Source organism: Streptomyces sp. NPDC003635 (assembly GCF_053587635.1).
Genome location: NZ_JBSFOK010000060.1, coordinates 1 through 44,760, shown reverse-complemented (window position 1 = coordinate 44,760; position 44,760 = coordinate 1). Strand labels below are relative to the sequence as shown.

Here is a 44,760-nt window from a genome sequence, read left to right as displayed (position 1 = left end):
CGGGTGAGCGCGCTGGTGCCCATGTCCCCGTGCAGCAGATCGCCCACGAAGGCGACGTAGCGCACGGGCAGCGTCACGGCCCGGGCGGAGCCTCTGTCGTCTGCCGGCGGTTGTCTATGAGGTCGCCAGTGAGATCTCGGTCGCCTTGATGAGGGCTACGACGGGGGTGCCGGGGGTCAGCACCAGGGCGGTGGCCGCGTCGGTGGTGATGGCGGCGGTGAGTTCGCCGCCGGTGACCGTGATCTTGACGGTGGTCATCGAGGGGCCGGTATTGATGGCGCTGACGTTGCCCGGGATCTGGTTGCGGATCGACACGTCGGAGACGCGGGCGGTGGCGACGGAGACCTCGGTGGACTTCACCAGGACGCGTACCGCGCTGCCCGGCGCGAGAACCAGGTCGTCGAGGGCCTCCCTCGTGATCGTGGCGGTGATGTGGTGGCCGCCGGAGAGAACGACTCTGACCGTCGCCATGACCTCGCCGGGGGTGATGGTGGTGACGGTTCCGGGAAGCTGGTTGCGGATGCTCAGTCTCATGGGCATGGGGCGCCTTGCCTTCGGGGGCGGTTGGTGGGGCGTCCCACGGTAATGGGGTGGGGGAATTATGTCGGGTATGTGTGGGTCTGCGTCGTCATGATGGTTCTCTCGGGGCGGGCTGTGCCTACGTCCGGTCGATGTGTACGTTTGTCGACTTAACGCGGGCGGTTGCCTCCATGCCGACCTCCAGGCCCAGCTCCTCCACGGCCTCGCGGGTGAGCAGGGAGACGAGGCGGTGCGGGCCCGCCTGGATCTCGACCTGGGCCGCCACGTCACCGAGCTTGATCGCGGTCACGATGCCGGGGAAGGCGTTGCGGGCGGAGGTGTAGGGGGCCTCCTCGTCGGGCGCGGCCGCTGTCCTGGCGAGTTCCACGGAGAAGGCGGCCAGGTCCCGCCCGTCGACGAGCCGTCGGCCGCTGTCGTCGCGGTGGGTCGCCACCCGGCCCGCGTCCGCCCAGCGGCGGGCGGTGTCCGGGCTGACGCCGAGGAGCCGGGCGGCCTGGCCGATCGTGTAGGACTGCATGCCGATCACGATAGGGCGTCGGCCGGTGTGGCTGCGGGGCGGTGCGTCCCAGGGAGGACGTCAGCCCGTGTGGACGCGGGGGCGGCGGGCTCGGTCCGGTTCGGCCTCGCGCAGGACCTCCCGCGTCACTGGGGCTACCTCGCCCTGGCCGAAGAGGAAGAAGCGGAGGAAGTTGGCGAAGGGGTTGCCCTCGGTCCACTCGAAGTAGATGTGCGGGGTGCAGCCTGTGGTGTCGCGGACGTGCAGGAGCAGGGCGGCGAGGGCGTTGGGGATGGAGGACGACTCCAGCGTCAGGACTCGGTAGCGATCGTGGAGCACCTCGCCGCGCACGGTGAGCCCGGCCTCGAACTCCGACGGGTCGGTCACCGTCACCTCGACGAAGACGAAGTCCTCGGGGCCCGGGATGTCGTTGTCCTGCCGGATCTGGTCGATCTTCTCCCGGTACTCGGCCTTGTCGCGGTTGTCGGGCTCGTTGGCGATGAAGCGGATCTTTCGGCTGGCGATGTCCCGGACGAAACGTTCCGCCATGGGATCCAGCGTCACGCTGGTCACGCGTAGTTCAAAGGCCCGCAGCAGCCGGGAGAGCAGCGAGACGAGGATGATGCCCGCGATGAAGCAGGCTCCGATCTTCACACCGTCGGGACGCTCGATGACGTTCACGACCGTCGTGTAGAGGAACACTGCCGAGATCACGGCAAAGCCGATGGTCCAGTTGCGCTGGCCCGCCTTGCGGGCGGCGATGGTCACGGCGATGGCTGCGGAGCTGATCAGCACCAGGACGCCGGTGGCGTAGGCGCCGCCCTGGGCGTCGACGTCGGCGTCGAAGATCCACGTGACGAGGAAGCCGACCAGGGTGAAGACGATGACCATCGGGCGCACCGCGCGAGCCCAGTGCGGGGCCATGCCGTAGCGCGGCAGATAGCGGGGCATCAGGTTCAGCAGGCCCGCCATCGCGGAGGCGCCCGCGAACCAGAGGATGGCGATGGTCGAGACGTCGTAGACCGTGCCGAATGCGTTGCCCAGGTAGTCGTGCGCCAGGTAGGCGAGCGCGCGGCCGTTGGCCTGACCGCCCTCCTCGAACTCCTTCTCGGGGATCAGCAGAGTGGTGATGAAGCTGGTGCAGATCAGGAAGCAGCTCATGATCAGCGCGGCGGTGGTGAGCAGCTTCTTCGTGTCGCGGATGCGGCCCTTGGGCTGTTCATCGGTGTCGCCGGCGTCGCCCTTGACGTGAGGCATCACCGCGACGCCGGTCTCGAACCCGGACATGCCGAGGGCCAGCTTGGGGAAGATGATCAGAGCCATGCCGATCATGACGAAGACGTTGCCGTGCTCGGCGGTGAGGGCGTCGGTCCAGTCGGTGACGACGTGGCCCTCGGTGATCACGTGCCACAGGCCGACCACCACGACCACGGCGTTCAGGCCGAGATAGACCACCACGAGGGCCACCGCAACCCCGATCGCCTCCAGGAAGCCCTTGAGGAAGACCGCGCCGAGCAGTGCCACGAGGAGCAGGGTGATCAGCAGCTGCTGATCGTGCAGGGCCGCGTTCAGATGCGGGTTCTCGACGAGGTGGGTCGAGGCGTCCGCGGCGGACAGCGTGATGGTGATCAGGAAGTCCGTGGCGGCGAAGCCGAGCAGGGTGAGGACGAACAGCTTGCCCTTCCAGAAGGAGAGCAGCCGTTCCAGCATGGCGATCGAGCCCTCGCCGCGAGGGCTCTCCTCGGCGACCCGTCGGTACACGGGCAGGGCACCCGCCAGGGTGACGATCACCAGCACGATCGTCGCGATCGGTGACAATAGACCGGCCGCGAGCGCGGCGATGCCCGGCTGGTAGCCGAGGGTGGAGAAGTAGTCGACGCCGGTCAGGCACATCACCCGGTACCAGGGCTGCCCCTTGTGGGCCGGCTCGGGTTCGGCGTGCGGACCCTGGGGGCGGTGGCCCTTGCCTTTGCCCATGTCGGAGAGTCCCTCCAGCATCCAGGCGCGCAGGCGACTGGGCGGGGGGTGTTCCGTGGCGGCCATCGGGGGGCTCCTGAAGTGCGTGAAGCGTGCGGTTCGGCCATCGCGCGGACAGCCGCATCAGCGTAAGCGGAGAGTGACGGCCGGGCCTACGGATCAAGGGGGGAGTGGGCGTCAAGCTTCCGTTAAGACTCGCCGGGTGAGCATGTGCCCCGCAGCAAGCAGCGGGCTCAGCGGGTGTCTCGCGCCGGATTCGGCTGTACTCGCGGACCAGGCGAAATCCCGCGGTCCCGGCGAGCAGAGGGCCGGCGCGGTTGAGGACGGAGCGGTTCCAGCCAGGGGTGCAGCCGCACCGTCGGGAAGGCGGGGCTGAGCGGTGTCCGCTTCGGGAGATGTGCGTGGCGCTCAGTCCAGGCCCGACACCTTGAACACCGTCTCCGCCGTCTCGCGGTCGATGCGCCGCGCGACGCGGCGCAGGGCCGTCTGGCCGCAGAGCAGGCAGCCCGCGGCGATGGAGCGCTGGGTGTCCTCGTCGAGGCGGAGCCAGAGGTCGGGATTGGCGGCGAGGACCCGCGGGTCGATCTCCACCCGGTTGTCGAAGACGTCCCGGAGGACCAGACGTTGGGCCACGCCGTCGACGCAGCGCACCGAGATCAGCAGATCCGTGCGCACCCGTCGGGTCGCCAGGAGCCGGCGCGTCTCCAGCCAGCCCTCGCCCGCGGTGACGCGGGCCGGGCACAGCACCACGAAGAGCAGCGTGGCGAGGGCGACCCAGAGCGCCCCGCGCTCCGATGTAAGGCGGCCGGCGCCCCAGTCGACGAGGACCAGCAGTCCGAGGACCACGCCCGCGCAGCGGACCGAGCTGAGCAGTTCCGGCGCCCAATGACGGTCCTGCACCACGGGGCTCTCCGGCTGTGTGTGTTCCATGCGGCTGACGCTAGAGACGCCCCCAACGCGTGTCCGCGCGCGTTGACACGACTCTGACGAGCAGTTGCTGGTTTTTGACGCCTTGCCAGCGGGCCTGCCGGTCGGGGCGCGTCAACGCTCCGTCAAAGTCGTCCGGATCGGCGCGAAGAACCCGCAAGGAGCGGGCGGTGGCGCCTCGGCGCGGACCCAGCCTGGGTGGGCAACGCACACCGTACGAAGGAGCAATCACCCATGTCCGTGCTGACCGCCGAACAGGACGCCGTCCCCGCAGGCGAGGACCCGCCCGATACCGGTGAGCGCCATCGCCTCACCGCGGTCACCGGTCTGGCCGCGCTGTCGCTGGACGCGATGGCGTCCGTGGCCTACGGGCCCGAGGCCATCGTGCTCGTCCTGGCGGCTGCGGGCGCCCACGGGCTCGGCTTCACCCTGCCGGTCACCTTGGCCATCGCGGCCCTGCTCGCGGTCCTGGTCGCTTCCTACCGGCAGGTCATCGCGGCCTTCCCAGACGGCGGCGGCTCCTATGCCGTCGCCAGGCGGCACCTGGGGGCCCGCACCAGCCTGGTGGCCGCCGCCTCGCTGGTCCTGGACTACGTCCTCAATGTCGCCGTCGCCGTCACGGCCGGTGTCGCCGCCCTGACCTCGGCCTTTCCCGGGCTCTACGCCGAGCGGCTGTGGCTGTGCCTGGCCGTCCTGGTGCTGATCACCGGCGTCAACCTGCGCGGCATCGTCGAGTCGGCCAAGGCCTTCATCGTGCCGACGGTCGTCTTCGTCGGGTCGATCCTCGTGCTGATAGCGGTCGGGCTCTTCCGTTCCGCGCCGGTCAGCACCGCCACCGCGGAGGGCCACGCCTCCGTGGTCGCCGACAACGCCACCACCGTCGGTGCCCTGCTCCTGCTGAAAGCGTTCGCCTCCGGGTGCAGCGCCCTCACCGGCGTCGAGGCCATCGCCAACGCGGTGCCCTCCTTCCGCGCCCCGCGCGCCAAGCGGGCCCAGCACGCCGAGGTGGCCCTCGGCGCCGTCCTGGGCGTGATGCTGATCGGCCTGTCGGTCCTGATCTCCCGCTTCCACCTCCAGCCGGTCGAGGGCGTCACCGTCCTCGCCCAGCTCGCCGACGCCTCCCTCGGGCACAACTGGGCGTTCTACGTCATCCAGTTCGCCACGATGATCCTTCTGGCCCTGTCGGCCAACACCTCCTTCGGCGGCCTCCCGGTGCTGCTGAAGCTGCTCGCTCGCGACAACTACCTCCCGCACGTCTTCGCCCTCAAGGCCGACCGGCAGGTCCACCGTCACGGAGTGCTGACCCTTGCCGCCGTGTCCGCCGGACTGCTGGTCCTCTCCGGCGGCGACACCAACACCCTCGTGCCGCTCTTCGCCATCGGGGTCTTCGTCGGCTTCACGATCGCCCAGGTCGGCATGGTCCGGCACTGGCGTCAGGAAGGCGCCCCCCGCAAGGCGCTGCTCAACGGTCTCGGCGGCTTCCTCACCGGTGTCGCCGCCGTCGTTGTCACAGAGACCAAGTTCGACGAGGGCGCCTGGCTCATCGTCGTCGCCCTGCCGCTGCTGGTGCTCGCGTTCGAGACGGTGCACCGCGCCTACACCCGCATCGGCGAGCGGCTCGGTCTCGGCCGGATCCCCGAGGCCCCGCACCGCGACCGCTCGGTCGTGATCGTCCCCGTCTCCTCGCTGTCCCGGCTGACCTCCGAGGCCCTCACGGCCGCCGCGTCCCTCGGCGACGAGGTCCGCGCGGTCACCGTCTGCTGTCCCGACGCCGAGGACCGGGCCGCGTTGTACGCGCTGGAGCTGGCCTGGGCCGAATGGGACCCCGGGGTGCCGCTCGTCCGTCTGAGCTGTGAGCGCCGCTCGCTGGGCCGCCCGATCGCCGCCTACGTCCGCGAGGTCACCGTTGCCGAGCCCGCCACCCGGGTCACCGTGCTGATCCCGGAGACCGAGCCGGAGCGGCTGTGGCAGCGGCTGCTGCAGAACCAGCGCGGCGCCGTGGTCGCGCACGCCGTGCGGCGGGAGACGGACGCGGTCATCTGCCGGCTGCGGTTCCGACTGCGCTGAGGCGTGTTCCGGGCCATGCCGTGAGGCCTGATCCACACCAGCCGTAAAAGTCCCGTCAAAGCCGCGCAGTGGCCCGTAAGGGAGCCGTCAACGGCGGTCGTTTCCGGCCAGAGAAGCGGTTTCCTCTAAGCGTCCCTGTCCGACCGAACTTCACACTCCAGGAGCTCGCGATGGCCGATCTGGCCTTCGTCTTCACCACGATCGCGGCGGTCGCGCTGGTGGTCCTCGTCGCCAAGGGGGTGGCGAAGCTGTGACTGTCGAGAACATCGTCGGCCTGCTGGTCGCCGTCGCCCTGCTGGGCTATCTCGTCCTCGCCCTTGTTTTCCCGGAGAGGTTCTGAGAGCAGGCATGGGTCCCGTACTCGCCGGCGTCCTCCAGCTGCTCGCTCTCATAGCGGCCCTGGCGCTCGCCTACGTTCCCCTTGGCAACTACATGGCCAAGGTCTACTCCTCCGACAAGCACTGGCGGGTCGAGAAGTGGATCTACAAGGGGATCGGAGCCAACCCCGACACCGAGATGCGCTGGCCGGCGTACCTGCGCGGCGTGCTCGCCTTCTCCGTGATCGGCATCCTCTTCCTCTACGGCCTCCAGCGGCTCCAGGGCGTGCTGCCCGGCTCGCTCGGCTTCTCCGCGATCGACCCGGACCAGGCGTTCAACACCGCCGTGTCGTTCGTGACCAACACCAACTGGCAGTCGTACTACGGCGAGCAGGCCATGGGCCACGTCGTGCAGACCGCCGGTCTGGCCGTGCAGAACTTCGTCTCCGCCGCCATCGGCATCGCGGTCGCGGTGGCGCTCGTCCGGGGCTTCGCGCGCTCGCGCACCGGTGAGCTCGGCAACTTCTGGGCCGACCTGGTACGCGGAACCGTCCGTATCCTCGTGCCGCTCGCGGCTGGGGCCGCCGTGGTGCTGGTCGCCTGCGGCGCCATCCAGAACTTCTCCGGCATCCACGAGGTCGGCCAGTTCATGGGCGGCACGCAGGAGTGGAACGGCGGCGCGGTCGCCTCGCAGGAGGCCATCAAGGAACTGGGCACCAACGGCGGTGGCTACTTCAACGCCAATTCCGCCCACCCCTTCGAGAACCCGACGCCGTTCTCCAACCTGTTCGAGATCTTCCTGATCCTCGTCATCCCGTTCTCCCTGACCCGGACCTTCGGCGTCATGGTCGGCTCGGTGAAGCAGGGGTACGCGATCCTCGCCACGATGGGCTCCATCTGGCTGGGCTTCACCGCCCTCATGATGTGGACCGAATTCTCCCACCACGGCCCGGCATTCGAGCTGGCGAACGGGGCGATGGAGGGCAAGGAAGTCCGGTTCGGGATCGGCGGGTCGTCGATCTTCGCGGTGTCGACCACGCTGACCTCGACCGGTGCGGTGGACTCCTTCCACTCCTCTTTCACCGGCCTCGGCGGCGGCATCACCATGCTCGGCATGATGCTGGGCGAGATCGCGCCCGGTGGTGTGGGTTCCGGCCTCTACGGCATGCTGATCATGGCGATCATCGCGGTGTTCATCGCCGGTCTGATGGTCGGTCGTACGCCCGAGTACCTGGGCAAGAAGATCGGCACCCGCCAGATCAAGCTGGCGGCCTGCTACATCCTCATCACCCCGGCGCTGGTGCTCGTCTTCACCGCCTTCGCGACGGCGCTGCCCACCCCGGCGAACTCGATGACCAACAGTGGGGCGCACGGATTCTCCGAGATCCTGTACGCCTACACCTCCGCCGCGAACAACAACGGCTCGGCCTTCGCCGGTCTGAACGCGGACACCCGGTGGTTCAACAGCACGCTCGGCCTGTGCATGCTGTTCGGCCGCTTCCTGCCGATGGTCTTCGTTCTGGCCCTGGCCGGCTCGCTCGCCGAGCAGAAGCCGGTCCCGGTGACCGCGGGCACGCTGCGCACCGAGAAGCCGCTGTTCACCGGTCTGTTGGTGGGCGCGATCCTGATCATCACCGGTCTGACCTACTTCCCGGCCCTCGCGCTGGGCCCGCTCGCCGAAGGGCTCGCGTGATGACCACCGACGTAAAGAAGCAGGACTCCATGTCCACATCCACCCTCGTGCCGCACCAGGACGCACCGTCCGGGCACAAGAGTTCCGAGGGCCGCGTCGGCGCCGGCCTCTTCGACGCCAAGCAACTGCTCAAGTCTCTGCCGGACGCGTTCCGCAAGCTCGACCCGCGGGTGATGGTCAAGTCCCCCGTGATGTTCGTGGTCCTCGTCGGCTCCGTGCTGACGACGATCTTCTCCTTCAAGGACCCCGGCGACTGGTTCGGCTGGACGATCAGCGCCTGGCTCTGGCTGACGGTGATCTTCGCCAATCTGGCGGAGGCTGTCGCCGAGGGCCGCGGCAAGGCGCAGGCCGACACTCTGCGCAAGGCCAAGACCGATACCGTGGCCCGCAAGGTCGACGGGACCGTGGTCGCCGGTACCGCACTGCACATCGGTGACCTGGTCGTCTGTGAGGCCGGTGACGTCATTCCCGGCGACGGCGATGTCGTCGAAGGTGTGGCCTCCGTAGACGAGTCGGCGATCACCGGTGAGTCGGCCCCGGTCATCCGGGAGTCCGGTGGCGACCGCTCGGCGGTCACCGGCGGTACGAAGGTCCTCTCCGACCGGATCGTCATCAAGATCACGACGAAGCCGGGCGAGACCTTCATCGACCGGATGATCAACCTGGTCGAGGGCGCAGCCCGGCAGAAGACGCCGAACGAGATCGCGCTGAACATCCTGCTGGCCTCTCTGACCATCGTGTTCCTGCTGGCCGTGGCGACGTTGCCGCCGTTCGCCGACTACGCGGGCAGCGACCTGACGATGGCCGTCCTGGTCGCCCTGCTGGTCTGCTTGATCCCGACCACCATCGGTGCACTGCTCTCCGCGATCGGCATCGCGGGCATGGACCGCCTGGTGCAGCGCAACGTCCTTGCCATGTCCGGCCGTGCGGTCGAGGCCGCCGGTGACGTCTCCACGCTGCTGCTCGACAAGACCGGCACCATCACCCTCGGCAACCGCCAGGCCGCCGAGTTCGTGCCGGTGAGCGGGACGACCGAGGCCGAGCTGGCCGACGCCGCCCAGCTGTCGTCGCTCGCCGACGAGACGCCCGAGGGCCGTTCCATCGTCGTACTCGCCAAGGAGAAGTACGGGCTGCGCGAGCGGCACCAGGGCGAGCTGGCGCACGCCAGGTGGATCGAGTTCACCGCGCAGACCCGGATGTCGGGTGTGGACGTCGACGGGCGCAAGGTCCGCAAGGGGGCGGCCGGTTCGGTCATCACCTGGGTCCAGGAGCGGGGCGGGACGGTCGCCAAGGACGCGGACACCCTCGCCGACAAGATCTCCGAGGCCGGCGGGACCCCGCTGCTCGTAGCCGTCGAGGACGCCGAGGGCGCCCGGGTTCTCGGCGTCATCCACCTCAAGGACGTCGTCAAGAACGGCATGCGGGAGCGGTTCGAGGAGCTGCGCCGCATGGGCATCAAGACGATCATGATCACGGGTGACAACCCGCTGACCGCCAAGGCGATCGCCGAGGAGGCGGGCGTCGACGACTTCCTCGCGGAGGCGACTCCCGAGGACAAGATGGCGCTGATCAAGCGGGAGCAGGCGGGCGGGAAGCTGGTCGCGATGACCGGTGACGGCACCAACGACGCCCCGGCACTGGCGCAGGCGGACGTCGGCGTGGCGATGAACACGGGTACGTCGGCCGCCAAGGAGGCCGGCAACATGGTCGACCTCGACTCCGACCCGACCAAGCTCATCGAGATCGTCGAGATCGGCAAGCAACTCCTCATCACCCGGGGCGCGTTGACGACCTTCTCCATCGCCAACGACGTGGCGAAGTACTTCGCGATCATCCCAGCGCTGTTCGCGGCCGTCTACCCGGGCCTGGACAAGCTCAACATCATGGACCTGTCCTCGCCGGACTCCGCGATCCTCTCGGCGGTCATCTTCAACGCGCTGATCATCATCGCTCTGGTGCCGCTCGCCCTGAAGGGTGTGCGGTACCGGCCGGTGAGCGCGGATCGCATGCTGCGGCGGAACCTCGGGATCTACGGTCTCGGTGGCCTGGTCGCGCCCTTCATCGGAATCAAGATCATCGACATGATCGTCTCCCTCATCCCCGGGATCGGCTGAGCGCCATGAACAACTCCGTAATCAACACGGCCCGGTTGCTCGGGGCGGGCCTGCGGGCCCTTCTCGTGCTGACCCTGGTGACGGGCGTCATCTATCCGCTCGTCGTCACCGGCATCGCGCAGGGACTGTTCAACGACAAGGCGAACGGCTCGGAGATCAAGGCGGACGGCGAGGTCGTCGGCTCCTCCTTGATCGGGCAGGCGTACAACCTGCCCCTCAAGAAGGGCCAGGAGACCCCGGATCCCGACCTGAAGTGGTTTCAGGGCCGCCCGCAGAACGGTCTTGGCACCAACAGCGTCAACACCCAGTACTCGCTGATCCTCTCCGGGGCGACCAACCGGTCGGGCGACAACGAGGAACTCATCCAGTGGGTGAAGGACGCCAAGGCCGCGGTCGTCAAGGACAACTCGACGGCGGATTACAAGGTCAAGCCCTCCGAGGTGCCCGCCGACGCGGTGACCTCCTCCGGCTCGGGCCTGGACCCGGCCATCTCGCCGGAGTACGCGGACCTCCAGGTCCACCGGGTCGCCGAGAAGAACGGTCTGTCGGCCGACCAGGTCCAGAAGCTGGTCGACGAGCACACCGAAGGCCGCACCCTCGGTTTCATCGGCGAGCCCCGCGTGAACGTCCTCGAACTCAACATCGCGCTCAAGGAACTCGTGGCGAAGAGCTGATGGCGTTGTCCGGCCCGAACGGGAGTCGGCGGCCCGGAGCATGACCCGGTTCCGCCGACTCCGGCCGTTGACGAGGTGGTGCCGATGGCGCTCGGCGGGGTGCCCGCGGACAGCGTCGACCTCGACGTCCCGGAGACGCTTCCCATGGTCCACGCGGACCAGGGACAGCTGGAACGCTCGGTCGCCAACCTGGTCGAGAACGCCGTGAAGCACAGCCCGCCCGGCACCCCCGTCCCGGTCTCCGCCAGCTCCCTCGCCGACCGGGTCGAGGGGGTCGTGGACCGCGGTCCGGGCGTCCCGGACGAGGCGAAGGAGCGGGTCCTCGCGCCCTTCCAGCGGTACGGTGACGCTCCGCGCGGCGCCGGCCCCGGCGTGGGACTGGGACTCGCGGTCGCGCGAGGATTCGCCGAGGCGATGGGCGGGGCGCTGACCGCGGAGGACACCCCGGGCGACGGCCCCACCATGGTCCTGAGCCTGGCATGGGCGCGGAGAGACCGAGCGGCGGAGCAAGTGACCGCCCACGTCCCAGAGGCTGTCCGCCGTGAGGAGCCGCCTCACGCCCTGTACGCGACAGCCTCCAGCCGTTGCCGCTCCCTGCGCCTGCCCCTACAGTCCGCTCCGTAATGTTCGCCAACCGGACCGAATGTTTCGCCCGGTCCCGGAAGGACTGACCCATGCGGACGTACGTCAACCCCGTCCTCCCAGGGTTCCATCCCGACCCCAGCGTGTGCCGGGTCGGTGAGGACTACTACCTGGTCTGCTCCAGCTTCGAGTACTTTCCCGCGGTGCCGGTGTTCCACAGCCGAGACCTCGTCCACTGGCGTCAGATCGGCAACGTGCTCGACCGGCCGGAGCAGTTCGAGGTGCCGCTCGACCTGCGTGTCTCCGATGGCATCTACGCACCGACGATCCGCCACCATCAGGGCCGCTTCCACGTCATCACCACCAATGTCGGCGCCGGGGGCACCTTCCTCGTCACCGCCGAGCGCCCCGAGGGCCCCTGGTCCGATCCCGTGTGGATCGACCTGCCCGGCATCGACCCCGACCTCGCCTGGGACGAACACGGCACGTGCTGGAGCGCGGTCGCCGGAGTGGGGCTCGCCCGGATCGACCCGGTCGCCGGCAAGGTGCTGGAGGGGCCCGTCCCGGTGTGGTCCGGGTCCGGCATGGCGGATCCGGAGGGGCCGCATCTGTACCGCGTCGGCGAGTGGTGGTACCTGATGGTGGCCGAGGGCGGTACCGCGGAGGGCCACAGCGTGTCGATCGCCCGCGGCCGCTCTCCCCGGGGGCCGTTCGAGCCGGCCCCGCACAACCCGGTCCTGTCCCACCGCAGCACCGGCCTGCCGATCCAGTGCACCGGCCACGCCGACCTCGTCCAGGCGGCCGACGGCAGCTGGTGGATGGTCCTGCTGGGGACTCGCCCGCGCGGCTTCTTCCCCAGGTTCCACGTCCTCGGGCGCGAGACGTTCCTGGTCCCGGTTGAGTGGCGGGACGGCTGGCCGTACGTCGGCACCGTACGGGAGCGGTACGAGGCGCCCGCCGCCTCGCGCCCCTTCCCGCCGGAGCCCGCTCGCGACGACTTCGACGCCCCGGAACTCGCCCCGCGGTACATCTCCCCACGTCACCGCCCCGAGGGCTCCTGGTCGCTGGACGAACGGCACGGGTGGCTCACCCTGCACGCGACGGGCGACAGCCTCGACCGGCCGGGCCACGCCTTCGTGGGGCGCCGGCAGCAGCACCACGACTGCCGGGTGGCGGCCCGGGTGGACGCCGGTGACGGTCGCGCGGGCCTGAGTGTGCGCATGGACGAGGCGCACCACTACGACATCGAGGTGCACGACGGCACGGTCGCCGTGCTGGCCCGGATCGGTCCGATTCGCCAGTCGGTGGCCCAACTCCCCGTATCCCGGGGGCCGGTGACGCTGACGGTGGAGGTCCGCACGACCGACGTGCCGCCGCCCGCCGAGGGCGTCCGGGCCGGCGGGCCCGACACGATCGCCTTCTCGGTCGAAAGCGCGGCGGGCGCGGCGACCCTGGCCGAACTGGACGGCCGCTATCTCTCCACGCAGGTCGTGGGCGGCTTCACCGGACGGGTGATCGGCATGTACGTCACCGATGGCAGCGCGGCTTTCGACTGGTTCGAGTACCGCGAGCGGGACTCCGCGGCCCGCTGACCCCAACTCCCGCCCGGTCACGCGCGAGTCGTCGGCGGATTCCCCGTGTACGAGGGGTTGCCACCCATCAGGCGCTGTCTCTAGGGTGCGGCAGCAGCGAAGCTTTCTGGATTGATCCCGAAACTTTCGAAATCCTGGTGGACGGAACGACGTGCCGTCCCGGATCTCAAGGAGCGCATGATGGGCGACCCGGCACTGTCCCGCCGCGGCTTTCTGGCGGTCTCCGCCGCAGCCGGTCTGAGCATGACGGCATTGAGCGGCTGCGGCGGAGACTCGGACGGAGGGTCGTCCGACGGCACGACCACCATCGAGTGGTGGAACATCTCCACCACCCAGCCCACGAAGGACGTCTGGGCCGCCCTCGCCAAGAAGTTCGAGGCCCAGAACCCGAAGGTCAAGATAAAGATCGTCCAGCTGGAGAACGACGCCTACAAGTCGAAGATGACGGCGCTGACCGCGTCCGGGAAGCTCCCGGACATCTTCCACACCTGGGGCGGCGGCGTCCTCAGGCAGCAGGTCGACGCGGGACTCGTCGAGGACCTCACGGAGCGCACCAAGGACTGGGCCGACGGGCTGGTGCCGGTCGCCAAGGAGCCGTACCTGCTCGACGAGAAGGTGTACGGCATTCCCTTCGACATCGGCATGATCGGCTTCTGGTACAACAAGGCGCTGTTCAAGAAGGCGGGCATCAGCGCGCCCCCGGCCACCTGGAGCGCGTTCCTGGAGGCGGTGCGGAAGCTGAAGTCCGCCGGTGTCACCCCGCTCGCCCTCGCGGGCAAGGAGAGCTGGACCGGCATGTACTACTGGGCCTACCTCGCCATGCGCACGGCCGGCGCGGACGCCCTGCAGAAGGCCAACGACGACAAGGACTTCTCCGCCCCGGGACTCGTCAAGGCCGGCGAACACCTCAAGGAACTCGTCGAACTGGAGCCGTTCCAGAAGGGCTTCCTCGGCGCCTCCTACTCGGGACCGACCGGACAGGCGGCCAACGTCGGCAACGGCAAGGCGGCCATGGAGCTCATGGGCCAGTGGGCGCCCGTCGTGCAGGCCGACGTCGGCAAGGGGCTCGGGGACGACCTCGGGTTCTTCCCGTTCCCCACGGTCGAGGGCGGCCGGGGCACGATCACCGAGGTCTTCGGCGGAGGTGGCGGCCACGCCCTGCGCAGCGGCGCCCCGCAGGCGGCCGTGGACTTCCTGCAGTTCTTCGCCTCGGAGACGACCGACGTGGAACTGGTCAAGAAGACCGGAGTGCTCCCGGTCGTCCCGGCCGCAGCGAGCGCCATCACCGACCCCAACATCAAGGCCGTACAAAAGGAGTTGACGGCCGCGACGGGCTTCCAGCTCTACCTCGACCAGGCCTACGCGCCCGCCCTGGGCCAGGAGGTCAACGACAGTGTCGGGGCGCTCATCGCCGGGTCCAAGTCGCCGGAGCAGGTCACCGACTCGATCACCCAGGTCGCGAAGGAAGAGCAGTAGTCGCCGATGACCTTCACCTCGCTCAAGGACGAACGGAGCGGCCCCGGCCTCGACGTCCCGCCCCCGCCCGCCACCGCGGTCCGGGGGCGGGCCCGGCGGCGGGCCCTCAACTGGCTGACCGCGGTCTCCTTCCAGGTGCCCGCCCTGGTGCTGTTCGGCGTCCTGGTCCTGCTGCCGATCCTGTTCGCGCTGTACGCCGCCTTCTTCCGGTGGGGCGGTTTCGGCATGCCCTCCGACTACATCGGCGTCGACAACTTCACCCGGCTCCTCGACGACCCGGTCTTCCTCGGCGACCTGTGGCGCTGCCTGGTCCTGGTCGTGCTCTCGCTCGCGCTGCAACTGCCGTTCGCGCTCGCCATGGCCGTCGCGCTCAATCAGCGCATGCGCGGCCGGGCCGTGTACCGGATGCTGTTCTTCGCGCCGTACGTGCTCTCCGAGGCCATCACCGGTGTGCTGTTCAGCATGATCTTCGCCCCGGGAGACGGTCTCGCGGACGAGGTCCTCGGCGGAATCGGCCTGGACGGTCTGGGCGGTGAGTGGTTCGCCGACCCGGACATGGTGATGGCCACCCTGTTCCTGGTGATGACCTGGAAGTACTTCGGCTTCCACATGATGCTCTACCTGGCCGGACTCCAGTCCATCCCCAAGGAGTTGCACGAGGCGGCGCTCATCGACGGCGCCGGGCCCTGGCAGCGGTTCCGCAGCGTCACCCTGCCGTTGCTCGCGCCCACCCTGCGGATCAGCGTCTTCCTGTCCGTCATCGGGGCGATCCAGCTCTTCGACCTGGTCTGGGTGGTCACCGCGGGCGGCCCCGACCACCACTCCGAGACGATGGCCGTGACCATGTTCCAGTTCGGGTTCAAGCGCTACCAGGTCGGCTACGCCAGCGCGATCAGCGTGGCCATGTTCGCCATCAGCCTCGTCTTCGCCCTCGCCTACCAGCGGTTCGTGCTCCGCCGGGACCTGGAGGGCGCGACCACGACCATGCGGGGAGGCGCCAAGTGACCGTCAAGCACAAGTCCCGTGGGCGGAATCTGCCCCTCCATCTCCTCCTGATCACTGTGGGCGCGGTGATGGGCATTCCCCTGCTCTACGCCGTCCTCTCCGGCTTCAAGTCCACCGATCAGCTCTCCAGCAACACCATCGGGCTGCCCGACCCCTGGGTGACCGGCAACTACACCGACATCCTGGCCTCCGGCGACTTCTGGCGGCTGGTCGGCAACTCCACCCTGATCGCGGTGGCCACGACGGTCCTCGTGGTCGCGGCCTCGGCGCTCGCCGCGTTCTCCTTCGCGCGCTTCGCCTTCCGCGGCCGGGAAGTGCTGTTCACGCTGTTCACGATGGGGCTGATGTTCCCCTTCGCGGTGGCGGCGCTGCCGCTGTTCCTGCTGCTGCGCTCGATGGACCTGCTGAACAACCCGCTCGGCGTGATTCTCCCGCAGGCGGCCTTCGGACTGCCGATGACCATCATCATCCTGCGCGGCTTCTTCCGGCAGATCCCCGGTGAGCTGGAGGAGGCGGCCACCCTCGACGGCTGCGGTCCGCTCGGCTTCTTCTGGCGGGTGCTGCTGCCGATGGCGCGGCCCGCGCTCGGCACGGTCTCCGTGCTCGCGGTCGTCACCAGCTGGAACAACTTCTTCCTGCCACTGCTCGTCTTCAACGACCCCACCTGGTGGACGATCCCGATCGGCGTGCAGCAGTTCCAGGGGCAGTACTCCCAGGACGTGGCCCGCGTCTTCGCCTACCTCGTCCTCGCCATGGTCCCGGCCCTGGCCTTCTACTCCGTCGCCGAGCGCCAACTCGTCGGCGGTCTCACCGCCGGCGCCACCAAGGGATGACCCGCCACCGGCGGACGTACGGCTCACCCGCACCCCCTGTCCGTGAGGAGTCGCACCATGCGCAAGAACCGTCTCAGACTCGCCGGCGTCCTCGCCGCCGTCCTGGTCGCGGTCACCGCGCCGGCCGCCCAGGCCGGTGGGGAGGAGCCGACGCTCGCCGACCTGGCCCAGCGCCACGGCCGCTACTTCGGCAGCGCCACCGACAACCCGGAGCTGGTCGATGAGCCCTACAAGGCCATCCTGGGCAGCGAGTTCGACCAGATCACCCCCGGCAACGGTATGAAGTGGTACGCCACCGAGCCTGAGCAGGGCGTCTTCGACTTCTCCCAGGGCGACGAGATCGTCGACCTCGCCCGCGCCAACCACCAGAAGGTGCGCGGCCACACCCTGGTCTGGCACAGCCAGCTGCCCGACTGGCTGACGTCCAGGGAGTGGACGGCGCCGGAGCTGCGCGCCGTACTGAAGAAGCACATCCAGACGGAGGTACGGCACTACCGCGGCAAGGTGTTCGCCTGGGACGTGGTCAACGAGGCGTTCAACGAGGACGGCTCCTACCGGGAGACGATCTTCTACAAGACGCTCGGCCCCGGTTACATCGCCGACGCGCTGCGCTGGGCCCACCAGGCCGACCCGCGCGTGAAGCTCTACCTCAACGACTACAACATCGAGTCCGTCGGCCCGAAGAGCGACGCCTACTACAAGCTCGCCAAGGAGCTGCGGGCCCAGGGCGTTCCGCTGCACGGCATCGGCCTGCAGGCCCATCTGGCCCTCCAGTACGGCTATCCGACCACGCTGGAGGACAACCTGCGCCGCTTCTCGCGGATCGGCCTGGACACCGCGCTGACCGAGGTCGACATCCGGATGTACGTGCCCGCGGACGAGCAGAAGCTGGCCACGCAGGCCGAGTGGTACCGGGACCTGACCGAGGCGTGCCTGGCGGTGCGCCGGTGTGTCGGTATCACGATCTGGGACTACACCGACAAGTACTCCTGGATCCCCGCCTTCTTCGAGGGCGAGGGCGCGGCCCTGCCGTGGGACGAGCAGTTGCAGCCGAAGCCCGCGTACTACGCGATCCGGGACGCGCTCAAGTAGCGCGCCGGGACGGTGGTGCGGTGCTCGTCCGCACCACCGGTTGCGTCCCGGGCAGGTCCAACAGCGGTGCGTTCTCGGTGACGGTGACCCTGCACGCGGTGCGCGGCTGCGGCAACACACACGAAGGACTACGGGGAGTGACCGGCCCCGGACATGCGTCGGGGCCGGTCAGCAGAACGTGTCTGCGGCCGGCCCCCGGGTCTCCGGACGGCGTGCGGGCCGCCCGGTGGCGCTCAGGCCGCGGTCGCCACCCGCAACGGGCGGTGCGGGGCGATGATCTGGCCGTCGGGCAGGAGCTCACCGGTGTCCTCGAAGAGCAGTACGCCGTTGCACAGCAGGCTCCAGCCCTGCTCCGGGTGGTGCGCCACGAGGCGGGCGGATTCCCGGTCGGCGGAGTCTGCGGTGGGACACGGTGGCTGGTGCTGGCACATGGGTGGGATCTTCCGCTCTGACGTGATGTTCATGGCCGCCCCCGTTGCGACAAGTGGTTCGAACCCAGTGTTGCCCCACGGGCGTCGATCCGCAGGGATTTCGGTGCACCGCTTCTCACAGGTTCATGACGCATCACTCGCGCGGACGGTTCATCCCAACTGCACTGTCATTTTGGGTGGTTCGGGGTGGCCGGAAGGGGCTAGTCCATGCAGGTGGGGGGCTCGGGGGAGCGTCATGGCGCTCGTACGAGCGAACAGGCGGCCCGCGACGCCGTACCCCGCGACCGGCGACCGGTGGCGGGGTACGGGGGCGGTTCTCGCGGGTTTCTCAGGCGGGTGAGCCGAGGAGGGGTGCCGGGGTCACGCGATGGGTCAGCACCGGGAGCAGATCGGCGACCCGGTGCGGCCGGTGGGCCGCGATGCCGGGCGGCGCGGGCGCGAGCGGGACGAGCAGGTCCGTGGGTTCGGGATGGCCGACGGAGGCGTCGGCGGCGCAGTCGCCGTGCAGCCACAGGGTGAGCATGTACAGGCCGGGCACCGACAGCAGCCGGGGCTGGTAGGCCTGCGGCATCGTCTCGGCTTGGCGCAGCGCGAGCTCGGTCGAGGTGATGTACGGGCCCTCGAAGAAGTGCGAGAAGGCCCAGCCGTCCGGGGTCAGCCGGGTCTCCGCGGCGGCGACGGCACGGTCGCCGCAGCGGATCAGGAAGCGCCAGCCGGCCAGCCGGGTGGTGGACGGGCCGGTGGTGGTGATCCCGTCCAGCACGTGCACGGGCAACGGCAGTTCGGGCGTGGCGGGTCCCTGTACTGCGCGCAGGGACGGTGTTCGGGCCTCGCGGACCGCGGTGGGGGACCCGAGTGCGGTGAGGACGGAGCGAAGTGCGGGCGCGGGAGCCGGGGGGACATGCAGCGGCATGGTGGGTCGCCTCTCATGAGACAGGCACGGTGGCGCGAGGGCGGGGCGGACGGCGCTGTCAGCTCGCGGGGGCAAGGAGGTGTGGGCCGAGGTCTGGGTACGTGGGTGCGCGTGAGACCTGCCGCAGTCCATTGCTGCGGCAGGTTCTCCGACCGGGCGCCAACCTTCTGCCTTGTTCGCGGAGTTTATACGACAAGTGTTCAGTGAGTGTTTCGTCTACCCGCTTCCGGCGCACTCGGCAAGGGCGCATTCGGACGGCGATGCGCGGGAATCATCCCGGTTTCGGAAGGGGTGGAAGCCGATGACCTCGGGTAATGCGCGCGAAGCGGTCGGCCAATTCTCGTCGGCGTTTTTCACGAGTTCGTCAACTGCTCGAATCATTGCGCTGACCCATGCCTGGCGAATGTGCCGCCGGTCACGTGCGACAGCCTAGCGGGCGGCGGGCCCGTCCGGGGACGTTATCGATCGCTTCGGCTGGGCATCATCCCAACCGACCCGGGACACCGGCGGCCGGATCTTCCGCCCGCCCATACGAGGAGGGATGCTCCGATGGGGGAGAAGGTCGTGGCGGGTCGGTTCGATCTGTCCGACCGCCAGCGCTACCGCGACAAGCTCCGGCAGTGTCTGGCGGGCCTGGAGCGGCTTCTGGCGGAGAAGCGGTTCGATCGCCCGAAGAACCTCATGGGGCTCGAGATCGAATTGAATCTCGCTGGAGCCGACGGCATGCCGAGAATGTTGAATGCGCAGGTTCTCGAGCGGATTGCGAGTCGGGATTTCCAAACAGAACTCGCCATGTTCAACCTGGAAGTCAACATCGCGCCACACCGGCTGGGCGGCCGGGTATTCGACCGTCTTGCCGAGGAACTCCGCACCTCCCTGGCATATGCCGACCGGAAAGCCGGTGAGCTGGACGCGGGAATCATGATGATCGGCATTCTGCCGACACTCGACCGCGACGACCTGGTCTCGTCCAACCTCTCCGACGTCGACCGCTACACCCTGCTCAACGACCAGATCGTGGCCGCCCGCGGCGAGGACTTCCTGCTCGACATCGACGGCGTGGAGCACCTGCGCTGCTCCTCGAAGTCGATAGCGCCCGAGGCCGCCTGTACCTCAGTCCAACTGCACCTCCAGGTCACCCCGGGCCGCTTCGCCGATGTCTGGAACGCCGCCCAGGCCGTCGCCGCAGTCCAGGTCGCGGTCGGCGCCAATTCGCCCTTCCTGTTCGGCCGCGAGCTGTGGCGCGAGTCCCGCCCGCCGCTGTTCCAGCAGTCCACCGACACCCGCCCGCCGGAGCTCCAGGCCCAGGGCGTGCGGCCGCGCACCTGGTTCGGGGAGCGGTGGATCTCCTCGGCCTACGACCTCTTCGAGGAGAACCTGCGCTACTACCCCGCCCTCCTGCCGATCTGCGACGACGAGGACCCGCTCCGGGTGCTCGACGAGGGCGGTGTCCCGAGCCTGGCCGAGCTGGTCCTGCACAACGGCACGGTGTACCGCTGGAACCGCCCGGTCTACGGCATCGCCGACGGCGTCCCGCATCTGCGCGTCGAGAACCGCGTCCTGCCCGCCGGGCCCACCATCACGGACGTCCTCGCCAACGCGGCCTTCTACTACGGCCTCATCCGCGCCCTCGCCGAGGAACCGCGCCCGGTGTGGACCCGGCTGCCGTTCGAGGCGGCCGCCGCCAACTTCGACACCGCGTGCCGGTACGGCATCGAGGCGCGGCTGCAGTGGCCGCGGCGCGGTCGGTACGGCGGCACCGCGGAGATCGACGCGGCCACCCTCGTACGCGACGAGCTGCTGCCGCTCGCGGCGGCCGGGCTGGACGCGTGGGGCGTCGAGGCCACCGACCGGGATCTGTATCTCGGGGTCATCGAGGAGCGGTGCCGGCGGCGGGCGAACGGCGCGTCCTGGCAGTCCGCGACCTTCCACCGCGCGCTGGAACAGGGCCTGTCCCGGGATGCCGCGCTGGCCGCCACGACGCGTCGCTACTGCGAGCTGATGCGGGTCGGCGACCCGGTCCACACCTGGCCGGTGGGACTCCCGGAGGCGGTACCGCTGGGCTGAGGGTGTACGCCCGCCTCGGCCTCTTCGGGCCGAGGTGCCTGGACGGGGGCCGCCGCCGTTCGCCTCATACTGATCGGGCAAGCTGTGACGTCCTATGACGGTGGTGCCCCTGGGAGGCAGTGTGCAGGCGGAGGCGGGACCCGTGGCCGGTCCATTCCCGCAGGAGGGGCCCTCACGACGGATCCTCCGTGACGAGACGCTGCTGGTGCTCGGGGTCTCGCTCGGTGCGAGTGGGCTCTCCGCGCTGATCAGCTTCATCGGCTCGGCGACCAAGCCCGGCGGCCTGAAGGACCAGGCGGCCACCCTCAACGCCTCCGCCGCACCGGGCCGGCCCTGGCTGGACCTGGCCTGGCAGCTGTTCGGGATCACCACGTCCCTCGTGCCCGTCCTCCTCGTCGCGCACTTCCTGCTCCGCGAGGGCAGCAGTCTGCGCGCCCTGGGCTTCGACCGCACCCGCCCCTGGCCGGACCTGGCACGTGGGGCGGCCGTCGCCGCGGTGATCGGCAGCAGCGGCATCGCCTTCTACCTCGCCGCCCGGGGTCTTGGCTTCAACCTCACCGTGGTCCCCGAGGCGCTGCCCGAGGTGTGGTGGAAGTACCCGGTGCTCGTCCTGTCGGCCCTGCAGAACGCGATCCTCGAAGAGGTCATCGTGGTCGGCTACCTGCTGCGCCGACTGCACCAGCTGGGCTGGACGCCCGGCGCCGCGCTGGTGGCCAGCTCCGTGCTGCGCGGCTCGTACCACCTCTACCAGGGCATCGGTGGGTTCATCGGGAACATGGTGATGGGCGTCGTCTTCGTCTACCTGTACCGCCGGTGGGGCCGGGTCGGCCCGCTGGTCGTGGCGCACTCGCTGCTCGACATCGGCGCGTTCGTGGGCTACGCGCTGCTCGCGGGGAAGGTCGACTGGCTGCCGACGGCGTGAAAGAGGGCGCACGAGGGGCCCGTACGCCGTTGTCGGCCGCTGGGTCTCGTACGCCCTCTTCGGCCGCTAGGCCAGCAGTTCCCCGTCGATGACGGTGACCGCGCTGCCGCCGAGCAGGACGCGGTCGTCGCGCAGTTCGGTGCGGACCCGGCCGGAGCGGGCGGAGGCCTGGAGGCCGGTGAGGTCGGGACGGCCGAGGCGCTCGGACCAGAACGGTGCCAGCGCGGTGTGGGCGCTGCCGGTGACGGGGTCCTCGTCGATGCCGATGTTGGGGAAGAAGCAGCGGGAGACGAAGTCGTAACCGCGGGAAGGGTCCTCGGCGCGGGCGGTGGCGATGATGCCGCGCTCGGAGAAGGCGCCGAGGGCGCGGTGGTCGGGTGACAGGGCGCGGACGGTCTTCTCGTCGGCGAGCTCCACGAGCAGGTCGCCCACGTTGGGTCCGGTGTCGAAGGCGGCCAGCGGCTCGGCGCCGAGGGCGTCGGAGACTCCGGTCGGGATCTCGGCCGCGGTGAGCGGGGCGGTGGGGAAGTCCAAGGTGAACGAGCCGTCCTCGCGGGGTGACGCGACCAGGACACCGCTGCGGGTGGCGAACCGGACCGGCCCCTCGTGCGCGCCGGAGGTGTGCAGCACATGGGCCGTGGCGAGCGTCGCGTGCCCGCACATCGCGACCTCGGCGGCGGGCGTGAACCAGCGCAGCGCCCAGTCGGCCTCCGGGGCGTCGGACAGCGGGTGGGCGAACGCGGTCTCCGCGTGGTTGACCTCCTTGGCCACGTTCTGGAGCCACTCGTCCCCGGGGAAGGCGTCGAGGAGCAGCACCCCGGCGGGGTTCCCGGAGAAGGGACGATCGGTGAAGGCGTCGACGATTCGGATGCGCATGGCACGACGGTAGGCGCCACGAAATCCACGGACCAAGGCCAATCCATGGCGACTGGACCCAAATCGCGGCGCGGCGAGCCGTCCGGGCTTCCGCTCGCAGGTGGCTCTGGACCGCCCTGGCCACCGGAAATCCCGCTCGGCGATCGGGGTGTTGTCATGCGAGCTATTCCGATATATCGTTGAGGCATCGCGACAGATCAACGATGGAATGGAGTGATTGCGATGCGTTCCCATGGATTCGAACGTGGACACGGTGGCGCCGGTCGTGAGGGCCGGGGCGGTTTCGACGGTCGGCGAGGAGCCTTCGGGCCCTTCGGGCCGGGCGGTCCCGGCTTCGGCGGCCCGGGGTTCGGCGGTGGACCCGGCTTCGGAGGGCCGGGGCACTGGGGGCCCAGGGGCCGAGGCGGACCCAGGGGGAGGGCGCGGCGCGGCGATGTGCGCGCCTCGATCCTGGCCCTGCTCAGGGACCGCCCGATGCACGGCTACGAGATGATCCAGGAGATCGCCGAGCGCAGCGGCGGGGCGTGGAAGCCCAGCCCCGGCTCGGTGTACCCCACCCTCCAGCTGCTGGAGGACGAGGGCCTGATCGTCAGCGAGAGCGAGGGCGGCAAGAAGCTGTTCTCCCTCACCGAGTCCGGCCGCGGCGCGGCCGAGGAGGGCCCCGAGGCGCCCTGGGAGGAAGCCTCCCGAGGTGTCGACTGGGAGGCCGTGAACGACATCCGGCAGGCCGGTTTCGGTCTGATGGAGGCCTTCGGGCAGGTCTGGAAGACCGGCAGCAAGGAGCAGCGCGAGAAGGCGATCTCCGTGATCAACGAAGCGCGCAAGAAGCTGTACCTGATCCTCGCCGACGAGGACTGACGGACCGACGGCCTCCCCGCCGTGACGAAGGGGCGCCCCGCGGATCACTCCGCCGGGCGCCCCTTCGTCGTGCGACCGCTGTCGTACGGGGTTCTCAGCTCACCAGGCCCGCCAGCTTGCGCAGCGACTCGTTCAGGGCGGCCGTACCCGAGTCCTTCAGGCGGCCCGCCATCAGTGAGACCGCGGCGCCGGTGAACTCCCCGTCGATTCGGACCGTCGTGGCGTCGTCCCCGTCGGGGGTCAGGGTGTAGCGGGTGGCCACGCTCACCGCCATCGGCCCCTTGCCGCGCAGCGCCAGCACCCGGGCCGGCTCCAGCTCCTCGATCGTCCACTCGACCTCGGCCGGGAAGCCCATCAGCTTCATGTTCTCCTGGAAGGTCCCGCCCACTTCGAGGGCGGTCGGGCCGCCGTGCGGGAAGTTGGTGTGGGTCGCGTTCCACTCGCCGTACGCGGGCCAGTCGACGAGCTGCGCCCACACCTTGTCGGCCGGTGCCGCGATCCGTGCCTCCGCGCTGACTTCGGCCATGCGACCACCCCTTCGTCTCGGGCTACGGTGTCGCGGAACGTAGTCGCAGGGCCTGGAACATTCAATACTGATGAACCGTCAGGAAGTGTGGAGGCATCGGGCGAGGTCTCAGCTCGCCAGCCGTATCACCGCCGCGTCGAACAGGTCCCACGCCCGCGGGAAGGCGCTCTCGTCGTGGCAGTGCCAGGCGTCCCAGAACAGGTCCGCGGGCAGCGCGTCCTCCGGGGCGTACACCCGGTAGACGTACTGTCTGCCGTCGACGGCCGGCAAGGCGACCAGCCAGCACCTGCTCTCCATGCACCTGTGGGACGTGCGAGGGCGCGCCGTGGTTGCGCGCGGGGAGCGGATCAAGGCGGCGCGCGCGCTCGGGGTGACATGGGCCTGATCTCATCCCCAAGGAGGAGATTCCGGCCCGCCGGGTCCACTCTCCGTGGGACGCGAAGATGCATCCCTCCGCGGATGCCCTGGTGCTCGCAGGCTGATGGGGTAGGGATGTGCAATCCCGTATCCCCCGTCAGCCGGGCCAGGACCAGGCCGGAGGGCGTCCGGAAAACGATGTCAGGCTCAGTGCCGAACTGGCAGCGGTGATCGCCGGTGCCCGCAGACGCGCTGTACGGGACGCGGACCGCCAGGTCGACACCGCCCATCTGCTGCACTCCCTGCTGGAGTCCGACCCCGAGGTGCGGGACGTCTTCGACGGCGGGCCCCAGATCGCCCGGCTGCTCGGCTATCTCGTCCAGCGCAGCATCGGCTACGGCCTGCGCTGGCAGGGCAGCGTCGAGGACTCCGGAGCCGTGCCCGTGGTGACCGAGGCCGACGGGCTCTCGCCACTGGCCGCGGGCGCGCTGGAGTACGCCTGCGCCCGCGCCGCCGACCGGGGAGGCGAACCCGCCCGTGGCGTCGACCTGCTCGCCGCCATCACCGTGGACAGGGAGGCGCGGGCCGTCGAGGTGCTCACCCGCGCGGGGATCGATCCGGGCGAGGTGTACGCCCGGATCGACAGCCGCCCCGAGAGCTACGTCGGCGAGAGCGGCTGCTGATCCGGGACGCCGAGCGGGGAATTCGCCGCTGCGCCGCTGTTGGCCGGTGAACAGGGCGCGGGTACCGTCCAGTCGCTGAGACAGGTGTCATCGGGGGTGACGCTCATGTCATCGCCTGTCATCATGTGCCGGTGCGTAAGTCAGAGAGCAGTCAGGGCGGTCACGGCAGGGGGATGGGGCTGGGCCTCGCCCTCGTCTCCGCGCTCGCCTTCGGGGGATCCGGTGTCGCGGCCAAGCCGCTGATCGAGGCGGGGCTCGACCCGCTGCACGTGGTGTGGCTGAGGGTGGCGGGCGCGGCCCTGGTGATGCTGCCGCTCGCGGTACGTCATCGCGCGCTGCTGCGCCGCCGCCCCGCGCTGCTCGCCGGATTCGGACTGCTCGGAGTGGCCGGTGTCCAGGCCTTCTACTTCGCCTCCATCTCCCGGATCCCGGTGGGCGTCGCCCTGCTGGTGGAGTACCTCGCGCCCGCGCTGGTGCTGGGCTGGGTGCGGTTCGTGCAGCGGCGCCCGGTGACCCGGGCCGCCGCGCTCGGTGTGGTGCTCGCGGTCGGCGGACTCGCCTGTGTCGTCGAGGTCTGGGCCGGCCTCGGCTTCGACGCGCTCGGCCTGCTCCTCGCGCTCGGCGCCGCCTGCTGCCAGGTCGGCTACTTCGTCCTGTCCGACCAGGGCAGCGACGCGGCCGACGAGGCCCCGGACCCGCTCGGCGTCATCGCCTACGGCCTGCTCGTCGGCGCCGCCGTGCTGACCGTCGTGGCCCGGCCCTGGTCGATGGAGTGGTCCGTGCTGGCGAACAGCGCCGACATGAACGGCACGCCGGTCGCCGCCGCCCTGCTGCTGTCCTGGATCGTCTTCATCGCCACGGTCGTCGCCTACGTCACCGGCGTGGTGTCGGTGCGCCGGCTCTCCCCGCAGGTCGCGGGCGTCGTCGCCTGCCTGGAAGCGGTCATCGCGACCGTCCTGGCGTGGATCCTGCTCGGCGAGCACCTCTCCGCCCCGCAGATCATCGGCGGCGCGGTCGTGCTGCTCGGCGCCTTCATCGCCCAGTCCTCGGCGCCGAGCAAGGGCTCCCCGGGCCCGGTGGCCAGTGGCGGCGCCGAGCGGGAGCTGTCGGCCCGGGGGACCGCCGCGTAGGTCACCCGAGGTAGGCCGGGACCTCGGTGCCGGGGGCCAGGTTCGGGTCGTCGATCGGGGCCTCGTACCCCTTGCGCAGCGGGACCACTCCGGCCCAGTGCGGCAGGGCGAGGTCCTCGGGCTCGTCGTTCACACCGCCCGTGCGGAGCTTCGCGGAGACCTCGTCGAGGTCGAGGCGGATGACGGCGGTGGCGGCCAGCTCCTTCTTGTTTGCGGGCCGGGAGTCGGCCGAACGGCCCGGGACGACATGGTCCACCAGCGCGTCCAGGGCGAGCCGCTTCTCCTCGGGGTCCGTCACGTCGCGGGCGATGCCGTGCACCACCACGGACCGGTAGTTGATCGAGTGATGGAAGGCCGACCGGGCGAGGATCAGCGCGTCCACGTGCGTCACGGTCAGGCACACCGGCAGTCCCGGGTCGGCCTTCCCCGTCATCCGCAGCGGGCGGGACCCGGTCGAGCCGTGGACGTAGAGCCGGTCCCCGACCCGGCCGAACAGTGTCGGCAGCACCACGGGAGCCCCGTCACGGACGAAACCGAGATGGCACACGTAGGCCTCGTCGAGTATCGAGTGCACCAGTTCCTTGTCGTACGACGCCCGCTCGGCGGAGCGGGTGGGAACCGTGCGGTCGGTCGGCGGGTAGGTGGCGGTCTCCGGCTGCTGGGTCCCCTGCATTGCGATCTCCATTGCACTAGTACATAATCTGCTTTGTGCTAGGAGAATATCGGATCACGGGCCGACGCGCAGCGGAGATTGCGGCCGCCATCGAGGCCGCGGTCGGCTCGGGAGAACTGGAGCCCGGGCAACCGCTGCCGCCCATGCGGGAGTTGGCGGCCCAGCTCGGCGTGAACCCGAACACGGTCGCGGCCGCGTACCGCACCCTGCGCGAGCGCGGGGTCATCGAGACCGCCGGGCGCCGGGGCAGCAGGGTGCGGCCCAAGCCCGCCACCACGGCACGCGAGTACGTCCGGACGGACGTCCCGGCCGGAGTGCGGGGTCTGGCCGACGGCAACCCCGACCCGGCCCTGTTGCCCCCGCTCGCGCCGGCCTTCGCGGCGGCGGCGGAACAGGGGGACCGCGAGCCGGTCCTTTACGGGGACGAGCCCCTGGATCCCGAGCTGGCGCGCACGGCACGTGCCGGGCTGGACGCGGACGGGGTGCCGGACGGCCCCCTGGTCGTCGCCTCCGGTTCGCTGGACGCCATCGAGCGTGTCCTCGCCGCACATCTGAAGCCCGGGGACACCGTCGCCGTCGAGGACCCCGGCTGGGGCAGCGTCCTCGACCTCGTCCCGGCGCTCGGGCTGCGCGTCGCTCCCGTGGGCGTCGACGACGAAGGGCCGCTCCCCGACGACGTGCGCCGGGCGCTCGGCGCCGGGGCCCGTGCCCTGATCGTCACCGACCGGGCCCAGAACCCGACCGGCGCCGCGGTGAGCGCGGCACGCGCGCGTGCCCTGCGATCCGTCCTGGGGGAGTACCCCGACACCCTGCTCATCGAGGACGACCACGGTCACGCGATCGTCGACGTTCCGCTGCACCCGCTGGCGGGCACCACGCGCCACTGGGCCTTCACGCGCTCTGCGGCGAAGGCGTACGGCCCGGATCTGCGGCTCGCCGTGGTCACCGGTGACTCCGTCACCCTGGACCGGGTGCGAGGACGCCAGAGCCTCGGCCCCGGCTGGGTCAGCCTGCTCGTCCAACGCGCCGTCGTGCGGCTGTGGTCCGACGGTTCGGTCGACCCCAAGGCGGTGGCGGCGGCGTACGGCGGCCGCCGTGACCTCCTCATCGGCGCGCTCGCCGAGCGGGGCGTCCCCGCGCGGGGACGGACCGGCATGAACGTCTGGATCCCCGTCCCGGACGAGACCGGCGCCGTCTCCCGGCTCCTGCACGCGGGGTGGGCCGTGGCCCCGGGCGCCCGCTTCCGCCTGGGCAGCGGCCCCGGGATCCGCGTCACGGTCTCGACGCTGACCGAGGCGGAGACCCCGGCCCTGGCCGACGCCATCGCCTCCGCCGTACGACCGGCTCCCGGGCGCAGTGGGGTCTGACTTGAGCGACAGGCCCTCAGGCCGCCTTCGCGGGCTCGCGGGCGGGCCGGTCCGCGTCGGCCGGGACGGGGCCGCGTTCGCGCGGGCGTATCTGGGTCAGGGCCGCGCCCGCGAGGACGATGGCCGCGCCGACCGGGGTCGACCAGCTCAGCGACTCGCCGAGCAGCAGGACGCCCGCCGCCGTCGCGATGACCGGGATGAAGTAGGTGACCATCTGGGCCGTCGTCGGGCCGACCTCGGCGACCAGCCCGTACTGGAGAAGCACCGCGAAGCCGGTGCCGAGCGCGCCGAGGGCCGCGACCGCTAGCAGGGGCAGTAGCGGGAATTCGGTCGGAGCCGTAGTGAACAGCGGGGTGATGACGGCGAGTTGGAGCGTGGCCAGCAGCAGCTGGGCGCCGGTCAGGGACAGGTGTGAGGAGTCGGCACCGGCCAGTGTGCGGCGGACGTAGATCCAGCCGATCGGGTAGCAGAGCGAGGCCAGCAGTGCCATGCCGGTGCCCCGCGCGTCCATGCCCGCGAAGCCCTGCCAGGCGCCGAGCACCGTCAGGACGCCGAGGAAGCCGAGGCCGAGGCCCGCGACGCGCACCCGGGTCGGCCGGTCCTCCGAGAGGGCGACCAGGGACAGGGCCATGCCCCACAGCGGGGAGGTGGCGTTGCAGATGCCCGCGAGGGTCGACGGAATGGTCAGCTCCGCGTAGGCGAAGAGGCTGAACGGCAGCGCGTTCAGCAGCAGGGCCGCGACCGTCAGATGCCCCCAGGTGCGCGCCCCGCGCGGGAGCCGGTCGCGGCGTACCGCCATCGCGACCGCCAGCACCGCTGTGCCGAACAGCAGTCGGCCCAGGGTGACCTGGAAGGGGGCGTACGCCTCGGTGCCCACCTTGATGAGCAGGAAGCTGAAGCCCCAGATCAGGGAGAGTGCGGCGAAGCGCAGACGCCAGTCGAGCAGCGCACGGGAGCGGGTCATGGGATCAGGGTGCGGCACCACGATCTCGTAGCACAAGCGAGAATTCGCGAGCCATATCTCGTAGCATTGCTTACATGTTGAACCTGGAGCGCCTGCGCACCCTCGACGCCCTCGCCCGGCACGGCTCGGTGAGCGGCGCGGCCGAGGGACTGCACATCACGACGTCCGCCGTCTCCCAGCAGATGTCCAAGCTGGAGCGCGAGGTCGGCCAGCGACTGCTCGCCAAGAACGGCCGCGGGGTCCGGCTCACGGACGCCGGACGCCTGCTCGCCGAGCACGCGGCGCGGATCCTGTCCCAGGTCGAGCTGGCCCAGGCCGACCTGGAGGCGCAGCGCGGTCAGGTCGCCGGGGAGCTGCGGCTGTCCGCGTTCCCGACCGCCGCGCGCGGACTCTTCCCCGACGTCCTCGCCGCGCTCCGCGCCGAGCACCCGGGACTGCGGCTGCGCTCCAGCGAACTGGAACCGGAGCACGGCGTCGCGGGCGTCGTCCGCGGCGATCTCGACCTGGCCGTGGTGCTCGACTGGTACAACAAGCCGATGCCGCTGCCGGACGGCCTGGTCAAGGCGCCGATCCTGGACGACCCCGCCGACGTGGCGATGCCGGCCGGCCACCGGTTCGCGGGCCGCGACGAGGTGGACCTCGCCGAGTTCGCCGAGGACGAGTGGATCACCTGGGGCCAGGGCGAGTTCTGCCACGAGTGGCTGATGTTCACCCTGCGCTCCAAGGGCATCGAGCCGATCGTCGGACACCGCGCGGCCGAGACCCACACCCAGCTCGGCCTGGTCGCCGCGGGGCTCGGCGTGTGCGTCGTCCCCCTGCTCGGCCGCCACCCGATGCCGCCCGGCGTCGTCACCGTGCCGCTCAGGCAGCGGGTACGGCGGCATGTGTACGTCGTCTGGCGGGCGGACGCCGACCGACGCCCGTCGATCCGGGCGGCGGTGAAGGCATTGCGCGAGGCGGGGGAGCGGATCGGGGCTACAGCGCCGACAGCTTCCTGAAGTCCCAGGACACGATCTTCTCCGGGGTCAGCCGCATCCAGGCGTGCCGGCCGTCGTGCGGCATCTCCTCCAGGCCGAAGTTCTTGCGCGCGAACAAGGTTTCCGGGACGTCGAGTTCGGCGCACAGCTCCCCGGTGCGCGGGCTCTCGCCCACGAACTCCACCGTCCCGGACAGCTCCACGCCGCGCAGTTCGTCGTACTCCTCGCCCGTGTCGACCACGACGGCGACCCGCTGGTCGCGCCGCAGCTGTGCCCAACGCCTGCTGCGCACCACCGAGTACAGCCACAGCGAGGTGCCGTCCCACGCGAACCACAGGGTGCTCACGTGCGGGGCGCCGTCCGCCGACACGGTGGCGACCCGGCAGGTGCGCTGGGTGGTCAGGAACTCGTCCAGCTCACCCGGCGTCATCATGATCTTCCGGCCCCGGCGTTGAGTGACGGTCATGCGTCCCCCTCTTCTCCCACGTCGTGCCAGAGGAGATCCTCTGACATCACGTCAGAAAAGGATGGGTCGTCTTCCGTCCCCGCGCAATGGTGGCTAGTGTCGCCCGCTCCGGAAATGTCGGCGACAAGGGGGAACCATGCCGTCGTACGACCAGCTCGGCGAACTCCTGGACCCCGCCAGCACCGTGCTGCTCACCGTCGAGTGCCAGCAGGGGGTGGTCGGACCGGACAGCGCCCTGCCCGAACTGGCCAAAGAGGCCCGCTCCTCGGGCGCCCTCGCCAACGTGGCCCGGCTGGTGGAGGCCTCGCACGCCTGCGGCCTCCAGGTGATCCACGCGATCGCCGAGCGCCGCCCGGACGGGCGCGGCGCCAACCGCAACGCCCGGCTGTTCCGGGCCGCCGAACGGCTCCCCGTCCAGCAGCTGTCCGGCACCACCGCGGTCCGCGTCGCCGCGCCGATCGAGGTCACCGAGGAGGACTTCGTCGTACGGCGGCTGCACGGCCTGTCACCGATCCAGGGCACCGACGTCGACGCCCTGCTGCGCAACCTCGGCTGCCGCACGCTGGTCGTGACCGGGGTCTCGGCCAACGTGGCGATACCGAGCGCGGTGTTCGACGCCGTCAACCGCGGCTACACCGCCGTCGTGCCCACCGACGCGATCGCCGGGGTGCCCTCCGAGTACACCCCCGCCATGATCCGCCACACGCTGGCGCTGGTCGCCACGCTGACCACGACGGCCGAGCTGCTGGCCGCCCTCCGGGTCAGGCGAGCGTGATCGAGTCGCCGTCCACGGTGATCTTCTGCGCTGCGAGCGGCTGGGTGGCCGGCCCCTTCCGCACGCTGCCGTCCTCGATGGAGAACCTGCTGTTGTGGCAGGGGCAGGTGATGGCACCGTCCGCGACGCCCGTCACCGGGCAGCCCCGGTGGGTGCATTCGTAGGAGAACGCCTTGAAGGTGCCCGCGGTGGGTTGAGTGACGACGACTTTGTGGTCGTCGAGGATCTTCCCGCCGCCCTCCGGTATGTCCGAGGTCGTGGCGATGACGGTTCCGGCCGGCCCGGACGATCCGGACGACTCGTCGTCCTCCGACCCGCACGCGTTCAGCCCGAAGGACAGGCCCACCGCGCCGACCGCCGCCACGACGGTACGGCGGCTCGGGGCGGCGGCGGGGTGGAGCGGTTCGCTGGTCATGCCGGACTTCCCTTCCACGGAGGTGCGCCTTGCCCCCTCAGGTACGGGTGGCGCGCGTGAGCCGTTCAGAGCGCCAGTAACCTGGGGCGATGCTCAAGGAAGTCATCGCGACCCGGTTCATCACGCCGCTGCGTGAGGGCGGCTCGCTGCCGGGGCTCGTCGAGGCCGACGACTTCGGGACGTACGTCATGAAGTTCCGCGGCGCCGGACAGGGCCGCAAGACGCTGGTGGCCGAGGTGGTGTGCGGCGAGCTGGCCCGCCGGCTGGGTTTCCGGATGCCGGGCCTGGTGACGGTCCGCCTCGACCCCGTGCTGGGTCTCGGGGAGCCGGACCAGCAGGTACAGGAACTGCTGAGGGCGAGCGGCGGCGTGAACCTGGGGATGGACTTCCTCTCGGGTGCCCTGGGGTTCGACCCGCTGGCCTTCCGCGTGAGCCCGGAGGAAGCGGGCCGGATCCTCTGGTTCGACGCGCTGGTGAACAACGTCGACCGCTCCTGGCGCAACCCCAACCTCCTGATGTGGCAGGGCGATCTGTGGCTCATCGACCACGGCGCGACCATGATCTGGCACCACAACTGGCGCGGCGCCGAGGCCTCGGCGGCCCGTCCGTACGATGCCTTTGACCACGCCCTGCTGCCCTTCGGTCCGGATGTGGCGCCAGCGGCGGCGGAGTTGGCACCGCGCGTCACGGAGGAGCTGCTGGCGGAGGTCATGGCCGAGATCCCGGACGACTGGCTGACGGACGAACCGGGCTTCGAGACGCCGGACGCTCTGCGGGCGGCCTACGCGCGCCCGTTGCTCGCCCGCGCCGCGGTCGTCCACGAGCGAATCGAGGGCACCAAGTGAACGCCGACGACCGTCACTTCATCAAGGGCGGCCCGAGCGACCGGGAGGTCTTCGAGTACGCCGTCCTGCGCGTCGTGCCCCGGGTGGAGCGCGGCGAGTGCATCAACGCCGGCGTGCTGGTCTACTGCCGGGCGAAGGCCTACGTGGCGGCGCGCACCCACCTGGACGAGGCCCGCCTGCTGGCCCTGGACCCGGAGGCGGACGTGCTGGGCGTCCGGGCCGCCCTGTCGGCGGTGGAGCGCGTCTGCGCGGGTGGCGAGGGGTCGGGCCAGGCGTCCTCGGACGACCCGGGCCGCCGGTTCCGCTGGCTCATCGCCCCCCGCTCGACGATCGTCCAGCCGGGGCCGGTCCACACGGGGCTGACCGCCGACCCGGCGACGGAGACGGAACGGCTCCTGGACCTGCTCGTGCGGTGAGAGTCCCCGTGGGGGGGCGGGGGAGTCGGCGCCGTGGGGTGAGCTGGCCTCGTGAGGTGAGTCGGCGCCGTGGGGTGAGCTGGCCTCGTGAGGTGAGTCGGCGCCGTGGGGGTGAGCCCGCGGCGTGGGGGTGAGCCCGCGGCGTGGGGGTGAGTCCACCGAGTGCGGTGAGCCTGCGGGCTGGGGTGAGTCGGCGCCGTGGGGTGAGCTGGCCTCGTGAGGTGAGTCGGCGCCGTGGGGGTGAGCCCGCGGCGTGGGGGTGAGTCCACCGAGTGCGGTGAGCCCGCGCCGTGGGGTGAGCTGGCCTGTGGGGTGAGTCGGCCTTGTGGGGTGAGTCGGCGGCTTGGGGTGAGTCCGCCGAGTGCGGCGAGTCGCGCCCCGTGCGGTGAGCCCCCGCCATGGGGTGAGTCGGCGCCGTGGGGTGAGCTGGCCTCGTGCGGTGAGTCGGCCCCGTGCGGTGAGCCCGCGCGGTGGGGTGCTCTGGCCTCGTGGGGTGAGTCGGCCCCGTGCGGTGAGTCAGCCGCGGCGGCGCTTCACGACGTAACCGGCCGCCACGGCTCCGACGGTGGCGAGCGTCAGGCCGGCCGCGGTCTCCCAGCCGCCGAGCCAGGAGCCGGTGGAACCGCCCAGGCCACCGCGCACGCCCATCGTCGGGGTGACGGAGGCGGGCGGGGTGGTGACGGGCATGAGGGTGGCGGGAGCCGTGGTGACCGGCGCGGGGGTGACTGGCACGGGGGTGACCGGCGCTGGGGTGACCGGTGCGGGGGTGCTGACGGCGGTGCCGACCCGGGGGAGGATCTCGCAGGCGATGCCGTCGTCAGGACCCTGGTCCTCGTCGAGCTCGTGCGGATCACTGGGGTCGCGGTCGTACTCGGCCTGCGCTTCCTCCTGGGATCGGAAGTCGCGGCAGTCCAGGTCCTGTGCGTGTGCGATACCGGCCAGCGGCACGATCGCGGCTATGGCGATCAGGGCGCCGGCGGCCCCGGTGTGACGGCGCATGGTGCGCCTCCTTTCCGGCCACGGATGGCCCTCGACCGACGCTAGGGCCGTTCGCGCGCCGGGACGCGCGGAGAGCGGCCGATCGGGTGCCCTGGCCGGAGCCGGTGCGGGAGGATGGCGGCCGAGGTTCCACGGAATGGATCACACCGTGACGGTGTGCCGTTGACACCGGGTGCCAGGGCTTCTAGCGTCACGGGTGCTGAAGGTACTAAGCGGTCGCTCACCGGAGAGCGTTCCGCTGAGCCGCATCCCAAGGGCGAGGAGAAGCAGGCATGTCCATCACTGAGCAGCGGGTCGCCGTAGTGACCGGCGGGGCGCGCGGGATCGGGGCCGCCGCCGCCGTGCGGCTGGCCGCCGAGGGGCGCGCGGTCGCCGTGATCGATCTCGACGAGGCCGCCTGCAAGGACACCGTGGAGAAGATCACCGCGGCCGGCGGCAAGGCCCTCGCGGTCGGCTGCGACGTCTCCGACGAGGCGCAGGTCGAGGCGGCCGTCGCGCGGATCGCCGAGGAGCTCGGCGCGCCGACGATCCTCGTCAACAACGCGGGCGTGCTGCGCGACAACCTGCTGTTCAAGATGAGCGTCTCGGACTGGGACACCGTCATGAACGTGCACCTGCGCGGCGCCTTCCTGATGTCGAAGGCCTGTCAGAAGTACATGGTCGACGCCAAGTTCGGACGGATCGTCAACCTGTCGTCGTCCTCGGCCCTCGGCAACCGCGGCCAGGTCAACTACTCCGCCGCCAAGGCCGGTATGCAGGGCTTCACCAAGACCCTCGCCATCGAGCTCGGCAAGTTCGGCGTCACCGCCAACGCCGTCGCCCCGGGCTTCATCGCCACCGACATGACGGCCGCCACCGCCGAGCGCGTCGGTATGGGCTTCGAGGACTTCAAGGCCGCGGCCGCCACCCAGATCCCGGTCCAGCGCGTCGGCTACCCCGAGGACATCGCCAACGCCATCGCCTTCTTCACCGGCGAGGACGCCGGCTTCGTCTCCGGCCAGGTGCTGTACGTCGCCGGCGGACCGCTCGACTAGGGAATCACGCACATGACTTCAGTGGAACTCTCCGGCAAGGTCGCCCTCGTCACGGGCGCCAGCCGCGGTATCGGTTACGGCGTCGCCGAGGCGCTCGTCGCACGCGGCGACCGGGTCGCCATCACGGGCCGCAACGAGGACGCCCTCAAGGAGGCCGTCGAGCAGCTCGGCGCCGACCGCGCGATCTACATCGCCGGCAAGGCCCACGACGAGGCCCACCAGGCCGTCGCCGTGGAGCGCGCCATGGAGGCCTTCGGCCGCGTCGACTTCCTGGTCAACAACGCCGGCACCAACCCGGTGTTCGGGCCGGTCGCCGACCTGGACCTGAACGTCGCCCGCAAGGTGTTCGAGACCAACGTGATCTCGGCGCTCGGCTTCGCGCAGAAGACCTGGCACGCCTGGCAGAAGGACAACGGCGGAGCGATCGTCAACATCGCCTCCGTCGCGGGCATCGCCCCCTCGCCCTTCATCGCCGCCTACGGCGTCAGCAAGGCCGCGCTGATCAACCTCACCCAGCAGCTCGCCCACGAGTTCGCCCCCAAGGTGCGGGTCAACGCCATCGCCCCGGCCGTGGTGAAGACCAAGTTCGCCCAGGCCCTGTACGAGGGCCGGGAGGAGGAGGCGGCCGCCTCGTACCCGCTGGGCCGGCTCGGCGTGCCCTCCGACATCGGGGGCGCCGCCGCCTTCCTCACCTCGGACCAGTCCGACTGGGTGACCGGTCAGACCCTCGTCGTGGACGGCGGCATCTTCCTCAACGCCGGCGTCGGCTGACACCGGCCTGGATTCCCGCCCGGTTCTGTACAGAGCCGGGCGGAACGTCCAAACCGTAATCAGCCACAGACCGTTGACAACGTAGTCAAAGGTTTATCGATCAAGAACCCTTGTGAGACAGCGGTTCAACCCGTGAAGCTCTGCGGTATGGTCTGCCGACCCTTGGTATGGCAGATCGAGGAGCGTGCGCGTGTTCAACCGGAACCGACGCCTACGGCAGGTGGCGGCCATCGCGTCCATATCGTCCCTGATGGCGGGATGCGGAATCCTCTCGTCGGACTCGTCCGAGGAGGAGGGTCCGATCGTCGTGGGCACCACCAGCGCGCCCAGCACGCTGGATCCCGCCGCGTCCTGGGACAGCTCCTGGGAACTCTTCCGCAACATCTACCAGACGCTGCTCAGTTACCCGGCCGGCGCGACCGAGCCCGAACCCGACGCGGCCGAGAGCTGCGAGTTCACGGACACCTCGAACACGGCCTACCGCTGTGAGCTGCGCGAGGGCCTGAAGTTCTCCGACGGCGGCACGCTGGACGCCCAGGCCGTCAAGTACTCGATCGACCGGATCCGGGACATCAACGTCAACGGCGGTCCGGCCGGTCTGCTGGGCAGCCTCGACCGGGTCCAGGCGCTGGGCGACCGGGAGGTGATCTTCCACCTCAACAAGCCGGACGCCACCTTCCCGTTCGTGCTCGCCACGCCGGCGATGTCGATCGTGGACCCGGACAGCTACCCGGCCGACAAGCTGCGCGAGGACGGTCGGGTCGTCGGCTCCGGGCCGTACACCCTCCAGGCCTACGAGGACGGCAAGAAGGCCGAGCTGGTCCGCAACGACAGCTACGACGGCTATGCCGAGCGCAAGAACAGCGAAGTGACCATCCGCTACTTCCAGGACTCCGGCGAGATGGTCGGCGCCCTGCGCGAGCACGAGCTCGACGTCGCCTTCCGCGGTCTCGCCGCCGACGACATCCTCGACCTGCAGACGCACGAGGCGCAGAAGGACTTCCAGGTCGTGGAGAGCGTCAGCACCTCCATCAGCTACCTGGTCTTCAACCCGAAGGACCCGTGGGCCGCGAAGCCCGCCGTCCGCAAGGCGATCGCCCAGCTCCTGGACCGTCCCGCCATCGCGCACAAGGTCTACAAGGACACCGTGGAGCCGCTGTACTCCATGGTCCCCAAGGGCCTCACCGGCCACAGCACCGGCTTCTTCGACGACTACGGCCAGCCCAGCACCTCCAAGGCCCGGGAGATCCTCTCCGAGGCCGGCATCACCGAGCCCGTCCCGCTGCAGTTCTGGTACACCACCGACCGCTACGGCTCCGAGACCAAGGCGGAGTTCGAGGAGATCAAGAAGCAGCTGGAGGCGTCCGGCCTGTTCAAGATCACCCTCAAGAGCCGCCCGTGGAAGACGTACGTGACCGGCTACCAGAAGGGCGAGTACCCGGTGTTCGGCCGCGGCTGGTCCCCGGACTTCCCCGACGCCGACAACTTCATCGCCCCCTTCGTCGGCGACCAGAACGCCCTCGGCACGCCCTACCCGGCACCCGAGATCACCGGCGAACTCCTGCCCCGCTCGCGGCAGGAGAGCGACCGCGCCAACGTGGAGAAGGACTTCGAGGAGGCCCAGCGGATCCTCGTCGAGGACGCCCGGCTGCTGCCGCTGTGGCAGGGCCGGCAGTACGTGGCGGCCAACAACGACATCTCCGGCGCGGAGCGGGCGCTCGACCCGTCGACGATCATGACGATGGGCTCGCTGTACCGCAAGACCAGCTGGTAGCGGGCGGAACCTTCGGTCCGCGGGGCACGTTGTCAGTGGTCGCCGGTAGGTTCTGTGGTCAGGAAGCGACGCACGTCGTAGTGACCGCACACCGAAGGAAGTTGACGTGACCGACATCGCCATGCTGCCCGAGTCCTGGCGCGGGGTTCTGGGCGACGAACTGCAGCAGCCCTACTTCAAGGAGCTGACGGAGTTCGTCGAGGAGGAGCGAGCGAAGGGTCCCGTCTACCCTCCGCGCGAGGAGGTCTTCGCGGCGCTGGACGCCACGCCCTTCGACCGGGTGAAGGTCCTGGTCCTCGGCCAGGACCCGTACCACGGCGAGGGGCAGGGCCACGGCCTGTGCTTCTCGGTGCGCCCCGGGGTGAAGACCCCGCCCTCCCTGCGCAACATCTACAAGGAGATGGAGCAGGAACTCGGCCTGCCGGTCCCGGACAACGGCTATCTGATGCCGTGGGCCCAGCAGGGCGTCCTCCTGCTCAACGCGGTGCTCACGGTCCGCTCCGGCGAGGCCAACTCCCACAAGGGCAAGGGCTGGGAGAAGTTCACCGACGCGGTGATCCGCGCGGTCGCCGGGCGGCCCGACCCCGCGGTCTTCGTGCTGTGGGGCAACTACGCGCAGAAGAAGCTCCCCCTGATCGACGAGACCCGGCACGTGGTGGTCAAGGGAGCGCACCCCTCGCCGCTGTCGGCCAAGAAGTTCTTCGGGTCCCGTCCCTTCACGCAGATCAACGAGGCGGTCGCGGCGCAGGGCCACGAGCCGATCGACTGGCGGCTGCCGAACCTGGGCTGACCTGGTGCGGGGCCGCCCGAGCGGGTCGGCCCCGCCTCGCCGGGATTGTCCGTCCCTGCCGTTAGCGTCGGGGGCGACCAGGCGCAGACGGTGTGGAGGACGCGGTGGCGGAGCGACAGGAGCGGACGGCCCCGGATGCCGTGATGACTCGGATCGGGCAGGTCGTGATGTTGCATCACGCGGGGGACCGCGAGGAGGCCCGGCACCGCTTCCTCGATCTGTGGGCGGAGATCGGCGAGGACGGTGCCCCGTTGCACCGCTGCACCCTGGCCCACTACCTGGCCGACACCCAGGACGAGCCCGCCGACGAACTCGCCTGGGACCTGAGGGCGTTGACGGCGGCGGAGGAACTCAGCGACGACCGGCTCGCCGAGCACGAGGGGACGCTCGCGGTGCGCGCCCTGTACCCCTCACTGCATCTGAACCTCGCCGCGGACTATGTGAAGCTCGGCCGCGCGGAGGCGGCGCGCACCCATCTGCGCCGGGCGCGCACGGCGTCGGAGGCGCTCGCCGAGGACAGTTACGGCGACGGCGTGCGGGCGGCGATCAGCCGGCTCGAGCTGCGCCTGGGGGAGGGGGACTCCGCCGACGGGTGGGGGCCGCCCTGACAGCGGCCCTGACGTCGCACTGGCTCCGAGCCGGGCGTCAACGCCCGTACGTCTGCTCGCAGATCCGCGCCTCCGGGCTGTCCGCCCGCCAGCCGCCGTACCGCCTGCCCAGGGCACAGATATCGGTGTTCTTGCGCACCTGCCCCGTGACGTCCGGGACCTCGACGCGCGGGCGCTGCGGCACCGAGTGCCCCGGGCGAGGCTGTTCCGGGCGGGCCGGGCGTGGGTGGGCTCGCGGAGCCGGGGGCCGTTCGGGCTGTGCCGCCGGGGCGGGGGCCGCCGGAGTCGGCCGGCGGGGCGGCGGTTTCCGGGGTTCCTCGCGGCGGGGCGGGCCGATGCGTTCCAGCGCCTCCAGTGCCGGGGCCTGTACCACCTGCGGCTCCGTCCGGCCGTCCGGGCGGGGCGCGGGCGGCTGGGAGGGCGCCGACACGGGCGCCGAGGCGGGGGGACGCTGGACCGTCACACAGCCCGAGAGGGCCGAGACAGCCACAGTGACCAGGAGCGTCGCGGTGGTGGTCGTTCGATGCACCCGCGCCACTCTGGTGGGTGCGGCCCCCCTCGGGACAGCGGACAGGCGCAGGATGCCCCGCACGGGTGATCTCCGCCCCCGTACGGAGGCCGTGTGCCCGCCGAGGGTGACGTGTCAGTCGCCGGTGACGCCGTCGACGCGCTCGCGCACCAGATCGGCGTGGCCGTTGTGACGGGCGTACTCCTCGATCATGTGGGTGTAGATCCAGCGCAGGTTGAAGTGCTCGCCGGACCGGTCCGTGCCCTTGGCGAGGTCGTCCAGGCCCAGTCCCGCCACATTCGCCTCGGCGCGGGCGATCTCGGCCTGCCAGGTGGTGTGCGCCTCTTCCCAGGTGTCCGTCTCGGAGACGTGGAATTCGCCGTCCGGGTCCTCCTCGGAGGAGTAGAGCACCCCGAGGTCCTCGCCGACGAGGATCTCGTGGAACCAGTACCGCTCCACCTCGGCCATGTGCCGCACCAGCCCGAGCAAGGTCAGCTCGGACGGTTCCACGGAGGCGGTCCTGAGCTGGGCCTCGGTCAGCCCCTCGCACTTCCAGGCGAGCGTCCGGCGGTGGTAGTCCAGCCAGCCGTTCAGCATGCTGCGCTCGTCTGCGGCGACGGCGGGTTCGCGGCGTTCTATGGTCATGACCGCATCATTTCGCACCCCACCCCGGTTCACCAGCGGTTTTTCCGGGCCGCGGACCGGCGGCCACCAGGGCCGCCGTATGCTTCCGTCGTGTCAGGTCCAGGCACACGGTAGGGAGCACCAGTGAAGGTCGGCTGCATCGGACTCGGCGACATCGCGCAGAAGGCCTACCTGCCCGTGCTCGGCCACCAGCCCGGCGTCGAACTGCATCTGCAGACCCGTACGCCCGCCACGCTCCACCGGGTCGCCGACACCCTCCACCTCCCGGCCGTGCAGCGCCACACCGACCTCGACTCCCTGCTCGCCCAGGGCCTCGACGCGGCCTTCGTGCACGCGCCCACCGCCGTCCACCCGGAGATCGTCACACGGCTGCTCGAGGCGGGCGTGCCGACGTACGTGGACAAGCCCCTCGCCTACGAACTCGCCGACTCCGAGCGGCTGGTGGAGCTGGCGGAGCTGCACGGGGTGAGCCTCGCCGTCGGCTTCAACCGGCGGTACGCCCCCGGGTACGCGCAGTGCGCCGACCATCCGCGCGAGCTGATCCTGATGCAGAAGAACCGGATCGGGCTCCCGGAGGAGCCGCGCGCGATGATCCTCGACGACTTCATCCATGTCGTGGACACCCTGCGGTTCCTGGTGCCGGGTCCGGTGGACGACGTGACCGTGCGGGCCCGCAGCGAGGGCGGGCTGCTGCACCATGTGGTGCTCCAGCTGGCCGGGGACGGCTTCACCGCGCTCGGCGTGATGAACCGGCTCAGCGGCTCGGCCGAGGAGATCCTGGAGGTGTCCGGGCAGGACACCAAGCGTCAGGTGCTCAACCTCGCCGAGGTGATCGACCACAAGGGCCAGCCGACCGTGCGCCGGCGCGGCGACTGGGTGCCGGTGGCCCGGCAGCGCGGGATCGAGCAGGCGGTGCTGGCCTTCCTGGACGCCGTCCGCGCGGGCAAGGTGCTCAGTGCCCGGGACGCGCTGGCGACTCATGAGCTGTGCGAGCGGGTGGTACACGCGGTTCAGGAGCGGACCGCCTGACCTTGAGGGTCCGCACGCCCCCGCCGACGCACCAGGCCGCGAGGATCAGCAGCGCCAGCTGTACCGGCCAGTCACCGAAGCGCACGTAGGGCGTGGTGCCCCCGGCGAGCGGGACGTCGTACACCTGGGCCGCGCGCACGCTCGTGCCGAGCCAGGACCCGACCCGCTCACCGCTCGCGTCGTACACCGCGGACACCCCGCTCAGCGTCGAGTGGACCATTGGGCGGCCGGTCTCGGCGGCGCGCAGGGCGGCGAGCGAGGCATGCTGCTCGGGGGCCCAGCTCTGCTGGAAGGTCGAGGTCGCCGACTGGGCGATCAGCACCTCGGCGCCGTTCTCGGCGAGATGGCGGCTCATGTCGGGGAACGCCGACTCGAAGCAGACCATCGGGCCGACGCGCAGGCCGTCGCCGACGTCCATCACGACTTGCTGGGAGCCCCGCCGCCGGTCCTCGCCCGCCGCCTCGCCGACGGAGGTGGCCCAGCCGAGCACGGAGCGGAACGGGACGTACTCGCCGAACGGGACGAGCCGCATCTTGTCGTAGCGGTCGCCGGTCAGGCCGTCGGGGCCGACCAGGACCGAACTCTTGTAGATACCGGGCTTGTCGGCGCGCCGGGCGTCGACGTTGACGAGGATGTGGGCTCCGGTCTCGCGGGACAGGTCCGCGAGCCGGGTCGCCAGGTCGGGGCGCCGGGTCAGGTCGAAGCCGACGCTGCTCTCGCCCCACACGATCAGGTCCAGGTCCTGCCCGACGAGGCCCCGGGTGAGGCGCTCCTCGGCGGCGAAGCGCCGGTCGCCGCTGTCGGCGCCGTGGATCACGCCGGGCTGGACCACGGCGATCCGGGCCTGACCCGCGGTGTCCTGCCCCGGTGACCAGGCCCAGGCCGCCGAGGTGACGGTGGCGGCGGCGACCAGGCCGGCGACGGCGGGGACGCGGGAGGCGCGGACGGACACGAGGACGGCCACGGCGACATTCACGGCCACCAGCAGGAAGCTGAGCAGCCAGACCCCGCCCACCGACGCGAGCCGCAGCGCCGCCTCCACCTCCCACTGGCTGGCGCCGAGCATGCCCCAGGGGCCGCCGAGGCCCTCCCAGGAGCGGACCAGCTCCACCATCAGCCAGCCCGAGGGCAGGATCGCGAGGGCGGCCGCGATCCGGCCGGGGGCCGGCTGTCCGGCCAGGAAGTGGCGCACGAGCCATCCCCAGGGGGCCCACAGCGCGCCGAGCAGGGCGGCGATGACGAACGTGAAGACATGCAGGTTCGGCAGCAGCCAGTGGTGCATGGCCAGCATGAACCCGAAGCCGCCGCACCAGCCGTCGTACCGCGCCCGGCGGGCTGTCGGGGCGGCGCGCAGCAGCAGGATCCACGGGACCAGGGCGACGGGTGCGAACCACCACAGCGAGGGAGACGGGAAGGCGAGTACGGGCAGGGCGCCGGCCAGTGCGGCGAGCAGCGAACGCCGCCAGGGGGAGTCGAACCAGTGGTCGAACTGCATGCAGCGCCTCCTACCCCGTGATCCCTCCAGTGTGCGCGCTGAGATCGGCCCGCGAACAGAGCGCCGGGGAGTCAATGATCATCGTGTCGCGCCGAATGCGCCCCCTCAAGGCATCCACCACACGCCGGATGCGCCCCCTCTGGGGATGCGCTGAGCGCCGGATGCGTCCCTCATGGACACCGCCGTGCGGTCGGTGCGGGGCGCGCGCTCACGGTATCCGCCGCCACTTCTCCCGTACGACGACCTCGCCGATCCGCCAGCCGTCGTGGGTGCGGGTCAGGGCGAAGGTGTAGCGGCCGCCGCAGACGAAGTCGGGGGCGGTCGGCGCCTTGTCGTCGCGGGTCAGGCGCATCGGGTTCACGTAGTCCGCCTGGACGTCGGCGGTGTCGCCGGTGTCCTGCTCCAGGACGCCGAAGCGGACCCGGCGGTTGACGATGAGGTGCTGGCGCATCGAGAACACCCGCAGACTCTCGGCGAGCCAGTCCGCCACCTGCCGGGCGTCGCCCTCGATACCGCCCGCCGAACGGTAGTCGGCCCGCCCGGCGGGGGCGAAAAGCCCGCGGTACGCCTCCCAGTCACCGTCGTCGACCGCCACCGCGTACTCGGTGATCAGCCCGTCGACGGCCAGCCGGTCCATCACGGTCGCGAGCTCCACACGCTGCGTCATCGGCTCAGTGTTGGGCATGAGGCGAACGACGCCAAGAGGCGTGCGGTGAACATCGTCCTTCCTAGGCGGCCTCGATCACGTCAGCGCGGATCGCGGCCGCCCATTCGACCACCAACAGTTCGTACTCCGCGCGCTCTTGGGCGGTCAGGGTGCCGCCCGCGCGCACCCACAGGGCGCGGATCTGCTCGTTCACCTCGGCGGCTGAGCGCACGGAACCACGGGCTCGGAAATCCGGGGACATGCGGACCAGCCTAGGGGCAAGCACTGACACTGCGCTACCGAACGGCTACGCATCCTGTATGCGATGAGTCACGGGAAATCCGGGCGCCCGCTAATGCGCCGGTTCGCCCGCGTCCGGGCTCAACGCCCCTGTGGCGACAAGGATGATGATGACGATGCCGAGGGCGATGCGGTACCAGACGAACGGCATGAAGCTCTTGGTGGAGATGAACTTCATGAACCAGGCGATGACCGCGTATCCGGTCACGAACGCGATGATCGTCGCGAAGACCGTGGGCCCCCAGGAGACGTGGCCGCCCTCCATCGCGTCCTTGAGCTCGAACAGGCCGGAGGCCAGCACGGCCGGGATCGCGAGAAGGAAGGAGTACCGCGCCGCCGCCTCGCGGGTGTAGCCCATGAACAGGCCGCCGCTGATGGTGGCACCCGAGCGGGAGACGCCGGGGACCAGGGCCGCGGACTGGCAGAGACCGAAGATCAGGCCGTCCCGGATGTTCAGGTCCTGAAGTTCCTTGCGCTGCTTGGCCGCACGGTGTCGGCCGCCGCTCTCGTCACGCGCCGCCATGCGGTCGGCGACGCCGATGATGATGCCGACCACGATCAGCATGGTCGCGGTGATGCGCAGATCGCGGAACGGTCCCTCGATCTGGTCCTTCAGCGTCACACCCAGGACACCGATCGGGATCGAGCCCACGATCACCAGCCAGCCCATCTGGGCGTCGTGGTCGCTGCGCATCGCCTTGTTCGTCAGCGACTTGGACCACGCCAGGATGATCCGCCCGATGTCCTTGCGGAAGTAGATCAGCACGGCCGCTTCGGTGCCGATCTGGGTGATCGCGGTGAAGGCCGCGCCGGGGTCCTCCCAGCCGGAGAATGCCGCGGTCAGCCGCAGATGCGCGCTGGAGGACACGGGAAGGAATTCGGTCAGCCCCTGGACGAGTCCGAGGATGAGAGATTCAAACCAAGACATGAAGTTACGACGTCCAAGTGCTGATCGTGTAGGCGCGGAACGGGCACACCGCACCGCGAACGGGCACACCGCGCCGGGGGCACGGTGATCACAGTGGTCGAGGGGCAGCGTAGCGCCCCGCGACGACGGCCCAGGGACAGGGGGTTGGCGGAACGCGCCCCCCCCCGCCCCGGGCTAGCCAGGATTA

General features: G+C 70.5%; 47 protein-coding genes and 1 pseudogene. 28 read left to right on the top strand and 20 right to left on the bottom strand.

Annotated features, from left to right (window positions below; genetic code table 11):
* Positions 1-114: 114 nt before the first annotated feature.
* The 4 genes from ACWDRW_RS35900 to ACWDRW_RS35885 all read right to left on the bottom strand — a co-directional run bounded on the left by ACWDRW_RS35900 (position 115) and on the right by ACWDRW_RS35885 (position 3,943).
* Positions 115-534, bottom strand: coding sequence for a TOBE domain-containing protein (locus ACWDRW_RS35900; RefSeq protein WP_451731309.1), 420 nt, complete (start codon positions 532-534; stop codon positions 115-117).
* 124 nt (positions 535-658) lie between these two features.
* The gene (locus ACWDRW_RS35895; RefSeq protein WP_451731306.1) at positions 659-1,057 is read right to left on the bottom strand and encodes a TOBE domain-containing protein; all 399 of its coding nucleotides are present in this window, start codon (positions 1,055-1,057) and stop codon (positions 659-661) included.
* A gap of 60 nt (positions 1,058-1,117) precedes the next feature.
* Positions 1,118-3,079: an amino acid transporter gene (locus ACWDRW_RS35890; RefSeq protein WP_451731304.1), complete on the bottom strand. Its 1,962-nt coding sequence runs from the start codon at positions 3,077-3,079 to the stop codon at positions 1,118-1,120.
* Between the two features lie 342 nt (positions 3,080-3,421).
* Complete coding sequence (locus ACWDRW_RS35885; RefSeq protein WP_451731301.1) at positions 3,422-3,943, bottom strand: hypothetical protein; 522 nt, start codon at positions 3,941-3,943, stop codon at positions 3,422-3,424.
* A gap of 231 nt (positions 3,944-4,174) precedes the next feature.
* Between ACWDRW_RS35885 and ACWDRW_RS35880 the strand changes: the two genes are divergently transcribed.
* The 12 genes and pseudogenes from ACWDRW_RS35880 to ACWDRW_RS35825 all read left to right on the top strand — a co-directional run bounded on the left by ACWDRW_RS35880 (position 4,175) and on the right by ACWDRW_RS35825 (position 17,385).
* Entirely contained in the window at positions 4,175-6,007 is a 1,833-nt protein-coding gene (locus ACWDRW_RS35880; RefSeq protein WP_451731299.1) for an APC family permease, read from the top strand.
* A 68-nt stretch (positions 6,008-6,075) separates the two neighbouring features.
* Complete coding sequence (locus ACWDRW_RS35875; RefSeq protein WP_451731297.1) at positions 6,076-6,261, top strand: hypothetical protein; 186 nt, start codon at positions 6,076-6,078, stop codon at positions 6,259-6,261.
* Positions 6,258-6,347: a K(+)-transporting ATPase subunit F gene (gene kdpF / locus ACWDRW_RS35870; RefSeq protein WP_015661927.1), complete on the top strand. Its 90-nt coding sequence runs from the start codon at positions 6,258-6,260 to the stop codon at positions 6,345-6,347. Before ACWDRW_RS35875 ends, kdpF begins: the two co-directional genes overlap by 4 nt.
* Before the next feature lie 8 nt (positions 6,348-6,355).
* Entirely contained in the window at positions 6,356-8,017 is a 1,662-nt protein-coding gene (kdpA, locus tag ACWDRW_RS35865) for a potassium-transporting ATPase subunit KdpA (RefSeq protein ID WP_451731293.1), read from the top strand.
* Positions 8,017-10,131, top strand: a complete 2,115-nt coding sequence (kdpB, locus tag ACWDRW_RS35860) for a potassium-transporting ATPase subunit KdpB (RefSeq protein WP_451731290.1) — start codon at positions 8,017-8,019, stop codon at positions 10,129-10,131. Before kdpA ends, kdpB begins: the two co-directional genes overlap by 1 nt.
* Positions 10,132-10,136: 5 nt before the next feature.
* Positions 10,137-10,805, top strand: coding sequence for a potassium-transporting ATPase subunit C (locus tag ACWDRW_RS35855; protein WP_451731287.1), 669 nt, complete (start codon positions 10,137-10,139; stop codon positions 10,803-10,805).
* Positions 10,806-10,871: 66 nt separating this feature from the next.
* Positions 10,872-11,429, top strand: a pseudogene (locus tag ACWDRW_RS35850) (sensor histidine kinase); the annotation flags it as partial.
* 50 nt (positions 11,430-11,479) lie between these two features.
* Entirely contained in the window at positions 11,480-12,979 is a 1,500-nt protein-coding gene (locus ACWDRW_RS35845; RefSeq protein WP_451731284.1) for a glycoside hydrolase family 43 protein, read from the top strand.
* A 180-nt stretch (positions 12,980-13,159) separates the two neighbouring features.
* Positions 13,160-14,455, top strand: coding sequence for an extracellular solute-binding protein (locus ACWDRW_RS35840; RefSeq protein ID WP_451731281.1), 1,296 nt, complete (start codon positions 13,160-13,162; stop codon positions 14,453-14,455).
* Positions 14,456-14,461: 6 nt separating this feature from the next.
* Entirely contained in the window at positions 14,462-15,460 is a 999-nt protein-coding gene (locus ACWDRW_RS35835) for a carbohydrate ABC transporter permease (RefSeq protein ID WP_451731278.1), read from the top strand.
* A 68-nt stretch (positions 15,461-15,528) separates the two neighbouring features.
* Positions 15,529-16,293 carry a carbohydrate ABC transporter permease gene (locus ACWDRW_RS35830; RefSeq protein WP_451731326.1) on the top strand — a complete coding sequence of 255 codons (765 nt, stop codon included), beginning with the start codon at positions 15,529-15,531 and terminating at the stop codon, positions 16,291-16,293.
* 57 nt (positions 16,294-16,350) lie between these two features.
* Positions 16,351-17,385 (top strand): endo-1,4-beta-xylanase, encoded by a 1,035-nt coding sequence (locus tag ACWDRW_RS35825; RefSeq protein ID WP_451731275.1) that lies wholly within the window; start codon positions 16,351-16,353, stop codon positions 17,383-17,385.
* 233 nt (positions 17,386-17,618) lie between these two features.
* On the opposite strand, the gene ACWDRW_RS35820 is transcribed toward ACWDRW_RS35825, so the two are convergent.
* Together ACWDRW_RS35820 and ACWDRW_RS35815 are read right to left on the bottom strand one after the other, a co-directional pair.
* Entirely contained in the window at positions 17,619-17,816 is a 198-nt protein-coding gene (locus tag ACWDRW_RS35820) for a DUF5999 family protein (protein ID WP_451731324.1), read from the bottom strand.
* A 328-nt stretch (positions 17,817-18,144) separates the two neighbouring features.
* Positions 18,145-18,729, bottom strand: coding sequence for a hypothetical protein (locus tag ACWDRW_RS35815; RefSeq protein WP_451731272.1), 585 nt, complete (start codon positions 18,727-18,729; stop codon positions 18,145-18,147).
* A gap of 549 nt (positions 18,730-19,278) precedes the next feature.
* On the opposite strand from ACWDRW_RS35815, the gene ACWDRW_RS35810 reads away from it, so the two are divergent.
* Together ACWDRW_RS35810 and ACWDRW_RS35805 are read left to right on the top strand one after the other, a co-directional pair.
* Positions 19,279-20,796, top strand: a complete 1,518-nt coding sequence (locus tag ACWDRW_RS35810; RefSeq protein ID WP_451731269.1) for a glutamate-cysteine ligase family protein — start codon at positions 19,279-19,281, stop codon at positions 20,794-20,796.
* 121 nt (positions 20,797-20,917) lie between these two features.
* Complete coding sequence (locus ACWDRW_RS35805; RefSeq protein ID WP_451731321.1) at positions 20,918-21,718, top strand: CPBP family intramembrane glutamic endopeptidase; 801 nt, start codon at positions 20,918-20,920, stop codon at positions 21,716-21,718.
* 66 nt (positions 21,719-21,784) lie between these two features.
* Here ACWDRW_RS35805 and ACWDRW_RS35800 read toward each other — a convergent pair whose 3' ends face one another.
* Positions 21,785-22,594: a PhzF family phenazine biosynthesis protein gene (locus ACWDRW_RS35800; protein ID WP_451731266.1), complete on the bottom strand. Its 810-nt coding sequence runs from the start codon at positions 22,592-22,594 to the stop codon at positions 21,785-21,787.
* Positions 22,595-22,816: 222 nt separating this feature from the next.
* Between ACWDRW_RS35800 and ACWDRW_RS35795 the strand changes: the two genes are divergently transcribed.
* The gene (locus ACWDRW_RS35795) at positions 22,817-23,452 is read left to right on the top strand and encodes a PadR family transcriptional regulator (RefSeq protein ID WP_451731264.1); all 636 of its coding nucleotides are present in this window, start codon (positions 22,817-22,819) and stop codon (positions 23,450-23,452) included.
* 94 nt (positions 23,453-23,546) lie between these two features.
* Here ACWDRW_RS35795 and ACWDRW_RS35790 read toward each other — a convergent pair whose 3' ends face one another.
* Positions 23,547-23,978: a type II toxin-antitoxin system Rv0910 family toxin gene (locus ACWDRW_RS35790; RefSeq protein ID WP_451731261.1), complete on the bottom strand. Its 432-nt coding sequence runs from the start codon at positions 23,976-23,978 to the stop codon at positions 23,547-23,549.
* A gap of 108 nt (positions 23,979-24,086) precedes the next feature.
* The gene (locus ACWDRW_RS35785; RefSeq protein WP_451731258.1) at positions 24,087-24,275 is read right to left on the bottom strand and encodes a hypothetical protein; all 189 of its coding nucleotides are present in this window, start codon (positions 24,273-24,275) and stop codon (positions 24,087-24,089) included.
* Positions 24,276-24,472: 197 nt separating this feature from the next.
* On the opposite strand from ACWDRW_RS35785, the gene ACWDRW_RS35780 reads away from it, so the two are divergent.
* Both ACWDRW_RS35780 and ACWDRW_RS35775 read left to right on the top strand, forming a co-directional pair.
* Entirely contained in the window at positions 24,473-25,018 is a 546-nt protein-coding gene (locus ACWDRW_RS35780) for a Clp protease N-terminal domain-containing protein (RefSeq protein WP_451731253.1), read from the top strand.
* Between the two features lie 173 nt (positions 25,019-25,191).
* Entirely contained in the window at positions 25,192-26,148 is a 957-nt protein-coding gene (locus ACWDRW_RS35775; RefSeq protein WP_451731318.1) for an EamA family transporter, read from the top strand.
* 1 nt (position 26,149) lies between these two features.
* Here ACWDRW_RS35775 and ACWDRW_RS35770 read toward each other — a convergent pair whose 3' ends face one another.
* Complete coding sequence (locus ACWDRW_RS35770) at positions 26,150-26,821, bottom strand: pyridoxamine 5'-phosphate oxidase family protein (RefSeq protein WP_451731315.1); 672 nt, start codon at positions 26,819-26,821, stop codon at positions 26,150-26,152.
* 35 nt (positions 26,822-26,856) lie between these two features.
* Between ACWDRW_RS35770 and ACWDRW_RS35765 the strand changes: the two genes are divergently transcribed.
* Positions 26,857-28,188, top strand: coding sequence for an aminotransferase class I/II-fold pyridoxal phosphate-dependent enzyme (locus tag ACWDRW_RS35765; RefSeq protein WP_451731250.1), 1,332 nt, complete (start codon positions 26,857-26,859; stop codon positions 28,186-28,188).
* A gap of 16 nt (positions 28,189-28,204) precedes the next feature.
* Here ACWDRW_RS35765 and ACWDRW_RS35760 read toward each other — a convergent pair whose 3' ends face one another.
* Positions 28,205-29,152, bottom strand: a complete 948-nt coding sequence (locus ACWDRW_RS35760; RefSeq protein ID WP_451731248.1) for a DMT family transporter — start codon at positions 29,150-29,152, stop codon at positions 28,205-28,207.
* A gap of 74 nt (positions 29,153-29,226) precedes the next feature.
* On the opposite strand from ACWDRW_RS35760, the gene ACWDRW_RS35755 reads away from it, so the two are divergent.
* Positions 29,227-30,150, top strand: a complete 924-nt coding sequence (locus ACWDRW_RS35755; protein WP_451731245.1) for a LysR family transcriptional regulator — start codon at positions 29,227-29,229, stop codon at positions 30,148-30,150.
* On the opposite strand, the gene ACWDRW_RS35750 is transcribed toward ACWDRW_RS35755, so the two are convergent.
* The gene (locus ACWDRW_RS35750) at positions 30,128-30,595 is read right to left on the bottom strand and encodes a pyridoxamine 5'-phosphate oxidase family protein (protein ID WP_451731242.1); all 468 of its coding nucleotides are present in this window, start codon (positions 30,593-30,595) and stop codon (positions 30,128-30,130) included. The genes ACWDRW_RS35755 and ACWDRW_RS35750 overlap by 23 nt on opposite strands.
* A gap of 136 nt (positions 30,596-30,731) precedes the next feature.
* Between ACWDRW_RS35750 and ACWDRW_RS35745 the strand changes: the two genes are divergently transcribed.
* Positions 30,732-31,370: a cysteine hydrolase gene (locus ACWDRW_RS35745; protein ID WP_451731239.1), complete on the top strand. Its 639-nt coding sequence runs from the start codon at positions 30,732-30,734 to the stop codon at positions 31,368-31,370.
* On the opposite strand, the gene ACWDRW_RS35740 is transcribed toward ACWDRW_RS35745, so the two are convergent.
* Positions 31,357-31,785 (bottom strand): Rieske (2Fe-2S) protein, encoded by a 429-nt coding sequence (locus ACWDRW_RS35740; protein ID WP_451731236.1) that lies wholly within the window; start codon positions 31,783-31,785, stop codon positions 31,357-31,359. The genes ACWDRW_RS35745 and ACWDRW_RS35740 overlap by 14 nt on opposite strands.
* Before the next feature lie 89 nt (positions 31,786-31,874).
* Between ACWDRW_RS35740 and ACWDRW_RS35735 the strand changes: the two genes are divergently transcribed.
* Together ACWDRW_RS35735 and ACWDRW_RS35730 are read left to right on the top strand one after the other, a co-directional pair.
* The gene (locus ACWDRW_RS35735; RefSeq protein ID WP_451731233.1) at positions 31,875-32,630 is read left to right on the top strand and encodes a HipA family kinase; all 756 of its coding nucleotides are present in this window, start codon (positions 31,875-31,877) and stop codon (positions 32,628-32,630) included.
* Complete coding sequence (locus ACWDRW_RS35730; RefSeq protein WP_451731231.1) at positions 32,627-33,046, top strand: DUF3037 domain-containing protein; 420 nt, start codon at positions 32,627-32,629, stop codon at positions 33,044-33,046. The genes ACWDRW_RS35735 and ACWDRW_RS35730 overlap by 4 nt, the downstream gene beginning before the upstream one ends.
* A 516-nt stretch (positions 33,047-33,562) precedes the next feature.
* On the opposite strand, the gene ACWDRW_RS35725 is transcribed toward ACWDRW_RS35730, so the two are convergent.
* Entirely contained in the window at positions 33,563-34,045 is a 483-nt protein-coding gene (locus ACWDRW_RS35725; RefSeq protein WP_451731228.1) for an excalibur calcium-binding protein, read from the bottom strand.
* Between the two features lie 272 nt (positions 34,046-34,317).
* Here ACWDRW_RS35725 and fabG point away from each other — a divergent pair, with 272 nt between their 5' ends.
* From fabG to ACWDRW_RS35700, 5 genes are all read left to right on the top strand, one after another.
* Positions 34,318-35,079: a 3-oxoacyl-ACP reductase FabG gene (gene fabG, locus ACWDRW_RS35720; protein ID WP_451731225.1), complete on the top strand. Its 762-nt coding sequence runs from the start codon at positions 34,318-34,320 to the stop codon at positions 35,077-35,079.
* 12 nt (positions 35,080-35,091) lie between these two features.
* Positions 35,092-35,850 (top strand): SDR family oxidoreductase, encoded by a 759-nt coding sequence (locus tag ACWDRW_RS35715; protein ID WP_451731222.1) that lies wholly within the window; start codon positions 35,092-35,094, stop codon positions 35,848-35,850.
* 190 nt (positions 35,851-36,040) lie between these two features.
* Positions 36,041-37,624 (top strand): ABC transporter substrate-binding protein, encoded by a 1,584-nt coding sequence (locus tag ACWDRW_RS35710; protein WP_451731219.1) that lies wholly within the window; start codon positions 36,041-36,043, stop codon positions 37,622-37,624.
* Between the two features lie 106 nt (positions 37,625-37,730).
* A complete protein-coding gene (gene ung / locus ACWDRW_RS35705) occupies positions 37,731-38,414 on the top strand; it encodes a uracil-DNA glycosylase (RefSeq protein WP_451731216.1) in 684 nt (227 codons plus the stop codon).
* 104 nt (positions 38,415-38,518) lie between these two features.
* Entirely contained in the window at positions 38,519-39,022 is a 504-nt protein-coding gene (locus tag ACWDRW_RS35700) for a hypothetical protein (protein ID WP_451731213.1), read from the top strand.
* 37 nt (positions 39,023-39,059) lie between these two features.
* Here the strand turns inward: ACWDRW_RS35700 and ACWDRW_RS35695 are convergent, their stop codons facing one another.
* Both ACWDRW_RS35695 and ACWDRW_RS35690 read right to left on the bottom strand, forming a co-directional pair.
* Positions 39,060-39,560, bottom strand: coding sequence for a hypothetical protein (locus tag ACWDRW_RS35695; RefSeq protein ID WP_451731312.1), 501 nt, complete (start codon positions 39,558-39,560; stop codon positions 39,060-39,062).
* Between the two features lie 105 nt (positions 39,561-39,665).
* A complete protein-coding gene (locus ACWDRW_RS35690; protein WP_451731210.1) occupies positions 39,666-40,175 on the bottom strand; it encodes a DinB family protein in 510 nt (169 codons plus the stop codon).
* Positions 40,176-40,298: 123 nt separating this feature from the next.
* Between ACWDRW_RS35690 and ACWDRW_RS35685 the strand changes: the two genes are divergently transcribed.
* The gene (locus tag ACWDRW_RS35685) at positions 40,299-41,204 is read left to right on the top strand and encodes a Gfo/Idh/MocA family protein (protein ID WP_451731207.1); all 906 of its coding nucleotides are present in this window, start codon (positions 40,299-40,301) and stop codon (positions 41,202-41,204) included.
* Here the strand turns inward: ACWDRW_RS35685 and lnt are convergent.
* From lnt to ACWDRW_RS35665, 4 genes are all read right to left on the bottom strand, one after another.
* Entirely contained in the window at positions 41,128-42,699 is a 1,572-nt protein-coding gene (gene lnt / locus ACWDRW_RS35680) for an apolipoprotein N-acyltransferase (RefSeq protein ID WP_451731204.1), read from the bottom strand. The two genes, ACWDRW_RS35685 and lnt, sit on opposite strands and share 77 nt — an antisense overlap.
* A 208-nt stretch (positions 42,700-42,907) precedes the next feature.
* The gene (locus ACWDRW_RS35675; RefSeq protein ID WP_451731202.1) at positions 42,908-43,366 is read right to left on the bottom strand and encodes a nuclear transport factor 2 family protein; all 459 of its coding nucleotides are present in this window, start codon (positions 43,364-43,366) and stop codon (positions 42,908-42,910) included.
* Positions 43,367-43,427: 61 nt separating this feature from the next.
* Positions 43,428-43,607: a hypothetical protein gene (locus tag ACWDRW_RS35670; protein WP_451731199.1), complete on the bottom strand. Its 180-nt coding sequence runs from the start codon at positions 43,605-43,607 to the stop codon at positions 43,428-43,430.
* A 90-nt stretch (positions 43,608-43,697) separates the two neighbouring features.
* A complete protein-coding gene (locus ACWDRW_RS35665) occupies positions 43,698-44,573 on the bottom strand; it encodes an undecaprenyl-diphosphate phosphatase (RefSeq protein WP_451731196.1) in 876 nt (291 codons plus the stop codon).
* Positions 44,574-44,760 lie beyond the last annotated feature (187 nt).

Coding starts and splice junctions, on each gene's coding strand:
- ACWDRW_RS35900 (WP_451731309.1), bottom strand. CDS start 534: ATGAGACTGAGCATCCGCAACCAGCTTCCCGGAACCGTCACCACCATC.
- ACWDRW_RS35895 (WP_451731306.1), bottom strand. CDS start 1,057: ATGCAGTCCTACACGATCGGCCAGGCCGCCCGGCTCCTCGGCGTCAGC.
- ACWDRW_RS35890 (WP_451731304.1), bottom strand. CDS start 3,079: ATGGCCGCCACGGAACACCCCCCGCCCAGTCGCCTGCGCGCCTGGATG.
- ACWDRW_RS35885 (WP_451731301.1), bottom strand. CDS start 3,943: ATGGAACACACACAGCCGGAGAGCCCCGTGGTGCAGGACCGTCATTGG.
- ACWDRW_RS35880 (WP_451731299.1), top strand. CDS start 4,175: ATGTCCGTGCTGACCGCCGAACAGGACGCCGTCCCCGCAGGCGAGGAC.
- kdpA (WP_451731293.1), top strand. CDS start 6,356: ATGGGTCCCGTACTCGCCGGCGTCCTCCAGCTGCTCGCTCTCATAGCG.
- kdpB (WP_451731290.1), top strand. CDS start 8,017: ATGACCACCGACGTAAAGAAGCAGGACTCCATGTCCACATCCACCCTC.
- ACWDRW_RS35855 (WP_451731287.1), top strand. CDS start 10,137: ATGAACAACTCCGTAATCAACACGGCCCGGTTGCTCGGGGCGGGCCTG.
- ACWDRW_RS35845 (WP_451731284.1), top strand. CDS start 11,480: ATGCGGACGTACGTCAACCCCGTCCTCCCAGGGTTCCATCCCGACCCC.
- ACWDRW_RS35840 (WP_451731281.1), top strand. CDS start 13,160: ATGGGCGACCCGGCACTGTCCCGCCGCGGCTTTCTGGCGGTCTCCGCC.
- ACWDRW_RS35835 (WP_451731278.1), top strand. CDS start 14,462: ATGACCTTCACCTCGCTCAAGGACGAACGGAGCGGCCCCGGCCTCGAC.
- ACWDRW_RS35830 (WP_451731326.1), top strand. CDS start 15,529: ATGGGCATTCCCCTGCTCTACGCCGTCCTCTCCGGCTTCAAGTCCACC.
- ACWDRW_RS35825 (WP_451731275.1), top strand. CDS start 16,351: ATGCGCAAGAACCGTCTCAGACTCGCCGGCGTCCTCGCCGCCGTCCTG.
- ACWDRW_RS35820 (WP_451731324.1), bottom strand. CDS start 17,816: ATGTGCCAGCACCAGCCACCGTGTCCCACCGCAGACTCCGCCGACCGG.
- ACWDRW_RS35815 (WP_451731272.1), bottom strand. CDS start 18,729: ATGCCGCTGCATGTCCCCCCGGCTCCCGCGCCCGCACTTCGCTCCGTC.
- ACWDRW_RS35810 (WP_451731269.1), top strand. CDS start 19,279: ATGGGGGAGAAGGTCGTGGCGGGTCGGTTCGATCTGTCCGACCGCCAG.
- ACWDRW_RS35800 (WP_451731266.1), bottom strand. CDS start 22,594: ATGCGCATCCGAATCGTCGACGCCTTCACCGATCGTCCCTTCTCCGGG.
- ACWDRW_RS35795 (WP_451731264.1), top strand. CDS start 22,817: ATGCGTTCCCATGGATTCGAACGTGGACACGGTGGCGCCGGTCGTGAG.
- ACWDRW_RS35790 (WP_451731261.1), bottom strand. CDS start 23,978: ATGGCCGAAGTCAGCGCGGAGGCACGGATCGCGGCACCGGCCGACAAG.
- ACWDRW_RS35785 (WP_451731258.1), bottom strand. CDS start 24,275: ATGGAGAGCAGGTGCTGGCTGGTCGCCTTGCCGGCCGTCGACGGCAGA.
- ACWDRW_RS35775 (WP_451731318.1), top strand. CDS start 25,192: ATGGGGCTGGGCCTCGCCCTCGTCTCCGCGCTCGCCTTCGGGGGATCC.
- ACWDRW_RS35770 (WP_451731315.1), bottom strand. CDS start 26,821: ATGCAGGGGACCCAGCAGCCGGAGACCGCCACCTACCCGCCGACCGAC.
- ACWDRW_RS35760 (WP_451731248.1), bottom strand. CDS start 29,152: ATGACCCGCTCCCGTGCGCTGCTCGACTGGCGTCTGCGCTTCGCCGCA.
- ACWDRW_RS35755 (WP_451731245.1), top strand. CDS start 29,227: ATGTTGAACCTGGAGCGCCTGCGCACCCTCGACGCCCTCGCCCGGCAC.
- ACWDRW_RS35750 (WP_451731242.1), bottom strand. CDS start 30,595: ATGACCGTCACTCAACGCCGGGGCCGGAAGATCATGATGACGCCGGGT.
- ACWDRW_RS35745 (WP_451731239.1), top strand. CDS start 30,732: ATGCCGTCGTACGACCAGCTCGGCGAACTCCTGGACCCCGCCAGCACC.
- ACWDRW_RS35740 (WP_451731236.1), bottom strand. CDS start 31,785: ATGACCAGCGAACCGCTCCACCCCGCCGCCGCCCCGAGCCGCCGTACC.
- ACWDRW_RS35735 (WP_451731233.1), top strand. CDS start 31,875: ATGCTCAAGGAAGTCATCGCGACCCGGTTCATCACGCCGCTGCGTGAG.
- ACWDRW_RS35725 (WP_451731228.1), bottom strand. CDS start 34,045: ATGCGCCGTCACACCGGGGCCGCCGGCGCCCTGATCGCCATAGCCGCG.
- fabG (WP_451731225.1), top strand. CDS start 34,318: ATGTCCATCACTGAGCAGCGGGTCGCCGTAGTGACCGGCGGGGCGCGC.
- ACWDRW_RS35715 (WP_451731222.1), top strand. CDS start 35,092: ATGACTTCAGTGGAACTCTCCGGCAAGGTCGCCCTCGTCACGGGCGCC.
- ACWDRW_RS35690 (WP_451731210.1), bottom strand. CDS start 40,175: ATGACCATAGAACGCCGCGAACCCGCCGTCGCCGCAGACGAGCGCAGC.
- lnt (WP_451731204.1), bottom strand. CDS start 42,699: ATGCAGTTCGACCACTGGTTCGACTCCCCCTGGCGGCGTTCGCTGCTC.
- ACWDRW_RS35675 (WP_451731202.1), bottom strand. CDS start 43,366: ATGACGCAGCGTGTGGAGCTCGCGACCGTGATGGACCGGCTGGCCGTC.
- ACWDRW_RS35670 (WP_451731199.1), bottom strand. CDS start 43,607: ATGTCCCCGGATTTCCGAGCCCGTGGTTCCGTGCGCTCAGCCGCCGAG.
- ACWDRW_RS35665 (WP_451731196.1), bottom strand. CDS start 44,573: ATGTCTTGGTTTGAATCTCTCATCCTCGGACTCGTCCAGGGGCTGACC.